The sequence below is a fragment of the Streptomyces sp. NPDC001508 genome (assembly GCF_040298665.1).
Taxonomy (GTDB): Bacteria; Actinomycetota; Actinomycetes; order Streptomycetales; family Streptomycetaceae; genus Streptomyces.
The window spans coordinates 1-56,172 of the sequence record NZ_JBEPAP010000018.1 but is presented as its reverse complement, the minus strand read 5'-3'; the positions used below and the strand labels follow the sequence as shown (position 1 = coordinate 56,172).

57 protein-coding genes, 1 rRNA gene and 1 pseudogene (1 of these 59 only partly in view) are annotated in these 56,172 nt (G+C 70.9%); 25 read left to right on the top strand and 34 right to left on the bottom strand.

Features of this window, described 5'->3' with window-relative positions:
- Positions 1–53: the start of an RsiG family protein gene (locus ABT245_RS18415; protein WP_351734752.1), read on the bottom strand. It extends 565 nt beyond the left edge of the window; 53 of the gene's 618 nt are visible here — the first part of the coding sequence; the start codon lies at positions 51–53; the stop codon falls past the left edge of the window.
- Between the two features lie 181 nt (positions 54–234).
- Between ABT245_RS18415 and dtd the strand changes: the two genes are divergently transcribed.
- Positions 235–660, top strand: coding sequence for a D-aminoacyl-tRNA deacylase (dtd, locus tag ABT245_RS18410; RefSeq protein WP_351734750.1), 426 nt, complete (start codon positions 235–237; stop codon positions 658–660).
- Between the two features lie 105 nt (positions 661–765).
- On the opposite strand, the gene ygfZ is transcribed toward dtd, so the two are convergent.
- The 10 genes from ygfZ to ABT245_RS18360 form a co-directional block, all read right to left on the bottom strand.
- Complete coding sequence (gene ygfZ / locus ABT245_RS18405) at positions 766–1,731, bottom strand: CAF17-like 4Fe-4S cluster assembly/insertion protein YgfZ (RefSeq protein ID WP_351734748.1); 966 nt, start codon at positions 1,729–1,731, stop codon at positions 766–768.
- 9 nt (positions 1,732–1,740) lie between these two features.
- Positions 1,741–2,178 (bottom strand): Fur family transcriptional regulator, encoded by a 438-nt coding sequence (locus tag ABT245_RS18400; RefSeq protein ID WP_351734746.1) that lies wholly within the window; start codon positions 2,176–2,178, stop codon positions 1,741–1,743.
- Between the two features lie 29 nt (positions 2,179–2,207).
- Positions 2,208–2,864 (bottom strand): restriction endonuclease subunit S, encoded by a 657-nt coding sequence (locus tag ABT245_RS18395; protein WP_351734744.1) that lies wholly within the window; start codon positions 2,862–2,864, stop codon positions 2,208–2,210.
- Positions 2,861–4,531, bottom strand: coding sequence for an N-6 DNA methylase (locus ABT245_RS18390; protein ID WP_351734742.1), 1,671 nt, complete (start codon positions 4,529–4,531; stop codon positions 2,861–2,863). The genes ABT245_RS18395 and ABT245_RS18390 overlap by 4 nt, the downstream gene beginning before the upstream one ends.
- Before the next feature lie 14 nt (positions 4,532–4,545).
- On the bottom strand, positions 4,546–5,211 hold the full coding sequence (locus tag ABT245_RS18385; RefSeq protein ID WP_351734740.1) for a hypothetical protein: 666 nt from the start codon (positions 5,209–5,211) through the stop codon (positions 4,546–4,548).
- 323 nt (positions 5,212–5,534) lie between these two features.
- Positions 5,535–6,110, bottom strand: a complete 576-nt coding sequence (locus tag ABT245_RS18380; protein ID WP_351734738.1) for a heme-binding beta-barrel domain-containing protein — start codon at positions 6,108–6,110, stop codon at positions 5,535–5,537.
- A 186-nt stretch (positions 6,111–6,296) separates the two neighbouring features.
- A complete protein-coding gene (locus tag ABT245_RS18375; RefSeq protein ID WP_351734736.1) occupies positions 6,297–6,491 on the bottom strand; it encodes a DUF397 domain-containing protein in 195 nt (64 codons plus the stop codon).
- A 34-nt stretch (positions 6,492–6,525) separates the two neighbouring features.
- Positions 6,526–6,732 (bottom strand): DUF397 domain-containing protein, encoded by a 207-nt coding sequence (locus ABT245_RS18370; RefSeq protein WP_351734734.1) that lies wholly within the window; start codon positions 6,730–6,732, stop codon positions 6,526–6,528.
- A gap of 34 nt (positions 6,733–6,766) precedes the next feature.
- On the bottom strand, positions 6,767–6,973 hold the full coding sequence (locus ABT245_RS18365; protein ID WP_351734732.1) for a DUF397 domain-containing protein: 207 nt from the start codon (positions 6,971–6,973) through the stop codon (positions 6,767–6,769).
- A complete protein-coding gene (locus tag ABT245_RS18360; RefSeq protein ID WP_351734730.1) occupies positions 6,961–7,797 on the bottom strand; it encodes a helix-turn-helix domain-containing protein in 837 nt (278 codons plus the stop codon). Before ABT245_RS18360 ends, ABT245_RS18365 begins: the two co-directional genes overlap by 13 nt.
- 116 nt (positions 7,798–7,913) lie before the next feature.
- Between ABT245_RS18360 and ABT245_RS18355 the strand changes: the two genes are divergently transcribed.
- Positions 7,914–8,276 (top strand): DsrE family protein, encoded by a 363-nt coding sequence (locus ABT245_RS18355; RefSeq protein ID WP_351734728.1) that lies wholly within the window; start codon positions 7,914–7,916, stop codon positions 8,274–8,276.
- Between the two features lie 96 nt (positions 8,277–8,372).
- On the opposite strand, the gene ABT245_RS18350 is transcribed toward ABT245_RS18355, so the two are convergent.
- The 8 genes from ABT245_RS18350 to ABT245_RS18315 form a co-directional block, all read right to left on the bottom strand.
- Positions 8,373–8,630 (bottom strand): DUF3099 domain-containing protein, encoded by a 258-nt coding sequence (locus tag ABT245_RS18350; protein WP_351734726.1) that lies wholly within the window; start codon positions 8,628–8,630, stop codon positions 8,373–8,375.
- 87 nt (positions 8,631–8,717) lie between these two features.
- Positions 8,718–9,005, bottom strand: a complete 288-nt coding sequence (locus ABT245_RS18345) for a DUF1416 domain-containing protein (protein ID WP_351734724.1) — start codon at positions 9,003–9,005, stop codon at positions 8,718–8,720.
- A 50-nt stretch (positions 9,006–9,055) separates the two neighbouring features.
- Positions 9,056–9,901, bottom strand: coding sequence for a sulfurtransferase (locus ABT245_RS18340; protein WP_351734722.1), 846 nt, complete (start codon positions 9,899–9,901; stop codon positions 9,056–9,058).
- A gap of 122 nt (positions 9,902–10,023) precedes the next feature.
- A complete protein-coding gene (locus tag ABT245_RS18335; protein WP_351734891.1) occupies positions 10,024–10,104 on the bottom strand; it encodes a putative leader peptide in 81 nt (26 codons plus the stop codon).
- Between the two features lie 305 nt (positions 10,105–10,409).
- Entirely contained in the window at positions 10,410–11,147 is a 738-nt protein-coding gene (locus ABT245_RS18330) for an LmeA family phospholipid-binding protein (RefSeq protein ID WP_351734720.1), read from the bottom strand.
- Between the two features lie 92 nt (positions 11,148–11,239).
- Positions 11,240–12,592, bottom strand: coding sequence for a hypothetical protein (locus tag ABT245_RS18325; RefSeq protein ID WP_351734718.1), 1,353 nt, complete (start codon positions 12,590–12,592; stop codon positions 11,240–11,242).
- 3 nt (positions 12,593–12,595) lie between these two features.
- Complete coding sequence (locus ABT245_RS18320; protein ID WP_351734890.1) at positions 12,596–12,850, bottom strand: MoaD/ThiS family protein; 255 nt, start codon at positions 12,848–12,850, stop codon at positions 12,596–12,598.
- A 51-nt stretch (positions 12,851–12,901) separates the two neighbouring features.
- Positions 12,902–13,738, bottom strand: coding sequence for an alpha/beta hydrolase (locus ABT245_RS18315; protein WP_351734716.1), 837 nt, complete (start codon positions 13,736–13,738; stop codon positions 12,902–12,904).
- 171 nt (positions 13,739–13,909) lie between these two features.
- On the opposite strand from ABT245_RS18315, the gene ABT245_RS18310 reads away from it, so the two are divergent.
- From ABT245_RS18310 to ABT245_RS18285, 6 genes are all read left to right on the top strand, one after another.
- Entirely contained in the window at positions 13,910–14,689 is a 780-nt protein-coding gene (locus ABT245_RS18310) for a response regulator transcription factor (RefSeq protein ID WP_351734714.1), read from the top strand.
- An 87-nt stretch (positions 14,690–14,776) separates the two neighbouring features.
- Positions 14,777–15,799 (top strand): LacI family DNA-binding transcriptional regulator, encoded by a 1,023-nt coding sequence (locus tag ABT245_RS18305; protein WP_351734712.1) that lies wholly within the window; start codon positions 14,777–14,779, stop codon positions 15,797–15,799.
- A gap of 222 nt (positions 15,800–16,021) precedes the next feature.
- Positions 16,022–17,236: a S1C family serine protease gene (locus ABT245_RS18300; RefSeq protein ID WP_351734710.1), complete on the top strand. Its 1,215-nt coding sequence runs from the start codon at positions 16,022–16,024 to the stop codon at positions 17,234–17,236.
- 93 nt (positions 17,237–17,329) lie between these two features.
- A complete protein-coding gene (locus ABT245_RS18295) occupies positions 17,330–17,548 on the top strand; it encodes a hypothetical protein (protein ID WP_351734708.1) in 219 nt (72 codons plus the stop codon).
- A 237-nt stretch (positions 17,549–17,785) separates the two neighbouring features.
- Positions 17,786–18,520 carry a response regulator transcription factor gene (locus ABT245_RS18290; RefSeq protein WP_351734706.1) on the top strand — a complete coding sequence of 245 codons (735 nt, stop codon included), beginning with the start codon at positions 17,786–17,788 and terminating at the stop codon, positions 18,518–18,520.
- On the top strand, positions 18,517–19,974 hold the full coding sequence (locus ABT245_RS18285; RefSeq protein WP_351734704.1) for a sensor histidine kinase: 1,458 nt from the start codon (positions 18,517–18,519) through the stop codon (positions 19,972–19,974). The genes ABT245_RS18290 and ABT245_RS18285 overlap by 4 nt, the downstream gene beginning before the upstream one ends.
- A gap of 562 nt (positions 19,975–20,536) precedes the next feature.
- Here ABT245_RS18285 and ABT245_RS18280 read toward each other — a convergent pair.
- Together ABT245_RS18280 and ABT245_RS18275 are read right to left on the bottom strand one after the other, a co-directional pair.
- A complete protein-coding gene (locus tag ABT245_RS18280) occupies positions 20,537–22,324 on the bottom strand; it encodes an ABC transporter ATP-binding protein (protein WP_351734702.1) in 1,788 nt (595 codons plus the stop codon).
- A 528-nt stretch (positions 22,325–22,852) separates the two neighbouring features.
- Complete coding sequence (locus ABT245_RS18275; protein ID WP_351734700.1) at positions 22,853–24,676, bottom strand: bifunctional metallophosphatase/5'-nucleotidase; 1,824 nt, start codon at positions 24,674–24,676, stop codon at positions 22,853–22,855.
- Positions 24,677–24,844: 168 nt separating this feature from the next.
- Between ABT245_RS18275 and mshD the strand changes: the two genes are divergently transcribed.
- The 7 genes from mshD to ABT245_RS18240 all read left to right on the top strand — a co-directional run bounded on the left by mshD (position 24,845) and on the right by ABT245_RS18240 (position 32,675).
- Positions 24,845–25,771, top strand: coding sequence for a mycothiol synthase (gene mshD, locus ABT245_RS18270; protein WP_351734698.1), 927 nt, complete (start codon positions 24,845–24,847; stop codon positions 25,769–25,771).
- Positions 25,772–25,973: 202 nt separating this feature from the next.
- Positions 25,974–26,456 (top strand): GntR family transcriptional regulator, encoded by a 483-nt coding sequence (locus ABT245_RS18265; protein ID WP_351734696.1) that lies wholly within the window; start codon positions 25,974–25,976, stop codon positions 26,454–26,456.
- Positions 26,453–27,370, top strand: coding sequence for an ABC transporter ATP-binding protein (locus ABT245_RS18260; protein ID WP_351734694.1), 918 nt, complete (start codon positions 26,453–26,455; stop codon positions 27,368–27,370). The genes ABT245_RS18265 and ABT245_RS18260 overlap by 4 nt, the downstream gene beginning before the upstream one ends.
- The gene (locus ABT245_RS18255; RefSeq protein ID WP_351734692.1) at positions 27,367–28,398 is read left to right on the top strand and encodes an ABC-2 membrane transporter-related protein; all 1,032 of its coding nucleotides are present in this window, start codon (positions 27,367–27,369) and stop codon (positions 28,396–28,398) included. The genes ABT245_RS18260 and ABT245_RS18255 overlap by 4 nt, the downstream gene beginning before the upstream one ends.
- 267 nt (positions 28,399–28,665) lie before the next feature.
- Positions 28,666–31,053, top strand: coding sequence for an RNA degradosome polyphosphate kinase (locus ABT245_RS18250; protein ID WP_502982144.1), 2,388 nt, complete (start codon positions 28,666–28,668; stop codon positions 31,051–31,053).
- Positions 31,034–32,098, top strand: coding sequence for a CHAD domain-containing protein (locus tag ABT245_RS18245; protein ID WP_351734688.1), 1,065 nt, complete (start codon positions 31,034–31,036; stop codon positions 32,096–32,098). Before ABT245_RS18250 ends, ABT245_RS18245 begins: the two co-directional genes overlap by 20 nt.
- A 142-nt stretch (positions 32,099–32,240) precedes the next feature.
- A complete protein-coding gene (locus ABT245_RS18240) occupies positions 32,241–32,675 on the top strand; it encodes an NUDIX hydrolase (RefSeq protein ID WP_351734686.1) in 435 nt (144 codons plus the stop codon).
- A 24-nt stretch (positions 32,676–32,699) separates the two neighbouring features.
- Here the strand turns inward: ABT245_RS18240 and ABT245_RS18235 are convergent, their stop codons facing one another.
- Positions 32,700–32,870, bottom strand: a complete 171-nt coding sequence (locus ABT245_RS18235; protein WP_351734684.1) for a hypothetical protein — start codon at positions 32,868–32,870, stop codon at positions 32,700–32,702.
- Positions 32,871–32,948: 78 nt separating this feature from the next.
- Positions 32,949–33,824 carry an SCO4651 family lipoprotein gene (locus ABT245_RS18230; protein WP_351734682.1) on the bottom strand — a complete coding sequence of 292 codons (876 nt, stop codon included), beginning with the start codon at positions 33,822–33,824 and terminating at the stop codon, positions 32,949–32,951.
- 138 nt (positions 33,825–33,962) lie between these two features.
- Between ABT245_RS18230 and ABT245_RS18225 the strand changes: the two genes are divergently transcribed.
- Positions 33,963–34,136 carry a hypothetical protein gene (locus ABT245_RS18225; RefSeq protein ID WP_351734904.1) on the top strand — a complete coding sequence of 58 codons (174 nt, stop codon included), beginning with the start codon at positions 33,963–33,965 and terminating at the stop codon, positions 34,134–34,136.
- A 649-nt stretch (positions 34,137–34,785) separates the two neighbouring features.
- Here the strand turns inward: ABT245_RS18225 and ABT245_RS18220 are convergent.
- Complete coding sequence (locus tag ABT245_RS18220; RefSeq protein WP_351734680.1) at positions 34,786–35,136, bottom strand: metal-sensitive transcriptional regulator; 351 nt, start codon at positions 35,134–35,136, stop codon at positions 34,786–34,788.
- 188 nt (positions 35,137–35,324) lie between these two features.
- Here ABT245_RS18220 and ABT245_RS18215 point away from each other — a divergent pair, with 188 nt between their 5' ends.
- Positions 35,325–35,945: a DUF47 domain-containing protein gene (locus ABT245_RS18215; protein ID WP_351734678.1), complete on the top strand. Its 621-nt coding sequence runs from the start codon at positions 35,325–35,327 to the stop codon at positions 35,943–35,945.
- A gap of 7 nt (positions 35,946–35,952) precedes the next feature.
- Positions 35,953–36,951 carry an inorganic phosphate transporter gene (locus ABT245_RS18210; protein ID WP_351734676.1) on the top strand — a complete coding sequence of 333 codons (999 nt, stop codon included), beginning with the start codon at positions 35,953–35,955 and terminating at the stop codon, positions 36,949–36,951.
- Positions 36,952–37,357: 406 nt separating this feature from the next.
- Here ABT245_RS18210 and pstB read toward each other — a convergent pair whose 3' ends face one another.
- From pstB to pstS, 4 genes are all read right to left on the bottom strand, one after another.
- Positions 37,358–38,134, bottom strand: a complete 777-nt coding sequence (gene pstB / locus ABT245_RS18205) for a phosphate ABC transporter ATP-binding protein PstB (RefSeq protein ID WP_351734674.1) — start codon at positions 38,132–38,134, stop codon at positions 37,358–37,360.
- Between the two features lie 74 nt (positions 38,135–38,208).
- Positions 38,209–39,270 (bottom strand): phosphate ABC transporter permease PstA, encoded by a 1,062-nt coding sequence (pstA, locus tag ABT245_RS18200; protein WP_351734672.1) that lies wholly within the window; start codon positions 39,268–39,270, stop codon positions 38,209–38,211.
- Positions 39,267–40,277 carry a phosphate ABC transporter permease subunit PstC gene (pstC, locus tag ABT245_RS18195; protein ID WP_351734670.1) on the bottom strand — a complete coding sequence of 337 codons (1,011 nt, stop codon included), beginning with the start codon at positions 40,275–40,277 and terminating at the stop codon, positions 39,267–39,269. Before pstC ends, pstA begins: the two co-directional genes overlap by 4 nt.
- Before the next feature lie 137 nt (positions 40,278–40,414).
- Positions 40,415–41,548, bottom strand: coding sequence for a phosphate ABC transporter substrate-binding protein PstS (gene pstS, locus ABT245_RS18190; RefSeq protein ID WP_351734668.1), 1,134 nt, complete (start codon positions 41,546–41,548; stop codon positions 40,415–40,417).
- A 356-nt stretch (positions 41,549–41,904) separates the two neighbouring features.
- Here pstS and ABT245_RS18185 point away from each other — a divergent pair, with 356 nt between their 5' ends.
- Complete coding sequence (locus ABT245_RS18185) at positions 41,905–43,482, top strand: FAD-binding oxidoreductase (RefSeq protein ID WP_351734666.1); 1,578 nt, start codon at positions 41,905–41,907, stop codon at positions 43,480–43,482.
- Positions 43,483–43,610: 128 nt separating this feature from the next.
- On the opposite strand, the gene ABT245_RS18180 is transcribed toward ABT245_RS18185, so the two are convergent.
- From ABT245_RS18180 to ABT245_RS18165, 4 genes and pseudogenes are all read right to left on the bottom strand, one after another.
- Complete coding sequence (locus ABT245_RS18180) at positions 43,611–44,321, bottom strand: phosphatase PAP2 family protein (RefSeq protein ID WP_351734664.1); 711 nt, start codon at positions 44,319–44,321, stop codon at positions 43,611–43,613.
- Positions 44,322–44,539: 218 nt separating this feature from the next.
- Complete coding sequence (locus ABT245_RS18175; RefSeq protein WP_351734662.1) at positions 44,540–45,541, bottom strand: C40 family peptidase; 1,002 nt, start codon at positions 45,539–45,541, stop codon at positions 44,540–44,542.
- 158 nt (positions 45,542–45,699) lie between these two features.
- Complete coding sequence (locus tag ABT245_RS18170; protein ID WP_351734660.1) at positions 45,700–46,488, bottom strand: trypsin-like peptidase domain-containing protein; 789 nt, start codon at positions 46,486–46,488, stop codon at positions 45,700–45,702.
- Positions 46,489–47,316: 828 nt separating this feature from the next.
- A pseudogene (locus ABT245_RS18165) lies at positions 47,317–47,640 on the bottom strand (oxidoreductase); the annotation flags it as partial.
- Between the two features lie 524 nt (positions 47,641–48,164).
- On the opposite strand from ABT245_RS18165, the gene ABT245_RS18160 reads away from it, so the two are divergent.
- From ABT245_RS18160 to ABT245_RS18135, 6 genes are all read left to right on the top strand, one after another.
- Positions 48,165–48,473 carry a DUF8827 family protein gene (locus ABT245_RS18160; protein ID WP_014673544.1) on the top strand — a complete coding sequence of 103 codons (309 nt, stop codon included), beginning with the start codon at positions 48,165–48,167 and terminating at the stop codon, positions 48,471–48,473.
- 210 nt (positions 48,474–48,683) lie between these two features.
- Positions 48,684–49,508 (top strand): DUF8175 domain-containg protein, encoded by an 825-nt coding sequence (locus ABT245_RS18155; protein ID WP_351734658.1) that lies wholly within the window; start codon positions 48,684–48,686, stop codon positions 49,506–49,508.
- Positions 49,498–50,817 (top strand): hypothetical protein, encoded by a 1,320-nt coding sequence (locus tag ABT245_RS18150; RefSeq protein WP_351734656.1) that lies wholly within the window; start codon positions 49,498–49,500, stop codon positions 50,815–50,817. The genes ABT245_RS18155 and ABT245_RS18150 overlap by 11 nt, the downstream gene beginning before the upstream one ends.
- Complete coding sequence (locus tag ABT245_RS18145; RefSeq protein WP_351734654.1) at positions 50,814–52,373, top strand: SCO6880 family protein; 1,560 nt, start codon at positions 50,814–50,816, stop codon at positions 52,371–52,373. Before ABT245_RS18150 ends, ABT245_RS18145 begins: the two co-directional genes overlap by 4 nt.
- A 14-nt stretch (positions 52,374–52,387) precedes the next feature.
- Complete coding sequence (locus ABT245_RS18140; RefSeq protein ID WP_351734652.1) at positions 52,388–53,812, top strand: ATP-binding protein; 1,425 nt, start codon at positions 52,388–52,390, stop codon at positions 53,810–53,812.
- Position 53,813: 1 nt separating this feature from the next.
- Positions 53,814–55,397 (top strand): type IV secretory system conjugative DNA transfer family protein, encoded by a 1,584-nt coding sequence (locus ABT245_RS18135; protein ID WP_351734650.1) that lies wholly within the window; start codon positions 53,814–53,816, stop codon positions 55,395–55,397.
- An 11-nt stretch (positions 55,398–55,408) separates the two neighbouring features.
- Here ABT245_RS18135 and ABT245_RS18130 read toward each other — a convergent pair whose 3' ends face one another.
- Together ABT245_RS18130 and rrf are read right to left on the bottom strand one after the other, a co-directional pair.
- On the bottom strand, positions 55,409–55,981 hold the full coding sequence (locus tag ABT245_RS18130) for a GNAT family N-acetyltransferase (RefSeq protein ID WP_351734648.1): 573 nt from the start codon (positions 55,979–55,981) through the stop codon (positions 55,409–55,411).
- Between the two features lie 96 nt (positions 55,982–56,077).
- Positions 56,078–56,172: ribosomal RNA gene (rrf, locus tag ABT245_RS18125) — 5S ribosomal RNA — on the bottom strand; the annotation flags it as partial.

The window sequence follows — 56,172 nt, the reverse complement described above, 5'->3', positions numbered from 1 at the left end:
GCCAGGGCGGCCGCGATCGCACCGGGCGGCTGCCCGATACTCGGTGTGCTCATGTGCCTCTACCGTCCCCTCGACCGGCGTACGGGAGCATCGTGCCACCCCAAGTGGCCGCTCTGCGGCCGAGTTGCCCCCGAACGGCCCCAGATGGGGGGTTAAGGCGCAAAAATCGGCTCGCCGACGGGTCCTTTCGGCCCACCCGCGGACCGGTCCCGGTCACCCGGCATCATGGTCGGCATGCGTGCAGTGGTGCAGAGGGTGGACGGCGCGAGTGTCGTCGTGGACGGCGAGACGGTCGGGGCGATCGAGGGCGAGGGTCTGTGTGTCCTCGTCGGGGTCACCCACGAGGACACCAAGGAGAAGGCGGCGCAGCTCGCCCGCAAGCTCTGGTCGCTGCGCATGCTGCACGACGAGCGGTCGTGCAGTGACATCGGCGCCCCGCTGCTGGTCATCAGCCAGTTCACGCTGTACGGGGACGCCCGCAAGGGACGCCGGCCCACCTGGAACGCGGCGGCCCCCGGCGATGTCGCCGAGCCGCTGGTGGACGAGGTGGTCGCCCGGTTGCGTGCCCTGGGCGCGACGGTGGCGACGGGCCGGTTCGGCGCGCAGATGCGGGTCTCGCTGACGAACGACGGCCCGTTCACCGTCCTGCTGGAGATGTGAGCCCCAGGAGTCCAGGGGGCTGAAGGGCCTGGCGGCTGGAGGGCCTGAGGCTCTGGGGGTTCTGGGGTTCTGGGGGTCTGGGGGTCTGGGGGTCTGGGGGTCTGGTCAGGGCTCTACGACGGTCTCCTGGGCCGCCGCCGTGTCACCGGCCATCAGCCGCGCGTCCACCGGCACATTCCGCTTGACCAGGGCGAGGGCGACGGGCCCCAGCTCGTAGTGGCGCACGGACGTCGTGATGAACCCGACCTTGCGGCCGTCGGGGTCCTCGTCCGCGAGCCGGATCCCGGTGCCGTGCGGAGGCAGGTGCACCTCGCTGCCGTCGAGATGCAGGAAGACCAGGCGGCGCGGCGGTTTGCCCAGGTTCTGCACCCGGGCGACGGTCTCCTGGCCGCGGTAGCAGCCCTTTTGCAGATGGACCGCGGAGCCGATCCAGCCCAGCTCGTGCGGGATGGTGCGGTGGTCGGTCTCGAAGCCGAGGCGCGGGTGGTGCCGTTCGACGCGCAGTGCCTCGTGGGCGAGTATCCCGGCGGGCGGGCCGGCCTTCTCGGCGTACGACTGGAGGTCCGCGCGCGGCAGGAAGAGGTCACGGCCGTACGCCGTCTCGCGGACGACGACGCCGTCCGGGGCCTCGGTGATCGAGCCGGCGGGCAGGTGGACGACGGCGACGTCGGCCGTGCGGTCGGCGACCTCGACCCGGTAGAAGAACTTCATCGACTCCAGGTACGCGATCAGTGCGTCCTGGGTGCCGGGCTCCACATGGGCCCAGACCGTGTCGCCGTCGTCCACCAGGTACAGGACGTGTTCGATGTGGCCGTGCGCCGACAGGATCAGCGCTTCGGTGGCCTCGCCCGCGGGCAGCTCGCTGACGTGCTGGGTGAGCAGGAGGTGCAGCCAGCTCAGCCGGTCCGCACCGGAGACGGTCACCACTCCGCGGTGCGAGAGGTCGACGAAACCGGTGCCGTCGGCGAGGGCGCGCTGTTCGCGGAACAGGTCGCCGTAGTGGGCGGCGACGCCTTCGTCCGCACCCTCGGCGGGAACGGCGCCGGGCAGGGTCAGCAGGGGGCTCTTCATGCGACAAGCCTACGACTCGGTAGGTGAGCGCTTGAGGGAGCAGTCACGGCACCGGCCGAAGATCGCGAAGTGCTTCATGTCCGTCTCGAAGCCGAAGTTCGCGCGCAGCTTGGCGGTGAACTCGGCGGCGACCGACACGTCCGCCTCGATGACGTTCTGGCAGTCCCGGCACACCAGGTGTATGTGGTGGTGGCGGTCGGCGAGGTGGTAGGTCGGGGCGCCGTGCCCGAGATGGGCGTGCGAGACGAGGCCCAGCTCTTCGAGCAGCTCCAGCGTGCGGTAGACGGTGGAGATGTTGACCCCCGACGCGGTCTTCCGCACTTCTACGAGGATGTCGTCGGGGGTCGCGTGTTCCAGGGTGTCCACGGCTTCGAGCACGAGTTGCCGCTGCGGCGTCAGCCGGTAGCCGCGCTGCCTGAGGTCACTCTTCCAGTCGGTGCTCACCACACACCCAGTCTAGGGCGGCCCGGGCCCGATCATGCCTCGTCCGACAGCACACCCCTCATCAGAGCGTCGGCGAGCGCGCTGCGGTAGGCGCCGGTGGCACGGGCGATCTCCAGGTGTGCCTGGATCTTGTCGTCAAGGGCGGCGAGCGTGGCGCCGATCGCCGCCTGCTCGGGGGCCGGGGGCACAAGCACGGGCAGCTCGCCCAGGGTTCGGATGCTCAACGACGGGATGACCGCGCCGGCCGCCCGGGCCCTGATCCACTCCTGCGCGGCCGTCGCGCTCAGATAGGCGACGAGATACGCGGCCGAGACCGGCCTCCCCTCGGGCAGTCTGAGCCGTACCAGGTTGGGGTGGAACAACCAGCCCGCGTGCTCCCCGGTGACCAGGGCGCAGCGGCCCATGGTGCCGGTGCGGGTCAGAAGGACGTCCCCCTCGGCCAGTTCGTACTTCGCCAGCGTCCGCGCCCGTTCCCAGGGGATCGCGGGGACGTCCGCGGCCCCCTCGGTGACGATCCGCTGACCGCGCAGGTCACGCGGCTGGACCAGGGGGGTCCCGCCGCCCTCCGCCCGGGTACGTCCCCTGTCCTCGGCGCGCAGGCCCCGCCCGGTCTGGATGGACGCGCACAGTTCCCGCAGGGGGCGACTCGACCAGCCGGCCGGCGGCACGAGTGCGTCGGTCGTCGTCACAGCCCGTACCTCCTGAGCCACCGGTCCGCTTCGGCGTCGGCCGCCTCCGCCCTCGCGTGCAGGGTCGCGATCTCGCCGCCCAGCCTCGTCAGCCGCTGCCGGGTCCCGTCGGGGCCGAGCGCATCGACGGCCGAGGCCAGGCCGGGCGGACGAACATGGAGCGAGGGGTCCAGGTTGTGGCCGTGCGCCGCGATGTCCGGCACCGGCACGGCCCGGCTCAGGCCGGGAGTTCCCTCGAAGCAGTGCCCGGCCGCCCGGGCGGCGTGCCAGGACGTGTACTCGCCCACCAGGCGCGCGATGTCGTCGTCGGTCAGGACCCGCTGGGTCCGGGTCGCGTGGTGTCCAAGGTGCTCCCCAGCCACGAACAGCACCTCGGAGTCCGCCGTCGCCTCTGCGCCCGGGGCGCGCAGGAACCAGATCTGCGTCTTGACGGCGGAGAGAGTGAAGAGTCCGGCGGGCAGCGCGATCACACACTCCACGGCCCCGGCCTCGACCAGCCCCGCCCGAACCGTCGCGGCGGCACCGATGTTGAACGCGGCCCCGGCCGGCAGCAGTACGGCTGCCCGGCCCTCGGGAGCGAGCCGCGAGACGACGTACTGCAACCAGTCGAACTCGCTGCGGCGGGCGGCGCCGTAGGTCCAGTACGGAGGCGGGACCACATTCTCCAGGCGGCGGCCGAAAGGCGGGTTCGTCAGCAGTACGTCGAAGGAGCCAGGGGGATCGACGGAAGGGTCGAGCGCCGGGGTGACCGGCCCCTTGCCGAGCCGTACGGTACGCCCGTGGTGCACCCGAAGGTTCATCTCCGCCACCTGCCGTTCCCTGGCTCCGGGCACGCGGCCGTCGACCCGGGGCGGCGCGCTGCCGCCTCGTGCGGCGACCGCGTCCAGGTAGGCCACGAGCAGTTCCCCGGTACGGCCGTACGGATCGTGCACGCTCACCGCCCGGGGCCGTACGGCGGCGAGCGCCCCGGCCATGACCCGGCTCACGGAAGGCGGCGTGAAGAACGCACCGCCCTCGCGCGCGTGCGCGGCGCGCCAGAGCACCAGGACATGGTCGAACGCCGCTCGGCTCTCCTGTGCGGAGCCCGCGGTCTGGCGACCGAGTGTGTCGGTGAGTTCGGCCAGCAAGCGGCGCGGAACCGTTTTCTCCGGCGGGTGGTAGTCCCGCACCGTTCCGTCGAGGCTGTCGACGGCCTTGGCCATGCCTTCGGGTTCCACGATCTGGACCAGGACCAGATACAGCAGCCATTCGAGATAGCTGTCCAGGGGCATGGCCCCCCGCAACCGGTTCGCCTCCGGTCCCGCGATCCGCTCCACAGTCCGCAGCAGCCCGCCCGTCGCCCCTCCCGGCAGCCCGTCACGGAACCGGTCGCCGTAGGTGGTGCCGACCGGTTCGCCCGGGCGCAGGGCGTTCGCGGGGACGCCGCGACCGGACAACCAGGCCAGCACCTCGTCGGCGCGAAACCGCTCGACCTCGGCACCCCCCGCCTCGTCGCCTGCGGCAGCCCGGGCCACCGGCGAGGGGAAGTCCGTGTGCCGCCGTTCCCAGTTGCTCACGGCGGGGCGCTTGACCCCGGCGAGCCGCGCGATGTCCGGCCGGGAGACGAGCACGCCGGCGAACTCGGCGTCGCCGCCCGTGCCGGGCGGCCGTGCGTCGGTGTCGGTCACAGCGCTTGCCTCCATCAGAACCGCGGCGGTCTGGCGCCGCCCAGGGCACCCGTCCGGCCGGCGAGCACGGTCGGGAACCGGTCCATGGCCAGCGCCTCCTTGGCCAGCTCGGGGCTGAGGTAGCCGAGCACGCGGTAGATCGTGTCATGGTCGGCGCCGAGGTGCCGGTGGTGGACCGGCTCGTGGTGCATGACACGGTTGCGCAGCAGGACCAGCGAGGTCAGGTCGCGGTAGAGACGATCACGGCGTCCGCGGTAGTGCGGGAACGCCGAGTGCAGGACGGGCACCCAGAAGTGGCGGTCGTAGCCCGAGCCATGGCTGAGCAGCGAGACCCAGAACCCGAAGGACAGCTCCGCCACGATGTCGTCCGCCGTCGTGTGCCGCAGGCGACGCCCGCAGGAACGGTGGGCGTCGTTCACGAGCTTGAGACCGCGCTCGTTCAATGGCGCCACCGTCCACCAGTCCGGTCTGCCGTGATGCCGGGCGAGCGCGCCGTGCAGGGCGTTGCGCAGGGCCAGTTCCAGGCAGTGCAGGGAGCCGAGCAGGGCGGCTGACACCTCGATGTTCCACCAGTACAGCCGCTCCGCGGCCCGGGCGTCGCCGTGGGCGGCACGGATGTAGCGCCGCAATCGCGGCAGGGAGAGGTCGCGCAGCATCCATTCAGGCAGGCGATTGGTCATGGTTCCCCCCGACGCATCCCTGGATGCGCTGTGCTACCGTTTCAGTGAATGTTCTGGGCTCGCCTCTGCATCGCAAGCCACCCAGAGCACAGCCTCCGGAGCCCCGGTCGCAGGCCTAGCGCGACCGGGGCTCCGCGCGTTCACAAAGCCTTGGCGCTCACTCCACGAAGGCATCGTCACTGTAGCCACACACAGCCCTTGGACACAAGTGCATTGCCGTGCAGCACATTTTGTTAAGCCTGGTCCGCCAGAGCGTCGGTAAGCACCACGTCCCCTGGCCACCGCGGCTCAGGGGACGTGAAGGCTCGGCGGATGCACGGGGCCTACTTGAAGAAGGCGATTCCGTTGTCCGGGAGGTCGTCGGGGAGTGCCTTCGCCCAGCGCTCGACCTCCTCGGGGGTGACGACCTTCTTCAGGTGGGCGGACATGTAGGGGCGCAGCTCGACCTCGGGGGTCTGCTTCTCGCCGACCCACATCAGGTCGCTCTTCACATAGCCGTACAGACGCTTGCCGCCGGTGTAGGGGCGGGCGCCGGCCGTCCGCGCCACCGCGTCCGTGACCAGGTCGATCTGCGGCTTCTTGGCGGCCAGCTCGCCGTACCAGATCTCGATGACGCCGTCGTCGCGGGTCAGGGTGACCTCGACCTTGCGGTCGGCGTCGATCCGCCAGAAGCCGGACTCCGACTCCAGCGGGCGGACCTTGTTCCCGTCCTTGTCCAGCACCCAGGTGTGGGAGTGGTACTCCAGGAAGTCCCGGCCGTCGTGGCTGAAGGTGACCTCCTGGCCGAAGTTGCACTTCTCGGAGCCGGGGAAGTCGTGCACGCCCGCGCCGGCCCAGTCGCCGAGCAGGAAGGCCAGGGGGACCAGGTCCTTGTGAAGGTCCGACGGGATCTCGATCATGAGCGGTGGTTCCTGGATCGGTTCGGGTACGGGCTCAGCGCTGGCCCTGGTACAGCTTCTTCACGGCCAGCCCGGCGAAGGCGAGGACGCCGACGCAGACCAGGACCAGCAGGGCTTCGAAGAACATCTCCACGGGTGCTCCTTGAGCGAGGGTGGCGTACAGGGCCGGGGCGGCCCCAGCTTACGTCAGCCCTCCTTGACACCCTCCACGAAGGCGCCCCACACGGCCGCCTCGAAGAGGAGGGCCCCACGGGACGGGTCCTTGCTGTCCCGCACGGGCACCCGCGGGAGGTTGTCGGCGACCTCTATGCAGTTGCCGCCGTCTGTGTTGCTGTAGCTGCTCTTGCGCCACTGAGCTGCGCTCGTGTCTATGGCTCGCACAACAGGGCCTCCACCCTCCACGGGGAAACCGGGCTCAACGCTCGACGAACCCGCCCTTGACCCCGGCCACGAAGCGATCCCACACGGCCGCCTCGAAGACGAGGGCCCCACGGGAGGGGTCCTTGCTGTCCCGCACAGGGACCAGCGGGAGGTTGTCGGCGACCTCTATGCATTGGCCGCCGTCCGAGTTGCTGTGGCTGCTCTTGCGCCAGGTCGCGGCGCTCAGGTCGATGACTCGCACAGCACGTCCTCCACCATCCGTAGGGGCAACGGGGTCAGTCCCCGGGCAAACCATCCTTGACACCGTCCACGAAGGCGCCCCACACGGCCGCCTCGAAGACGAGGACCCCACGGGAAGGGTCCTTGCTGTCCCGCACAGGGACCAGCGGGAGGTTGTCGGCGACCTCCACACAGTTGCCGCCGTCAGGGTTGCTGTAGCTGCTCTTGTGCCACTGAGCTGCGCTCGTGTCTATGGCTCGCACGGCACTTCCTCCAACGTCTGCAGGATGAACTTGCGCGACTCTCCCGGGGTCAGAGCCACGTCGCGCATCCGATCGTACTTGCGCTGGAGCAGCTCAACTGCCCTGTTCTCCTCGACCAGTTCGCCTCGGTGCGCGTTTTCCGTGTACGCCACCGTCGTCCCGTCCAACAACCGCAAGAACATCACGTCGGTACTGACGAGCCCGTACAGGCCACAGCCATGCGGCAGCACCTGGAGTGCGATGTCCGGGCGCTCGGACACCTTTAGCAGGTACTCCAGTTGATCCCGCCACTCCCCCGCCTCGTGCAGTGGTGTACGCAATACCGCCTCCGCCAGTAGGGCGCGGAACGGCGGTGCGTTGTCTCCCTCCAACAGCTTCCACCGGCCGGTGCGCGCCTCGACCTGCTGCTCCAGTTCCTTGCCTCGGTAGCCGCCGAGCGTCAGGACTTCACGGGCGTAGGCAGTTGTCTGAAGCAGCCCGGGAACAATGCTCACCGAGTACTGCCACAAACAAGCCGCCTCCGCTTCCAGCATCATGTACCGCCGGTACTGCTCCTTGAACTGCGCCGGATCCCCCACCGCCAGTTCCCACAGCGCCAGCAGCAGCCCGGGGGTTGCGTAGTAGGTGTCCAACGCCTGGACCACCTCCGGGCCGCCCAGCGTCAGTCCGCTCTCCATCTTCCCGAACTGCGACGCGTCCCAGCCGACCATTTTGGCCAGCTCCCGCAGGCTCACGCCCCGCTCATGTCGTAGCAGCCGTAACTCCTCCGCGAACCGCTTCCTCGGTTCCTGGCTGCGGCCCGTGATCACTCGCCTCGGTGGCATCGCGCTCCCCCGGCATCATCCGGACACGCAGAGTAGTGCACCGCTCGCACCCCGCGCAGGCCGTTCAGCGCACTCGCCGACCCTGCGAGGCCACCGCCAAGGCATACGATTCGAGCATGGCGAAGAAGCTCGTGATCAAGGTGACAGCGGGGGCCGATGCCCCCGAACGCTGCTCGCAGGCGTTCACGGTCGCGGCGGTTGCCGTGGCCAGCGGGGTCGAGGTGTCCCTGTGGCTGACCGGCGAATCGTCGTGGTTCGCGCTGCCGGGCCGGGCCGCCGAGTTCGAGCTGCCGCACGCCGCCCCGTTGCCCGATCTGCTGGAGTCGATCCTGGCCGGCGGCAGCGTCACGCTGTGCACGCAGTGCGCGGCCCGCCGTGAGATCACGGAGAAGGACGTCGTCGAGGGCGTACGGATCGCGGGCGCGCAGGTCTTCGTTCAGGAGGCACTGGGAGACGGCACCCAGGCTCTCGTCTACTGACAGACCCGCGTCCGTCGAGGACCCGCGTCCACTGAGAGACCCCGCTGACAGACCCCCGCTGGCAAACTCCGCGTCACGGCTCGTCCCGCGGAGCGCTCAGTGGCGCTTCTTGCCGTCCAGCTCGTCCCACCACGCGTCGGACTCCGGGTCGCCCGAGGGGTCGTCCCACCAGCGGTCCTCGGGGCCGCGCCGGTTGGCGACCATCGCGGCGGCGGGCGGGATGACCATGGCGACCACGCACATGGCCACGGCCGCCGGCACGGACCAGATGCGCACAACTCCCCAGGCCAGGACGAAGAGCGCGATGCACACGCCCATCATGGCGAAGTACATATGACGCCGCCGTGCGTACATAACTCCAGGGTAGGTCCGGGCGGCCCGAAGGGCCGCGCCCGGGCGTCCAACCCGTGGGGGCGCGGCCCTTCGGCCGTACCTGCTTGCTCAGACCGCGATAGCGACCTCCGCGAGGCCGCCCTGCTGGGCGACGACGGTGCGGTCGGCGGTGCCGCCGGGCACGAGGGCGCGGACGGTCCAGGTGCCCTCGGCCGCGTAGAAGCGGAACTGTCCGGTGGCGGAGGTCGGGACCTCCGCGGTGAACTCGCCGGTCGAGTCCAGGAGCCGGACGTAGCCCGTCACCGGCTCGCCGTCGCGGGTCACCTGGCCCTGGATCGTGGTCTCACCGGGCTTGATCGTCGAGGGGTCCGGGCCGCCGGCCTTCGCTCCACACATACTGCTTCTCCAGAGGTCAGAGGTCTTGAGGTCTTGACGGGTCGGGTTGCCTACTTGCCGGCGCCCAGCTCGATCGGCACGCCCACCAGGGAGCCGTACTCGGTCCAGGAGCCGTCGTAGTTCTTGACGTTCTGGACGCCCAGCAGCTCGTGCAGCACGAACCAGGTCAGCGCGGAGCGCTCGCCGATGCGGCAGTAGGCGATGGTGTCCTTGGCGAGGTCCACGTTCTCGTCGGCGTACAGCTCCTTCAGCTCGTCGTCCGACTTGAAGGTGCCGTCGTCGTTGGCGTTCTTCGACCACGGGATGTTCTTGGCGGACGGGACGTGACCGGGCCGCTGCGACTGCTCCTGCGGCAGGTGCGCCGGGGCGAGCAGCTTGCCCGAGAACTCGTCGGGGGACCGCACGTCGACGAGGTTGTACGAGCCGATGGCGGCCACGACGTCGTCGCGGAACGCGCGGATGGACTTGTCCTGCGGCTTGGCCTGGTAGTCGGTCGCGGCGCGCTCGGGCACCTCGGTGCCGTCGACCAGCTCGCGGGCGTCCAGCTCCCACTTCTTGCGGCCGCCGTCGAGGAGCTTGACGTTCTCGTGGCCGTACAGCTTGAAGTACCAGTACGCGTAGGACGCGAACCAGTTGTTGTTGCCGCCGTAGAGGATCACCAGCGTGTCGTTGGCGATGCCCTTCGCCGACAGGAGCTTCTCGAAGCCCTCCTGGTCGATGAAGTCACGGCGGACCGGGTCCTGGAGATCCTTGGTCCAGTCGATGCGGATCGCGTTGCGGATGTGGTTCTTCTCGTACGCGGTCGTGTCCTCGTCGACCTCGACGACGGCGATGTTCGGGTCGTCGAGGTGCTCCTGCAACCAGTCGGCGTCGACCAGGACTTCGCTGCGGCTCATGCTCTTTCTCCTCCGGGGCAGTTACGGCGGGGCGTGCGAGTGCGTGGGGCGCGGACTCCCGGGGGAGCGCGCACGGGTGCCCTCACTGGGCGGTCGAAGAACGCGGAAGTCGGTGCTCCCGCTCAGAAGGCGCGACAGAGCATGGCGGAGACGCGGCACAGGTCTACTGCCCGCCGCTTTGTGAGGTCCGCCTGTCGCTTCATGGCGTCGATCGTAGGGACGGACGGGCGGGCATGTCACCGGTATGTCGCATGGTGAGATGCGATCGTCCGCGATGTGGGATCACGGAAGGGCCGGGCCGCCTCGCACGGGCCCGCGGGCCGCCGCGGGGGCCCGCGGCATCTGCGCTACGGACATGGCCGTCTCGCCTGTCGGACGATCCTTGTCTGCCCGTCGGCCGCCATCACGCCATCGGTCGCTGTCGGCCGCCGTGGGCCGCGCGTGGGCCGCGTGTCAGTGCCCGGGGCCGCCCGTGGGTGTCTCGCGGCGGCGGTCGGCGCTGTCGGTCCTACCCGGCCAGCCGGACGTTCGAACCCTTCGCCGTGATCTCGACGCCGTCCGACGCCGCCCGCACCGTGTCCAGCTTGATGCCACCGGGCAGCTGGTCGATGGCCTGCTGGAAGTCGGTGATCTCCCGCACCCGGTCCTCGGCGAGGTCCGCACCGCCGAACTTGGGCAGGCTGTCGGCGTGCACCCGCACCGAGTCGCCCTTGACGGTGACCGTGCTGAGCACGGAGACGGGGTTGGGCAGCTTGGTGCCGAGAACCGTGGCCTCCACCGAGACCTTGATCTTGCCGTTGCCGCCGTCGGAGAGGCCGATCACACGGGCGGTGACACCGGGGGCGACCTCGGTGGTGTCGGACTTGGCGGTCTTCAGCAGTTCGTCGTAGGCGATGGTCGCGGTGCCGTCGGCGGTGGCCGCGGTGGCGGAGCTGAAGTCGCCGGAGAACTCCACGCCCTTCATGTGCGCCTTCAGGTCGTCGACGCGGACCGTCTGTCCGTCGGTGCCGGTGGGGGCCTGGTAGTCCTTGATGCCGACCTCGACGTCGTCCAGCGAGCCGCCGGCCAGCTGGGTGAGGAAGGGGAAGCCGTTGATCGACACGTCCGGGGTGGCGGACAGGTTCTCCGTGGTCCTGAGCTTGTCGGCCGTCTCGCCCTGTGCGAAGTGGACCGCGACACGGTCGACGATCACGAACAGACCGCCCAGGATCACGACGACGATCAGGAGTATTCGCAACGCGCGCATGGGGTCCCCACCTAGGCAGTCGACAACGCAGCTACGGTAACGCCGGGCGGGGCCGGCCCCCGGGTTTTGTCGATCACCTGTGACGTGCGCGGTCAGCCAAGGGCCCGGCCGAGGACCCACACCACCGGCGCCGCGGCGGACAGCGGCAGTGCCACACCCGCCGTGAAGTGCACGAAGCGGGACGGGTAGTCGTAGCCGGCCACGCGGTGGCCGATGAGCGCGCACGCGCCCGCCGCCGCGCCTACCAGGGCGCCCTTCGCACCGAGGCCGGTCATCCCGCCGACCGCGATGCCGGCGCCCGCCGCCGCGAGGAGCGAGACGACCACGGAGGCCGAAGTGGGCAGCGGGATCGCGCGGGCCAGGACCGCCACGGCCACCGCGACGGCACCGACCGACACGGCGTGCGGGTCGGCGCCCAGGTAGCCCGTCGCGATGACCGCGAGCGCGGTGGAGGCGACCGTCGCCATCAGCCCGTACATCCGCTCGTCGGGGTCGGCGTGCGAGCGCAGTTGCAGGACCAGGGCGAGCAGGACCCACACGCCCAGCGGGCCGAGGATGGCCGCGGGCGCGTGCTCACGGCCCGCGACCAGCAGTGCCACGTCCGCGGTGAGCGCTCCGGCGAAGGCGAGTGCGATGCCCTGCCGGGCGGGCCACATGCCGTTCAGCCGGAACCAGCCCGCCGCGGTCACGGCCTGGAGCACGACCAGCGGCACGACCAGGGCGTACGAGCCGACCGCCGCCGTGCCCGCGAGCAGCAGGCCGAGCAGCGCGGTGAGCGCCGCGGGCTGCATCCCCGGCTCGATGATCGGGGAGCGGCCCTCCAGACGGGCCCGCTGGGCGTCGGTGATGCGGGTGTTCCCAGCGAGGGTGGCGGGGCCGTACGCGGGCCCCGCCGTCTGCGGGGCGGCGGGGCGGGCCTGAGCGGGCGCCTCCTGCGCCGTGGGCGCCCGGTGGGACCCGTGGGGCACTGCGGGGGCGGGGGCCTGGGCGGCGTGACCGTGCGACGGGCCCTGGGCGGCGTGACCGTGCGACGGGACTTGGGCGGCGTGACCGTGCGACGGCAGGTACGCGGTCGACGCGCTCTCCTCGGCCGACGGCAGCGGCGCGTGGACCTGTGTCTCCCAGGTCTGCCCCTGCCACTGCTGGGTGAGCTGCGGGTCGTACCCGGACTGGTCATAACCGGACTGGTCATGGCCCGGCTGCCCGTACCCGGACTGCCCGTGCCCAGGCTGCCCGTACCCGGACTGCCCGTACCCGGGCTGCCCGTACCCGGAATGATCTTGGCCCGGCTGCCCGTACCCGGACTGGTCGTAGCCCTGTTGTGCGGGCCACGCCTGCGGGACCTGGTGCCCGGTCTGGTGTCCGGCCTGGTGAGGCTGCTGCCGCCGGTAGGGGTCGGGCTCGTACCCCTCGTAGGGACGGCCGTCATACGGCTGATGGGTCATCGCTCACCCTCCTGCGAATGGCGGGAGCACCTCGACCGTGCCGCCCTCGGCCAGCCGTACCGTCTCATGCGCGCGGGTCCCCACGGGGTCGCCGTCGATGAGGAACGAGCATCGCCGCAGCACGCGCGGCAGCTCGCCGGGATGCCGCTCGCGCACCGCGGCCAGCGCCTCGGCGAGGTTCGCCGCGTCATGGGCCTCCTCGGCGACCCCGGCCGCGGCCTTCGCGGCGGCCCAGTAGCGCACCGTGACCTTTGCCATCTCGTCCTCAAGTCCGTGTGTACACCAGTACGTAAGTCTCAACACGTCAGGCTAGCCCGCCCGGGCGGCCGCCCAGTCCCCGATCCGGGCCAGCAGGGCCTCGCCGGCCGCGTGCTCGGCGTGGCCCATGCCGGGTTCCAGCCACAGTTCCCCGTGGTCACCGGAGGCGGCGGCCAGCATCCGGGGGTGGTCGAGCGGGAAATAGCCGTCCCGGTCGCCGTGCACGATCAGCAGCGGGGTCGGCGCGATCCGCGGGACCGCCTCCACCGGGGACAGCGGGACCGGGTCCCAGTCGCGGTGGTGGATGCGGGTGCGGAACCCGTAGCGGCCGACCAGGCGGCCCGTGGGGCGCGTCACCAGCCAGTGCACCCGGCGCATGGGCGCGGTGCCCCGGTAGTACCAGCGGGCCGGGGCGCTCACCGCGACCACGGCGTCGACGCCCGGGTGCAGCGCCGCGTGCCGCAGCACCACCGAGCCGCCCAGGGAGAAGCCGACGGTGACCACGCGCGCGTGCCCGAACCCGCGGGCCCACTGCACCGCGGCGGCCAGATCCAGCACCTCCCGGTCGCCGACCGTGGAACGCCCGCCGGACGCCCCGTGGCCGCGGAACGAGAAGGTGACCACCGCGCCCCTGCGGGCGAGGGCCGCCGCGATCCGGCGCACCTGCGGCCGGTCCACGTCCCCGGTGAAGCCGTGGGCGACGACGAACACCAGGTCACGGGAGGGTGGCGCGGAGGCGTCGTATACGACCGCGCCCGGGTCGTACACGGAATCGAGGAAAATTCCGTCGGCCGTGCGCAGGAACGTCCGCAAAGGTGCCCGTCTGCTTGTCCCGGACGCCGGACGAATGCGGGAACGTGCCACATGACCTGCCGGACCGTTGCTCATATCGGCTATTCTGCTGGGCAGAGGACTCGGGCAGCGTAGCCCCCGAGTCCTTTTGTGCTTTCGGAAGCGTTGTATACGAAGCGGGAAACCGCAGGTGTACGGGGCCTTCGGGATCGCAGAGCAGTTCCCGCCGCACACGTCCTCGCAGGGACCGAGGAAGGAACCGGACACATGAGTTCTCTGCTGCTCCTGACCAACGCCCTCCAGCCGTCGGCGGAGGTGCTTCCCGCCCTCGGACTGCTGTTGCACAACGTACGGGTGGCCCCGGCGGAGGGACCCGCCCTCGTCGACACCCCGGGCGCCGACGTCATCCTGATCGACGGACGACGGGACCTCCCCCAGATCCGCAGCCTGTGCCAGCTGCTGCGCTCCACCGGGCCGGGCTGTCCGCTCATCCTCGTCGTCACCGAGGGCGGCCTCGCCGCCGTCACCGCCGACTGGGGCATCGACGACGTACTCCTGGACACGGCCGGCCCCGCCGAGGTGGAGGCCCGCCTCCGGCTGGCCATGGGCCGCCAGCAGATCGTCAACGACGACTCCCCGATGGAGATCCGCAACGGCGACCTGTCGGTCGACGAGGCGACCTACTCCGCCAAGCTCAAGGGCCGGGTCCTCGACCTGACCTTCAAGGAGTTCGAGCTTCTGAAATACCTCGCGCAGCACCCGGGCCGTGTCTTCACCCGGGCCCAGCTGCTCCAGGAGGTCTGGGGCTACGACTACTTCGGGGGCACGCGGACCGTCGACGTGCATGTGCGGCGGCTGCGCGCCAAGCTCGGCCCGGAGCACGAGTCGCTGATCGGAACCGTACGGAACGTCGGTTATCGATTCGTTACTCCTGAGAAGGGCGACCGCGCCGCGGACGAGGCGAAGGCCAAGGCGGCCCGGCCAAAACCGGAGGATGCGGACGCATCGACCCTCCTCGACGGCATCGACGTCAAGGCCGAGGCATAGCCGCGGCCCGGGCCGGGCGTTGCTCGCGCACAGACGAGCTGCGACAGGCCCCTGCCCAGCGCGGATCTCTCCGCGTAGACTCCGCGCGTGGCCAAGGTAACTCGGGATGACGTGGCGCGGCTGGCGGGCACTTCCACCGCCGTGGTCAGCTATGTCATCAACAACGGACCCCGGCCGGTGGCCCCGGCCACGCGCGAGCGTGTCCTCGCGGCGATCAAGGAACTGGGGTACCGACCCGACCGGGTGGCCCAGGCCATGGCCTCGCGGCGCACCGACCTCATAGGACTGATCGTGCCGGACGCGCGCCAGCCCTTCTTCGGAGAGATGGCCCACGCGGTCGAGCAGGCCGCCTCCGAGCGCGGAAAGATGGTGCTCGTCGGCAACTCCGACTACGTCGGCGAGCGCGAGGTCCACTATCTGCGGGCCTTCCTCGGGATGCGGGTCTCCGGTCTGATCCTCGTCTCCCACGCGCTCAACGACCTCGCCGCCGCCGAGATCGAGGCGTGGGACGCCCGGGTGGTGCTGCTGCACGAGCGGCCCGAGGCCATCGACGACGTCGCCGTCGTCACCGACGACCTGGGCGGCGCCCAGCTCGCGGTGCGCCACCTGCTGGAGCACGGGTACGCGTACGTCGCCTGCATGGGCGGCACGGCCGACACTCCCCCCGTCGGTGACCCGGTCTCCGACCATGTCGAGGGGTGGCGGCGCGCCCTGGACGAGGCCGGCATCCCCACCGAGGGCCGCCTCTTCGAAGCCCCGTACAACCGCTACGACGCCTACCAGGTCGCCCTGGAGATCCTTTCCGGTCCCGAACGGCCCCCCGCGATCTTCTGCTCCACCGACGACCAGGCGATCGGCGTGCTGCGGGCCGCGCGGGAGCTGCGGCTCGACGTGCCGGGCGAGCTGGCCGTGGCCGGCTTCGACGACATCAAGGAAGCGGCCCTGGCCGATCCACCGCTGACGACGGTCGCCTCGGACCGGTCCGCGATGGCACGGGCCGCCGTTGACCTCGTCCTCGACGACGGCCTGCGCGTGACCGGCTCACGCCGCGAGCGGCTGAAGACCTTCCCGTCCCGGCTGGTGCTACGCCGTTCCTGCGGGTGTGTGTGAGGTAGTCCCGTGGGTGTGAGTGAGTCCTGCGGGTGTGAGTGAGTCCTGCGGGTGTGAGTGAGTCCTGCGGCTGTGAGTGAGGTTTCTCAGGCGTCCATGAGGGCTTTCTGAGGGTCGCCGCCCAGCCGCGAGAACCGTCTTTATATCGGGCAAACGAGGTTCTGCCGGGCTTCTCAGGGAGCGCTCAGGAAGCTCTCATGGTGGCGGGCAAAGCTCTATGGCATGACCGAGAGCCTCCGCCGCAGCGGCGCGTACGAGAACCCCCAGGGTGACGCCCGCCAGGGCGCGTACCCCCAGCAGCACGCCTCCTCCCCCGTGAACCCGGAATGGCCGCCCCCGCCCGCCCACCGGCCCGCGGAACCGGTCTCCGTCGAGCCGGGCACCACCGTGTGGCCGGGCGGCGGGGCCGCCGCGACGACCACGCCGCTCGCCGCCGACGCCGGTCGGGGCGGTGCCGGCGGGCACGACGGCGGAACCGCTCTCCTTGCGACCGCGCCGGGCGGCGACGGCGCCGCGCCGCACACCCCGCAACCCCAGCACACCCCGCACACGCCGCACACCCCGCACAAGAAGCGCGCCCGGGGCCCGATAGGGCTGCTGGCCGCCGTGGCGATCGTCGCCGCGGCCGTGGGCGGCGGCACGGCGTACGCCTTCCAGGAGCTGACCGGCAAGGACTCCTCCTCGGTCAGCAGCGCCGCCACCCATGTGGTGCCGTCCAGCAAGAAGGGCGATGTCGCCGCCATCGCCGCCGCGGTCAGCCCGAGCGTGGTCGAGGTCAACGCGACGCTCGCGGGCGGCTCGTCCACCGGCTCCGGCGTGGTCATCACCTCCGACGGCGAGATCATCACCAACAACCACGTCGTCTCCGGCGCCTCGTCGATCAAGGTGCGGACCAGCGAGGGCAAGGAGTACACGGCGGACGTCGTGGGCACCGACAGCTCCAAGGACCTCGCCCTGATCAAGCTGCGCGACGCCTCCGGTCTCAAGGCCGCCTCCCTCGGCGACTCCTCCGGGGTGCAGGTCGGCGACACGGTCGTGGCGATCGGCTCCCCCGAGGGGCTGACCGGCACCGTCACCAGCGGCATCGTCTCCGCCCTGAACCGCGACGTGACCGTCTCCACGGACGAGGGTCAGGGGCAGGGCCAGGGCGACGGCCGGTGGCCGTTCCAGTTCGGCGGCCAGGAGTTCAACGGCGACACGGGCTCCTCCACCACCACGTACAAGGCCATCCAGACCGACGCGTCCCTCAACCCCGGCAACTCCGGCGGTGCCCTGATCGACGCGGGCGGCAACATCATCGGCATCAACTCCGCCATGTACTCGGCCACCGGCGCCTCGTCGTCCTCGGACGCGGGCAGCGTCGGCCTCGGCTTCGCGATCCCCGTCAACACCGTCAAGTCCGACCTGGCCAAGCTGCGGGCCGGCAGCACCAACTGAGCGGGCGGGAGCGGACAGCGCAGCGCACACCCGAGAACACGACGGGCCCGGAGCACGAAGGGCTCGGCAGCACGAAGAGCTAGGGAGCACGTCATGATCAACACGATCGAGCAGGTTTCGCACCGGACGGCCGGGCTCGGCCCGGCCTGCACCACCCTGGCCCTTGAGGTGGCGTACGCACTCCACGCGCCCCGGCCGCCCGCCCGGGCCACGGAGGTCGCCACCCCCGAACTGATGGGGCTGCGCCTGCCCGCCGCCCACCCGCACCGCCACAAGGTCCCCCTGAAGCGCCTGACCGCCGTCCACGCCTGAGACCGGCCGAGCCCGTCCACACACCGGCCGAGCCCGTCCGGCTGAAACCGGACCGGCCGAGTCCGTCCCGAACCGGTACAGACCTCCAGCCGCGGACCGACCCCGGCGCCGGCGTCGGTCCGGTGTCGGCACCCGTGTCGCCACCGGCGGCTCGTGCTTACCCGTCCGGCCGGAAACATGCGAGGCTGAAGGGCGTCCCAGCCCCGCCCCCATCCCACTCCCGAGGAAAACCCGACGATGAGCTTTGCCGAAGGCGACCGTGACCCGCAGCGCATCCTGATCGTCGACGACGAGCCCGCCGTACGCGAAGCGCTCCAGCGCAGCCTGGCCTTCGAGGGGTACGACACCGAGGTCGCCGTCGACGGCGCCGAAGCGCTGGAGAAGGCGGCCGCGTACCGGCCCGACCTGGTCGTCCTGGACATCCAGATGCCCCGCATGGACGGCCTGACGGCCGCCCGCCGCATCCGCGGTGCGGGCGAGACCACACCGATCCTGATGCTCACGGCCCGCGACACCGTCGGCGACCGGGTCACCGGCCTGGACGCCGGGGCCGACGACTACCTGGTCAAGCCGTTCGAACTGGACGAGCTGTTCGCCCGGATCCGCGCACTGCTGCGGCGCAGCTCCTACGCCGCCTCGCTGGCCGGCGCCGACCCGGACGAGGAGGCCCTCACCTTCGGCGACCTGCGTATGAACCTCGCGACCCGCGAGGTCACGCGCGGCGCCCGGCAGGTGGAGCTGACCCGCACCGAGTTCACGCTGCTGGAGATGTTCATGGCCCATCCGCGCCAGGTGCTCACCCGTGAGCAGATCCTGAAGGCGGTCTGGGGCTTCGACTTCGAGCCGTCGTCGAACTCGCTGGACGTGTACGTCATGTATCTGCGCCGCAAGACCGAGGCGGGCGGCGAGCCGCGGCTCGTCCACACGGTCCGCGGCGTGGGGTACGTGCTGCGCCAGGGCGGCGCCGAGTGAAACGGCTGGTCCGCCGGTTCCGGGCCCTGCCGATCCGCTCGCGTCTGTCGCTGCTGGTGGCGTCCGCGGTGGCGTTCGCGGTGGCGGCGGTCTCGGTGACCTGCTGGTTCATCGTGCAGGGGAAACTGTACGAGCAGATCGACAAGGATCTGATGAAGTCCGTGTCGTCCATGCTCAGGGGCCATCCCCAGGATCTCGACAACATCCGGACCGCGCTCACCAACTGCACGCAGACCCCGCAGACCGCCGTCAACGGCTTCGGGAACACCTACTCTCAGGTGGTCACCTCGGACGGAACCCTCTGTCTCTTCCCTAGTTCGGTCGGTCGGGTCAAGGTCGCCCAGACCGACAAGGACGTCATCAAGTCGGACAGCGACAAAGGTGTCTTCCACAACAGCAACGACACGGACGGCAACCGGGTGCGCGTGCTGACCATGCCCGTCACCATCAGCAGCCCGGTCTCCCAGAGCAATGCGGCCCTCATGGCCGCTGTCCCCCTCAAGGGCACCGAGACCACGCTCAAGGACCTGGCCCTGGTGCTGCTGCTGGTCTCCGGGATAGGGGTCGTCGGGGCCGGCGCCGCCGGTCTCGCCGTGGCCCGGGCCGGGCTGCGCCCGGTCGACAAGCTCACCGAGGCGGTGGAACACGTCGCCCGCACCGAGGACCTGACCATCCGCATCCCGGTGGTGGAGGACAGGGAGGACGAGATCGCCCGTCTGTCCCGGTCGTTCAACTCGATGACGTCCGCGCTGGCCAGCTCCCGCGAGCTGCAGCAGCAGCTGATCGCGGACGCCGGTCATGAACTGCGGACGCCGCTCACCTCGCTGCGGACGAACGTGGAACTGCTCACCCGCAGCGAGGAGACCGGCCGCCCGCTGCCGCCGGCCGACCGCAAGGCGCTGCTGGCGTCGGTGAAGGCGCAGATGACGGAGCTGGCGTCGCTGATCGGTGACCTCCAGGAGCTGTCCCGTTCGGAGGGCCAGCGCGGCGAACGGGTCCAGGTGATCGCGTTCCACGACACCGTGGAGACGGCGCTGCGCCGTGCCCGGCTGCGCGGCCCCGAGCTGACGATCACGGCCGACCTGACGCCGTGGTACGTACGCGCCGAACCGTCCGCGCTGGAGCGGGCGGTCGTCAACGTCCTCGACAACGCGGTGAAGTTCAGTCCCGACGGCGGCACGGTGGACGTGGCCCTGGACAAGGGCGTCCTCACCGTCCGGGACCACGGCCCCGGCATCGCCGGCGATGAACTCCCGCATGTCTTCAACCGGTTCTGGCGTTCCCCGAGCGCGCGGGCGCTGCCGGGTTCGGGCCTTGGCCTGTCGATCGTGGCCCGCACGGTCCAGGAGTCGGGCGGCGAGGTGTCCCTGGCCCCCGCGGCAGGCGGCGGCACGGTGGCCACGGTCCGCCTGCCCGGCGCCCCGACCGCCCCACCGGACCTGCCGACCCCCTGACGAACCGCCAGTGGTACGGGGCTTCCAGCAGCAGACCGGGACACACCGGACGAGAACGCCATAGACACACAACGCACACGCGAGAGCCACAGCCCGCCCACACCCCGCCCCACGCCCCACCACCGAAGCACCAGCATTCCGCCCGGCCGAGTCGCCACCACGGCAGCCACGATCCGCCCACCCCACACCCCAACCGCCCCACCGGACCTGCCGCCCCCCTGACGAACCGCCAGTGGTACGGGGCTTCCAGCAGCAGACCGGGACACACCGGACGAGAACGCCATAGGCACGCGACGCACACGCGAGAGCCACGGCCCGTCCACACCCCGCCCCACGCCCCACCACCGAAGCACCAGCATTCCGCCCGGCCGAGTCGCCACCACGGCAGCCACGATCCGCCCGCCCCACCGGACCCGACGCCAACCCCCTGACGAACCGCCGGTGGTGCAGGCTTCCAGCAGGAGACCGCGGCGGGCAGGTCGGGCATGCGCGTCATCGGCCCCGCGGCGGGCCGCGGCTCAGCCATGACATGCGCGGCCCGGGTCACAGCCCGCGCCGCGGCCTACCACCGGAGGGTCAGTGTGTCGTCCCGCTGGGGTGGCGGGGGCAGGGGGATCGTCCCCGGCAGGGGTGCGGCCAGTCGGGCGTAGGCGCCGCCGTGGGCGAGCAGTTCGGTGTGGGTGCCCGCCTCCACCAGCCGGCCGCGGTCCACGACCAGGATGCGGTCGGCGTCCGGGGCCAGCGTCAGGTCATGGGTGATCACGATCGTGGTCCGGCCGGCCATCAACCGCCGCAGGGGCCGCACCACCTGACGGGCGGCCACCGCGTCCAGGCCGGCCGTCGGCTCGTCCAGCACGAGGACCGGGGCGGCCCGGAGCATCGAGCGGGCGATGGCCAGGCGCTGTAGCTGGCCGCCGGACAGGGCGGCCGTGCCGGGGGCGATACGGGTGTCGTAGCCGTCGGGCAGTGCCGCGACGAAGTCGTGCGCCGCCGCGCCGCGGGCCGCCCGCTCGATCTCCGCGTCGCTCGCGCCGGGCCGGCCGCACGCGATGTTCTCGCGGACGGTGCCGTTGAGGATCAGCGTCTGCTGCGGCAGCAGGGCGATGTTCTCGCGCAGGAAGTCGAGGGGTACGTCGGTCAGCGGCACGCCGTCCAGGCGGATCGTGCCGGTCGAGGGGTCGTAGAAGCGGGTCAGCAGCGCGGTCAGGGTCGACTTGCCCGCACCGCTCTCACCGGTGACGACGACCAGCTCTCCGGGGCCCGCGCCGAACGTCACGTCCCGCAGGGCGGTGCGGGGCGCGTCCGGGTAGCGGAAGGAGACGCCCTCGAAGTCGACCCGGCCGCGCACCGGCCAGGCGGGGACCGGCCGGACCGGGTCGGTGACGGCGGGTTCGGCGTCCAGGATCTCGCCGATGCGTTCGGCGCCGGCCATGGCCTCGGTGACGGTGAGGCCGAGCCGGCCGAGGGCGCGCACGGGCGGGTAGAGGTAGCCGAGGAAGGCGGCGAAGGCCAGCAGCTGGCCAAGCGTCATACGCCCGGCGGAGATCTCCCACACCCCGAGCCCGATCACCGTGAGCACGCACAGCGTCTCGACCACCTCGACGAACTGCTCGTACAGCTCGCTCAGCCGCGCGCCGCGCACGCCGGCCCGCTGCCAGGCGCGGGCCTCGGTATCGAGCCGTGCCTCCTCGTCGCGGCGGCGGTTGTAGGCCTGGGTGAGCACGATGTTGCCCAGCGCCTCGGTCACCACCGAGGTGATCGCGCCGTCGGCGACCCGCTCGTCCCGGGACGCCTTCTTGACGCGGCCGGCGAAGCGGCGGGCGGCGAGCAGGAACAGGGGGGCGAGCAGGAACGTGGCCAGCGCCAGGTCCCAGCGCAGCCAGAACGCGGCGGCGGCGTAGAAGACGGCGGAGAAGGCGGCGCCGATCGAGCCGACCACACCGGAGACGACGAGTTGCTCGATGGCCTCGACATCACCGGTGAGCCGCTCGGCCAGGTCGCCCTGGCGGTGCCGCTGGAAGAAGTGCGGGGGCAGGCGCTGCACATGCCCGAAGGCGTGCGCGCGCAGCCGCCGTACGAACCGCTCGGCGGTCCAGACGGCGAGCGAGTTGCCGAGGTAGCCGACCAGCGCGCCGAGGGCGGCGACGGCCAGCCAGGCGGCGGCCGGGCCCCAGAAGGCGGACAGCGAACCGGCCTGCAGGGCATGGTCGGTGAGGTCGGCGAAGAGCAGGATGGCGGCGGTCTCGGTGAGCGCGGAGACCACCACGCAGGCCACGATCAGCGCCAGTCGGCTGCGGTCGCCGCGGGTCAGCGGCCAGAAGCGGCAGAACGCCCGGCGGGCTTCCCTCATGGTCAACTCCCTTATGGATCTGGGGATACGGCGCCCGGGAGGCGGGTGCGGACACGGCCGAGGCGGGGTCATCGGTGCGAGCGTGCTCGACCCGATGACCCCGCCTCGTGGCGGGCTGCGCCTTTCCCTACTTCCCAGGAATTCCCTGTGTTTTACTCAGGTGAATTCTTGGTCAGCGCTCGCCGCCGACCGGACGCCGCCGCGGAGCGTGCTTCTTCGGCGCCGGCTTCTTCGCGACCGGGGCGGGCTTACGGGTCTTCTTGATCGGGGCGACCTTGTGGAAGCTCATGTCTTCTCCTTGTTTCGTATGTCGTCCGCGCCTTTCGCTTTCGACATGGAAAACATTACGGGAGTCGAGCGCCTAAGAATGCCAATTCCGGTGAGACCTGGGTTAATTGAGCCTGAGATGAATTTTCAGCCGCAATGGGGAACTATTCGACGGCTCACACAGGTTTTATGGAACGGAAAGGGCCCGGTACGTACGGGAGTACGTACCGGGCCCGGGCCGGGAAGCGGCCGCTGTGCGGATCACCGCACGAGGGTGATCCGGTCCGCCGCGGGGGGAGTGATCGGGCTGCCGGCCGACGAGTTGGCCGTCAGATAGTTCGCCAGGGCGGTCAGGTCGTCCGCGCCCACCAGCGGGTTGGTGCCCTGGCCGAGCGTGGGGAAGCCGTCGCCGCCGCCCGCGAGGAAGGCGTTGACGGCGACCCGGTAGGTGGCGGCCGGGTCGATCGCGGCGCCGTTCAGCCGGATCGAGTCGGTCACCACGCGGTCCGCGCCGGACTTCGTCAGGTCCAGCGTGTAGGTCAGCCCGGCCGACGGCTGGAGGATCTTCGGCGCGGCCGCGTTGGCGCCGCTCACCTGCTCCTTCAGCACCTGGATCAGCTGCGCGCCGGTGAGGTCCTGGAGGTTCACCAGGTTGGCGAACGGCTGGACGGTGAAGCCCTCGGCGTAGGTGACGACGCCGTCGCCCTCGGCGCCCGAGGCCGTGTATGTCAGGCCGGCCCGCACGCCGCCCGGGTTCATCAGCGCCAGGGAGGTCTTCGGGTCCAGCTCCCGGCCGTGGGCGAGCTGCGCGTCCGCGATCAGGTCGCCCATCGGGGACTCGGTACCGGTGTTGGCCACGTCGCCGGAGATATAGCCGATCGGGCGGTTGCCGATGGGCGCGGTCAGCGCGTTCCACTTGGAGATCAGCTGCGTCATGTCCGCCGCCTTGGGCACGGTGCGGGTGACCACGCGGTTCGCCGACTTCACCGCCGTACGGGCGATGTCACCGGTCACCCGGTCGTAGGTCAGCGTGGTGTCCGTGTAGAGGCGGCCGAAGGAGGCGGCCGAGGTGACCATGCGCGGCTTGCCCGACGGGTCGTCGACGGTGCAGACGTACGCGTTGTGGGTGTGGCCCGTCACCAGCGCGTCGACCGCCGGGGTGACGTTCTTCGCGATGTCCACGATCGGGCCGGAGATGCCGGCGCCGGCGCCCGAGGAGTCACAGTCGTAGTTGTAGCTCGACGAGGCCGGGAAGCCGCCCTCGTGGACCAGGGCCACGATCGACTGGACGCCCTGGCGTTGCAGCGCCTTGGCGTACTTGTTGATCGTCTCGACCTCGTCCTTGAACTTGAGGCCCTTGACGCCCTCGGCGGAGACGATGCCCGGGGTGTTCTCCAGGGTGACGCCGATGAAGCCGACCTTGACGTCCTTCTTCTTCCAGACCCAGTACGGCTTCAGGATCGGCTTGTCCGTCTTCTCGTTCAGCACGTTGGCCGCGAGGTACGGGAAGTCGGCGCCGGTGAACTTCTTCTGCTTGTCGTAGCAGCCGTCCGTCGGGTGGCAGCCGCCGTTCTGCAGCCGCGCCAGTTCCTTGGCGCCCTCGTCGAACTCGTGGTTGCCCACGGTGGTGACGTCCAGGTCCAGGCCGTTGAGCGCCTCGATGGTCGGCTCGTCGTGGAACAGGCCGGAGATCAGCGGAGAGGCGCCGACCATGTCACCGCCGGCCGCCGTGATGGAGTACGGGTGGCCGGCGCGGGCCTTACGGAGGTGGGTCGCCAGATACTCGACGCCGCCCGCGTCGACCGTCTTCGTGCTGCCGTCCGGCTGTAGCTCGCTGACCCGGCCGGAGGAGCCGGACGGCGGCTCCAGGTTGCCGTGCAGGTCGTTGAAGGAGAGGAGCTGGACGTCCTGGTAGCGGCCCGGACGACCGTGACCGCCGGGGCCGCCGTGGTCGCCCCGGTCGTTGTGCGCCTGCGCGGGCAGCGCGGCGGCCAGGGCCGCGACGGTGGCGAGACCGGCGGCGGTCGCGAGAAGCGTGTGCGTACGGCGTCTGCCGCGGTGACGCGGACGGGCTGGCGTCGGCATGTGCCCCCCTGTGGGCTGATGATGACGAGTGAGTCCGATGGCGCAGCCTAGATTCAACGCGCGTAGCGCGACAGGGGGTTCATGGTTACGTCCTGGTTTCCCTTTGCCGACTTCTTTACGTTTGCCCTTGTCCCCACTTTGCCGCGGGCTCCCCGTACCCTCGTACGCATGACCAGCGACGACGCCGCACCGCCCTTCCCCTCCCGCTCCATCGTGACCCGCTCGGCGCTCGCCCCGGACCAGGCCGAGCGCGTCCTGGAACTGCTCGCAGCGGCCGCCGCCACCGACGGGCAGCAGGCGGTGTCCGAGCAGGGCCGGCTGCAACTGCGCGGGGGCGCACGCGAGGGCGTCTCCCATCTGCTGCTCAGCGTCGGCGACGAACTCGTCGGCTATGCCCAACTGGAGGACACCGACCCGGTGGAGGCGCCGGCCGCCGAACTGGTCGTGCACCCCTCGCACCGGGGGCACGGGCACGGCCGGGCGCTCGGCTCGGCGCTGCTCGCCGCGTCCGGGAAGCGGCTGCGGGTGTGGGCGCACGGCGGGCATGCCGCCGCCCGCCACCTCGCCCAGGTCCTTGGGATGTCCCTGTTCCGTGAACTGCGCCAGATGCGGCGGCCGTTGACCGGACTCCGGCTGACCGAGCCGCGGCTGCCGGAAGGCGTCACGGTCCGCACGTTCGTGCCGGGGCGGGACGACGCGGCCTGGCTCGCCGTCAACGCGGCGGCCTTCGCGCACCATCCCGAGCAGGGCTCACTGACCCAGCGCGACCTGGACGACCGCAAGGCCGAGCCCTGGTTCGACCCGGCCGGCTTCTTCCTCGCCGAGCGGGCGGGGCAGTTGGTCGGCTTCCACTGGACCAAGGTGCACGCGGAGGAGCAGTTGGGCGAGGTGTATGTGCTCGGCGTGGCACCCGGCGCCCAGGGCGGCGGCCTCGGCAAGGCCCTGACGACCATCGGCCTGCGCCACCTGGCCGGGCAGGGCCTGCCGACGGCGATGCTGTACGTCGACGCCGACAACACGGCGGCCGTGTCGGTGTACGAACGGCTGGGCTTCGTGACACACGAGACCGACCTCATGTACCGCACGGAGACATGAGGACACGGACGTACGACGACAGCGGAACTGATGGGTGAGGCGAGCGTGAGCCAAGGCCCGGCCCCACGGCCGGGCCTTGGCGCGTCATGCCCCGGCGGTGAGCAGCGCCGCGCGCCGCGACCTGGGTGAGCTGGGGGTTTGACTTTGCGGGGGCCTTGCACCACCCTTTCACTACTCAATTAGTGAAAGGGTGGTTGTCCCCGTGGTCGAGTACCACATCGAACGGCACAGCGGCGTGGCCACCTATGTGCAGATCGTCCAGCAGACCAAACAGGCGATCCGGCTGGGCCTGCTGCGGCCCGGTGACCAGCTGCCGACGGCCCGCGAGGTCGTGGAGGCCACCGCCATCAACCCCAACACGGTCCTCAAGGCCTACCGGGAGCTGGAACGCGAGGGACTGGTCGAGGCACGGCGCGGGCTCGGCACCTTCGTGCGCCGCACGCTGGGCTCCGGCCCGGCCGAGTCACCCCTGCGCGCCGAGCTGGAGGCGTGGGCGGCCCGGGCCCGGGAGGCCGGGCTCGACCGGGACGACATCGCCGCTCTCTTCACCGCCGTACTCGAAAAGCAGGCCGAGCGGGACGCCGGGCAGCACGCCGACAGGTACGCCGAGCCGCACGCCGACAAGCACGCCGAGCGGAACGCCGACAAGCACGCCGAGCCGCACTTCCAGGGAGAACAGTCATGACGACCCATACCGGAGCGGCCATGGAGGCGGTCGCGCTCGGCAAGCGCTTCGGCCGGCGAGGAGGGTGGGCGCTGCGCGACTGCGCGTTCCGGCTGCCCGCGGGACGCGTCTGCGCCGTCGTCGGACCCAATGGCGCGGGCAAGTCCACGCTCCTGGCCCTGGCCGCCGGGCTGCTCGTCCCCACCGAGGGCGGCCTCCACGTCCTCGGCACGGACCCGGCACGGGCCCGCGCCCGGGTCGGCTTCGTCGCCCAGGGCAAGCCGCTGCACCCGCAGCTCACCATCGCCGAGACGCTGCGCATGGGCGCCGACCTCAACCCCGGTCGCTGGGACGGGGCCACCGCCGAGCGGGTGGTGACCGCGGGCGGCCTCGACCCGGACGCCCGGGTGCGGTCGCTGTCCGGCGGGCAGCACACCCGGGTCGCCCTCGCCCTGGCCCTCGGCAAGCGGGCCGAACTGCTGCTCCTGGACGAGCCGATGGCCGACCTCGACCCGCTGGCCCGGCACGATCTGACGGGCGTGCTGATGGGGCAGTCCGCGCAGCACGGCACCACCATCGTGATGTCCTCGCACGTGGTCGCCGAACTGGAGGACTCCTGCGACCATCTGCTGCTGCTCGGCGGCGGCCGGGTCCGGCTGGCCGGGGACATCGACGAACTGCTGGCCGCCCACACCCGGGTGAGCGCGCCCGCCGGTTCCGCCGATCTGAGCGGGCACACCGTCGTGGAGTCCCGTACCACCGGCCGCCAGCTGAACGCCCTGATCCGCGGGGCCGCCCCGCTGCCCGCCGACTGGCGCACCGGACCGCCGACGCTGGAGGAACTGCTCCTCGCGCATCTGCGCAACCCCGAGGCCCCCGCCCTGACCACCACCGCCCCGGCACAGACCGAGCAGACCGAGGAGACCGCCGCGTGAGCGCACTCACCGCACCGGCCGCCACCAGCGCCGACCCCGTCCACGGCGGCCCCCGGCTGACCCGCTGGCTGCTGCGCCTGCACCGGCCCGCGCTCATCGTCTGGACCGTGCTGGTGCTGCTCGGCTCCGCCCTGCTGCTGTGGCTCGCCGGACCGCTCACCGACGCGGCGGCGGAGGGCTGGCGGCAGTACAACGCCTGCGGCATGACCCCGCGGTGCACCTACGACCAGGACGCGATCCTCCTCCACAAGTCCCTGTACAACTACCTCACGGCCGCCGTGGTCGGGCTGCCGTTCCTGGTGGCCGCCTGGGCGGGCGCCGCGCTCACCGGCCGGGAACTGGAGTCCGGCACCGCGCAGCTCGCCTGGACCCAGGGCGTCACCCCCACCCGCTGGCTGGCCCTCCGCCTGGCCGTGCCGGCGGTCGCGATCACCGTGGGCACAAGCCTGCTGGTCGTCCTGCACCGCAGGGCATGGTCGGCCGCCCAGGGCCGCATCGACACCGGCAAGCCGTGGCACGACGTGTGGACCTTCCACGCCAACGGCCCGACCACCGTCGCCCTCGCCCTGGCCGGACTCGCCGCCGGCGTCCTCGCGGGCCTGCTGCGGCGCCGCACCCTGCCCGCACTGCTGCTCGGCCTCGCGCTGGCCGCCGGCGTATGGGGCGCGGCCCAGCAGCTGATGCCGCACCTGTGGCCGGCCGTCACCGAGGTGACCAGCCTCGACAAGGGCTATGGACACCTCTACTCCGGGATCCAGGTCGACTACGGCCTGGTCACCGCGGGCGGCGGGCACATCCCCGAGCCCCAGTGCCACACGGCCGTGTCCGGTGGCTGCGACAAGGCGTTCGAGAAGCTCGGCGCGGTCGGCTACTACAGCACGTACCACCCCGCCTCCCACTACTGGCCGCTCCAGCTGACCACCGGCGCGCTCGTACTGGCCGTGGCCGGACTGTGCACGGCCGCGGCGTTCTGGCTGCTGCGCCGCCGCACCGCGACGCCCCGGACCGCCCAGCGGGCCACCGCGTGAGCGGCCCCGACGCCACGGCCTGAACCGCGCCCCCTGACGGCCCGGCGCGCCGCCCGTCCTGTGCATCCCCCGCCACGAGGGGAGACCCACGGCACCGGCGGCGCGCGTGCGTCGCCGGTGCCGCCCGTACGACACCTCCGTACGCCCCGCCGACTTCGCCGTCGTACGGGCCTGCGGTCTGCGCGGACGCCGGGGAGCCGCCCTGCGCTATCCCGCACGTCATGTCTCCGTAACCGTCGATTCAGACGGGCTTGCGACGCTCAGCCAATGAAGACCGCCGCGCCAGAGCCTTCGCCGCCCCCCGAGGGGTCCGGTGGGAACGGGACCGTGAGACTGCCTCCCGCACGTTCCGACGCGCCCTTCTCCCTGGTCGCGCGGAACAATGGGTACATGAGCCAGAACACCCAGGCAGAGGCCCAGCCGTCTCCCACCACCGCCCTCGGTGGTGGCCATGCGAACGCGCAGCCCTCCGTGGGCTCCATAGCCGCGCACCGCCCGCACACCGTGGCGGCGGCGGTCTCCGACCTGGAACCCGACCTCGACGCCGACCTCGACGGGTACGAGGAGTCGCAGACCGACGGCGTCCCGCTGCCGCAGGGCCGGTTCCTCGACCGGGAGCGCAGCTGGCTCGCGTTCAACGAGCGGGTCCTCGAACTCGCCGAGGACCCGAACACACCCCTGCTGGAGCGGGCGAACTTCCTGGCGATCTTCGCCAGCAATCTGGACGAGTTCTTCATGGTCCGGGTGGCCGGTCTGAAGCGCCGTATCGCGGCGGGCGTCGCCACCCGGTCCGCCTCCGGCCTCCAGCCCCGTGAGGTGCTGGAGATGATCTGGGCCCGCTCCCGCGAGCTGATGGCCCGGCACGCCGCCTGCTATCACGAGGACGTCGCCCCCGCCCTCGCGGAGGAGGGCATCCACCTGGTCCGCTGGAGCGAACTGGCCGAGAAGGAGCAGGCCCGCCTGTTCACCCTGTTCCGGCACCAGATCTTCCCGGTCCTGACCCCCCTGGCGGTCGACCCGGCGCACCCCTTCCCCTATATCTCCGGCCTGTCCCTGAACCTGGCCGTGGTGGTGCGCAACCCGGTCAGCGGCCACAAGCACTTCGCCCGGGTGAAGGTGCCGCCGCTGCTCTCCCGCTTCCTGGAGGCCGCCCCCGGCCGCTACGTCCCCCTCGAGGACGTCATCGCCGCCCACCTCGAAGAGCTGTTCCCGGGCATGGAGGTGCTGGAGCACCACGCCTTCCGGGTGACCCGCAACGAGGACCTGGAGGTCGAGGAGGACGACGCCGAGAACCTGCTCCAGGCCCTGGAGAAGGAACTCATGCGGCGCCGCTTCGGGCCGCCGGTGCGCCTGGAGGTCGAGGAGTCCATCGACCGTGAGGTGCTCGACCTGCTGGTGCGCGAGCTGAAGATCAGCGAGGCCGAGGTGTATCCGCTGCCCGGCCCCCTGGACCTCACCGGCCTGTTCCGCATCCACCGCCTCGACCGGCCCGAGCTGAAGTACCCGAAGTTCGTCGCCGGCACCCACCGTGACCTCGCCGAGGTCGAATCGGCCTCCGAGCCGGACATCTTCGCCGCCCTGCGCAGCCGGGACGTGCTGCTGCACCATCCGTACGACTCGTTCTCGACGTCGGTGCAGGCCTTCCTCCAGCAGGCGGCCGACGACCCCGACGTCCTCGCCATCAAGCAGACCCTGTACCGGACCTCGGGCGACTCCCCGATAGTCGACGCGCTCATCGACGCCGCCGAGTCCGGCAAGCAGGTACTCGTCCTGGTCGAGATCAAGGCACGCTTCGACGAGCACGCCAACATCAAGTGGGCGCGCAAGCTGGAGGAGGCCGGCTGCCATGTCGTGTACGGCCTGGTCGGCCTGAAGACGCACTGCAAGCTGTCCCTGGTGGTGCGCCAGGAAGGCGAGACGCTGCGCCGCTACAGCCATGTCGGCACCGGCAACTACCACCCGAAGACGGCCCGGCTCTACGAGGACCTGGGCCTGCTGACGGCGGACCCGCAGGTCGGCGCCGACCTGTCCGACCTGTTCAACCGGCTCTCCGGATACTCCCGCCGCGAGACCTACCGCCGGCTGCTGGTCGCGCCCAAGTCCCTGCGGGACGGGCTGATCTCACGCATCGACAAGGAGGCCCGGCACCACCGTGCGGGCCGCCCCGCCCTCATCCGCATCAAGGTCAACTCCATGGTGGACGAGGCGATCATCGACTCCCTCTACCGCGCGTCCCAGGCGGGCGTGCCGGTGGACGTCTGGGTACGCGGGATCTCCGCGCTCCGGCCGGGTGTCCCGGGCCTTTCGGACAACATCCGGGTCCGCTCCGTCCTCGGTCGCTTCCTGGAGCACTCCCGGGTGTTCGTCTTCGGCAACGGCGGCGAGCCCGAAGTGTGGATCGGCAGCGCCGACATGATGCACCGCAACCTCGACCGCCGGATCGAGGCACTGGTCAGGGTCATAGACCCGGCCCACCGGGCGGCCATCAACAGGCTGCTCGACACCGGCATGTCCGACACCACCTCCTCCTGGCACCTGGGCCCCGACGGCGAGTGGACCCGGCACGCCACCGACGCGGACGGACAGCCCCTGCGCAACATCCAGGAGATGCTCATAGACGCCCGGAGGCGCCGGCGTGGCACAGCAACACCTTGAACCGACGGACCCCACCGCCGGGTTGGCGACAGGAGACGCCCTCGCGGTGTATCTGCGCGCCCAGGCCACGGAGTTCCTGCGCGCGCTGCGGCTGCACCGCGAGACCGGTACGTCCGCCGGCCCGGAGGAGTCCGTCGACGCGGCGCGCGCCCTGCGCCGCTCGGCCCGCCGCATCAGCGGCAGCCTGCACACCTTCCGCCCGCTCCTTGACGCCGACTGGTCGGAGGAGATGCGCCCCGAACTGGCCTGGCTGTCGGGCACGCTGGGGATGGAGCACGCCTACGAGGCGCGCCTGGAGCGGCTGTTGATCGCGCTGCACCGGCTGTCCGGCTCGACGTCGTTCCCGGCGCAGTCGGTGACCGCCGGTGCCGGTCCGGCGGCCCCCGCTTCCGGTCCGGCCGCCCAGGAGCGGGGCAATCTCACCGTGGGCGCGGCCAAGGCGGGCGCCCTGCTCGAACGCCAGCTCACCCTGGCCCGGACCCGGGCCCACTCCACGGCCCTCCAGGCCCTCGGCTCCTCCCGCTTCCACGCGGTCGCCGACAAGGTGGCCGTTCTGGCCAGCGAGGTTCCGCTCACCCCGGCCGCGGTCAGCACCGACCTGCGTCCGGCCGCCGCGGCGGCGGAGGAGCGGCTGATGGACGCCATCGCCGCGCTGCCCCTGGTCACCGCCGGGCACCCGTACAACGCGGAGGCGTTGGTCCACGGACTGTCCCCGGAGCCCGCCCCGCACCCGCAGGACGGCCCCTGGCACCAGGTGCGCCTGCTGCTGCGGCTGCACCGCTACGCCCGTGAGGTGCTGTGCGGCGGCGGGCTCGGCACGCCCCCGGCCGAGCTGCGGCTGCTCACGGCAGGCCGGGCCCTTGACCGGCACCGGGACGCCGCGGAGGCGGCAGGAGCGGCGGCGCAGGCGGCCCGCACCCCGCGCATCGCGCCCGCGACGGCGTACGCGCTCGGCGTGCTCCACGCCGACCAGCGGCACGAGGTGGAGGCCGCCCGGTTCGAGTTCCAGCAGTCCTGGCAGAAACAGACGGTCAGCGCGCCCTGAACCGCCGCCGGCGGGCCCGGAACGCCCTGGACCGGCCCCGAAGCCGAATCCGGCTCCGGCCCCCGATCGGACCTATGACCCCGAATCCGACCTATGACCCCGAATCCGAAGGAGCCTCACGGACCAGGAGGGTGACCCACCGGTGACCAGCACGAATGACACCACCGTCCAGGCGGCCGGCTGCGTCCTGTGGCGCCGCTCCCCCGTCGACGGCCAGGTGGAGATCTGCCTCGTCCACCGGCCGAAGTACGACGACTGGTCCCACCCGAAGGGCAAGCTGAAACCCGGCGAGGAGGCACTGGCCGGCGCCCTGCGGGAGGTGTTGGAGGAGACCGGCTACGCCGCCGCCCCCGGTGCGGAACTGCCCACCCTGCGCTATCCGGCCAACGGCCGCCCGAAACAGGTGCGTTACTGGGCGGCCGAGGCCGCCGCGGGCCGCTTCGCGCCCAACCACGAGGTGGACCGCATCCTGTGGCTCTCCCCCGCCGCGGCCCGCACCCGTCTCACCCAGCCACGCGACCGGGATCTCGTCGACGCCCTGGTCCGCCGGTTCGAACACCCGCGCCCGACAAGCTGACACCCTCGGGCGAGCCCTTCCGGGTCAGCCCGTGGGGGTCCTGCCTTCCTCGGCCACTCTCAGGATCTCGTCGATGCTCTCCAGGCTGAGCCGGTCCTCGTCGGCCGCCGACGCCGCGATGATCAGCTCGCAGCACAGTTCGATCTCGGCGAGGGCCACGTGGTCCTGAACCGCCGTACCGCCGCCCGGAGCCACGCTGCATCACCTCGTCCCTGCCGTCACCGACTTCCTAGGGTAGGCAGTGGTCTACACATCGCGCATGGCACGGACGGGCTATTCCCCGGGGTGGTCCGCCGGCTGCTCCGCCGACTGGTCCTCCGCGATCCGGCCCGCGTAGATGTCCTTCGGGCGCGGCAGCTTCACATGCACGTCGGTGCCGAAGTCGTACAACAGCGTCGTCGAGGCGACCGCGACGGGCGTCTTCTGCTGGCCGTTGACGAAGCTGAACCGCTGCCTGAGCTTGCGGATGCGGCCCTGGTCGTCGAGGTAGACGTCGAAGGGGACCTCGGCCGTCGCGAACCCCTTGGCCGCCGCCGCGAGGGCCGCCCGGTTGCCCGCCGAGGCCGCGCGGGCCGCCACGGCGAGGTCGGCGGTGCCCCGGTAGTGCCGCACCGCGGTGCCGCCCACCTCGGTCCGGCCCATATACGTCGCCGTCCGCGTGCCGCGCAGCAGCTCCGCGGCGGCGTACGGGTCGGTCGCGCCGCCCGTCACCAGGTTGCCGTCGGAGAGGGTCGCCGTGTCGACCCGGACCCACTTGTCGGCGGGCACCCCGGCACCCCGGTTCTTCATGTAGAGGGCGCCCGGCGCGAGGAGTTCGGTGATCGGCCGGTGCTCGGTGGCCCCTGTCGGGTCCTGCGGCAGCACGACCGTGAGCTGCCCGAGCTGCCTGCGGTAGTCGTAGACGCCCTTGCCGCGGATGGTGACCCGGGTGCCGCCGGTCGCCATCTCCATCGACGTGCCCGCCCGGGAGCTGCCCGCGGCACGCAGGTCGTCGGCGGCGCGGTGCAGGGTGGTGACCGGATCGGCCGGGCCGCGCGCGTCGGCGGCGGCGCCGCTGCCGGCGCAGCCCGTGGCACACGCGCCCGGGCCCACCAGCATGACCACGGCGACGACCGTGCCGCCCGCCTTCCTGTGCTGCCGCCGATCCATCGCCTGCCTACCCCCGGTACGTCCGTCACGGGCCCCCTGTCGTTCCGGTTAACGACGGGTAGGGGGTGCCGTCACGCGCGCCGGCGGCCGGCGGGCCCCCAGGGTCCCGTCGCCCGCGGGCTCGGTAACGTTGTCGAAGTGGCGCAGCAGGACGGGCCGGAGCGGGCCCGCGAGGAACAGCAACACCGCACGATGACCGATGAGCAGGGGAACTTCTGCGTGGCCCGCTGCACCTGCGGCTGGCGCGGCCCGGCCCGCCGGGCCAGAAGCCAGGCCCGCGCAGACGCAACGGCCCACTGGACGCCCCCCTGACCTCCCCACCCCCGTCCACCCCGGCCCACCGGGCAGGGGCACGGCCGCGGCAGCGGCGTGACCGAGCGACCGGCAGCAACCGGGCAGGTGCGCGGGCGATCGACGTCAGCCGACCCCGGCTGGCCAAGCGATCGGCGGCAGCCGGGCGGGGGCGTCCGACCGGCAGCAGCCGGGCCGGGCCGGCCGAGCGGCCGACGCCAACGGGGCAGAGGCACGCGACCAGCCCCAGCCGGGCAAGGGTGGCCGAGCGATCGGCAGCAGCCGGGCGGGGGCGTCCGACCGGCAGCAGCCGGGCCGGGCCGGCCGAGCGGCCGACGCCAACTGGGCAGAGGCACGCGACCAGCCCCAGCCGGGCAAGGGTGGCCGGGCGATCGGCGGCAGCCGGGCGGAGGGCGTCCGACCGGCCAACGCCAGCCCACAGAAGCGCCGCCGACCGGTACCCAGCCCGGCAGAAGCGCCGCCGACCGAACGGCAGCCTGGCAAAGGACGCGACCAGCCCCAGCCCCAGCCCGGCAGAGGCGCTGCCGATCGGTGCCGGCCGGGCCGGGGTGGTCGAGCGAGCGGCGGCCGGCCGGGGGCTCGTCGGCCGGCCGGGGCGGGATGGGTGGTCGGGGTCTCGGGACCGGCCGTGGTGCAGAGGGGCGGTGGGTCAGGTTCGAAGTAGGCGGCCGATTGCCTTTGTTGCTTCCTCCACCTTCGCGTCGATCTCGCTGCCGCCCTTGACGGCCGCGTCGGCGACACAGTGCCGCAGGTGCTCCTCCAGCAGTTGCAGCGCGAAGGACTGCAGGGCCTTCGTGGAGGCCGACACCTGCGTGAGTATGTCGATGCAGTAGACGTCCTCGTCGACCATCCGCTGCAGCCCGCGGATCTGCCCCTCGATGCGGCGCAGCCGCTTGAGGTGCTCGTCCTTCTGCTTGTGGTACCCGTGCGTCACATTTTCGCCGGTGCCCCCGCGCGGGCTCTCGGAGGGCGCCGTCGCGCCGGCCTCTGTGGTCGTCATCGCGTCCTCCAGACACATACCCCTGCCGGGTATATCGTAACGAACTTTGCTGGGTATAGGGCCCTTGGTACGCCCCCGTGCTGATCATTTCGTCTGATGGGCGACACTGGGGGACGGCCCCTTAGCCGTGGCCGGATGATGCGCTTAGCATCAGCCTGACCGAAACCAATGCAGACCGAGGACCCCAAGTGCGCTTTCGTCTGACCCCCAGGGAGACGAGCTTCTACGACATGTTCGCCGCATCCGCGGACAACATCGTCACCGGCTCGAAACTCCTGATGGAACTGCTCGGGGCGGACGCACCCGCCCGGGCCGAGATCGCAGAGCGTATGAGGGCCGCCGAACACGCAGGTGACGACGCCACGCATGCGATCTTCCACCAGTTGAACTCCTCGTTCATCACGCCCTTCGACCGCGAGGACATCTACTCCCTCGCATCGTCCCTCGACGACATCATGGACTTCATGGAGGAGGCCGTCGACCTGGTCGTCCTCTACAACGTCGAAGAGCTGCCGAAGGGCGTCGAGCAGCAGATCGAGGTACTGGCCCGGGCGGCGGAGCTGACGGCGGAGGCGATGCCGAGCCTGCGCACCATGGACAACCTCACCGAATACTGGATCGAGGTGAACCGCCTGGAGAACCAGGCGGACCAGATCCACAGAAAGCTCCTCGCGCACCTCTTCAACGGCAAGTACGACGCGATCGAGGTCCTGAAACTCAAGCAGATCGTGGACGTGCTGGAAGAGGCGGCGGACGCGTTCGAGCATGTGGCGAACACGGTGGAGACCATCGCCGTCAAGGAGTCCTGAGGCGTCGATGGACACCTTCGCCCTGGTCGTGACCATCGCGGTCGCGCTTTTTTTCACGTATACGAACGGATTCCACGACTCAGCGAACGCGATCGCCACCTCGGTGTCGACGCGGGCGCTGACCCCGCGGGCCGCGCTGGCGATGGCGGCCGTGATGAACCTCGCCGGTGCCTTCCTGGGCAGCGGGGTCGCCAAGACCGTCAGCGAGGGCCTGATCGAGACGCCCGAGGGTTCGCAGGGGATGGGCATCCTGTGCGCGGGGCTGCTCGGGGCCATCGTCTGGAACCTGGTCACCTGGTACTTCGGCCTGCCCTCCTCGTCCTCGCACGCCCTGTTCGGCGGACTGGTGGGGGCGGCGCTGGCGGGCGGCACCACGGTGTTCTGGAGCGGCGTGGTCGACAAGATCATCATTCCGATGTTCGTGTCGCCGGTGGTCGGACTGATCGTCGGCTATCTGGTGATGACGGCCATCATGTGGATCTTCCGGCGGACCAACCCGCACAAGGCCAAGCGGGGCTTTCGCATAGCCCAGACCGTCTCGGCGGCCGGCATGGCGCTCGGACACGGCCTCCAGGACGCCCAGAAGACCATGGGCGTCGTGGTGATGGCACTGGTGATTTCCGGCCATGAGACCTACGGCGACCCGATCCCGGTATGGGTCAAGATCGTGTGTGCCGTGATGCTGTCGCTCGGCACCTACGCGGGCGGCTGGCGCATCATGCGCACCCTCGGCCGCAAGATCATCGAGTTGGATCCGCCGCAGGGCTTCGCGGCCGAGACCACCGGCGCGGCCATCATGTTCACCACGGCGTTCCTGTTCAAGGCGCCGATCTCCACGACCCACGTGATCACCTCGGCCATCATGGGCGTCGGCGCGACCAAGCGGGTCAACGCGGTCCGCTGGGGCGTGGCGAAGAACATCGTCCTCGGCTGGTTCATCACGATGCCGGCGGCCGCCCTGGTCGCGGCGGCGGTGTTCGGCGTACTGGACCTGGCGTTCCTGTAGCCACCGGGGAGGAACAGCACCACACATGGGATCACTCAGCACCGGCCGCTTAGCCGAGGACACCGGCCGACACGGGCCACCCGGGGCCGGCGCCCCGGAAACGACGAGCGGGCCCGCCCCCGGGAGCCAGGGGCGGGCCCTTCTCGTCCCCGCGGTGGCACCGCCATGCAGCACCGCGAGGGGTTCTTGCAGCGTCGGCCCTAGGGCGTGTTTCGAAAGTCCCGTCTGGCCCGCGACGCCTGGCACGGCACTCCCCCAGCCTTCGGCCGGGAGGTGCCCCCACGCCGCGTTGTCGGGATCGCCCGCGTACGCCCAGTACGCGGACGACCCTCCGCCTTGCGATGCACCGCACCAGACACCGCGGGCCCCGCCCTCCGGGCGGACAACGCTACTTTCGAAACACGCCCTAGCCGAAGCGCCCGGAGATGTAGTCCTCCGTGGCCTGCACCGACGGGTTGGAGAAGATGCGCTCGGTGTCGTCGATCTCGATCAGCTTGCCGGGCTGCCCGACCGCCGCGAGGTTGAAGAACGCCGTACGGTCGGAGACGCGGGCCGCCTGCTGCATGTTGTGCGTCACGATGACGATCGTGAAGCGGTCCTTCAGCTCGCCGATCAGGTCCTCGATCGCGAGGGTCGAGATCGGGTCGAGGGCCGAGCAGGGCTCGTCCATGAGCAGCACCTTGGGCTCCACCGCGATGGCGCGGGCGATGCACAGCCGCTGCTGCTGACCGCCGGAGAGACCGGAACCGGGCTTGTTCAGGCGGTCCTTCACCTCGTTCCAGAGGTTCGCGCCGCGGAGCGACTTCTCGACGACGTCCTCCAGCTCGCTCTTCTTGTACGAGCCGTTCAGCCGCAGGCCCGCCGCGACGTTCTCGAACACGGACATCGTGGGGAACGGGTTCGGACGCTGGAAGACCATGCCGATCTCGCGCCGCACGGCCACCGGGTCGACCCCGGCGCCGTACAGGTTCTCTTCGTCGAGCATGACCTTGCCCTCGACCCGGCCGCCGGCCGTCACCTCGTGCATCCGGTTGAGGGTGCGCAGGAAGGTGGACTTGCCGCAGCCGGACGGGCCGATGAAGGCCGTGACGGTACGGGGCTCGATGGTCATCGAGATGTCCTCGATGGCCCGGAAAGAGCCGTAATAGGCGCTCAGGCCGCTGACGTCAATTCGCTTGGCCATGGAAATCACTGCTTCTTTCGAGGGGGAATCTGGTCGCTGTACGGCCCCAGCCGGCGGAGCCGGAAATAGTCGCCTCAGCGACCGGACTTCGGGGCCTTCCAGCGGGCGATGCCGCGGGCCACGAGGTTGAGGATCATCACGAAGGCGATCAGCGTGAGCGAGGCCGCCCAGGCCCGGTCGTACGCCGCGTTCGCACCGGCGCTCTGCGCGTACTGCTGGTAGATGTACAGCGGCAGCGACTGCTGCGCACCCTCGAACGGGTTGTTGTTGATGTACCGGTTGCCGAACACCAGCAGCAGCACGGGCGCGGTCTCACCGGCGATACGGGCGATCGCCAGCATGACGCCGGTCGTGATGCCGCCGATCGAGGTCGGCAGGACCACCTTCAGGATGGTGCGCCACTTCGGGACGCCGAGCGCGAGGGACGCCTCGCGCAGCTCGTTCGGGACGAGCTTGAGCATCTCCTCCGTGGAGCGCACGACCACCGGCACCATCAGGATGGCCAGGGCCAGCGAGCCGGCGAAGCCGAACGGCTCCATCTCGAAGATCAGCATGAGGCTGAGGATGAACAGACCCGCGACGATCGACGGGACACCGGTCATCACGTCCACGAAGAAGGTGACGGCCCGGGCGAGCTTGCCGCGGCCGTACTCGACGAGGTAGACCGCGGTGAGGATGCCGATCGGCGCGGCGATGATCGTGGCGAGGCCGACCTGCTCCAGGCTGCCGATGATGGCGTGGTAGACGCCGCCGCCCGGCTGGGCGTCGGCGACGATGCCCATCGAGTGGGTCAGGAAGTAGATGTCGAGGACCTTCACGCCGCGCGAGACGGTCGTCCACACCAGGGAGACCAGCGGTATGAGGGCGAGCAGGAAGGCGACCCAGACCAGGCCGGTCGCGATGCGGTCCTTGGCCTGGCGGCGGCCCTCGACGCGGGCGGCGATGCCGTAGGTGGCGACGAGGAAGACCAGCCCGGACAGCAGGCCCCACTGGATCTTGCTGTCGAAGCCGGCGGCCAGGCAGATGCCGATGGCCACGGCCACCGAGCCGGCGGCGATCGCCCACGGCGACCACTTCGGCAGGCTGGCGCCGCGCAGGGCGCTGGGGCGCTTGTCGGCGATGGCGGCGTTGCTCATGCGTTGGCCCCCGAGTACTCCGCACGGCGCGCGATGATCATGCGGGCCGCGCCGTTGACCAGCAGGGTGATGACGAACAGGACCAGACCGGAGGCGATCAGCGCGTCACGGCCGAATTCGTCCGCCTCGCCGAACTTGCTGGCGATGTTCTGGGCGAAGGTGCCGCCGCCCGTGTTGAGCAGGCTGGCGTGGATGAGGAAGTCCGGGGAGAGCACGGTCGCGACGGCCATCGTCTCGCCGAGCGCGCGGCCGAGGCCGAGCATCGAGGCGGAGATCACACCGGAGCGGCCGAAGGGCAGGACGGCCATCCGGACGACCTCCCAGCGCGTGGCGCCGAGGGCCAGGGCGGCCTCCTCGTGCATCTGCGGGACCTGACGGAAGACCTCGCGGCTCACATTGGTGATGACCGGCAGGATCATGATCGCGAGCAGGATGCCGACGGTGAGCATCGAGCGCGGGGCGCCCTCGTCCCAGGAGAAGATCCCGGTCCAGCCGAGGTAGTCGTTCAGCCAGCCGAACAGGCCGTTCAGGTGCGGTACGAGGATCAGCGCGCCCCACAGGCCGTAGACGATGGAGGGCACAGCGGCGAGCAGGTCGATCACATAGGCGATCGGGCCGCTGAGCCGGCGCGGGGCGTAGTGGGTGAGGAACAGTGCGATGGCGACCGCGATCGGCACCGCGATGACCATGGCGATGATCGAGGAGATCACCGTGCCGTAGGCGAGGACGGCGATGCCGAAGGAGGGCGGCTGGATCCCGGTGTTCCACTCGAAGGTGGTCAGGAAGTTGCCGTGGTCCTTGCTGATGGCGAGGGCCGCCCGATAGGTGAGGAAGACCGCGATCGCGGCCATGATCACCAGCAGCAGGATGCCCGACCCACGGGAGAGGCCGAGGAAGATCCGGTCTCCGGGCCGGGTGGCGCCACGGGCGGCGCGCTTCCGCTCGACTTCGGTCGGCTGTGGGGTGGGGGGAGGGGCGTCTGTTGTGTTGTGTGTGGTTATGTCCATCTGGTTCTCCGGTCTGCGGAGCCGCATGGGAGGTACGGCTCTGCGAAGCCGTACGCCTCGCACGGCTCATGGCGGCGGTGCACCGGACGGTGCGGTCCGGCCCCGGATCAGACCCGGGACCGGACCGCACTCTCAGTTCAGCTCAGGCCCGAGATGGTGGTGCGGACCTTGGAGATGATGTCGGCGGGGATGGGGGCGTAGCCGAGGTCGGCGAGCTTGCCCTGGCCGTCCTCGGAGGCGATGTAGTTCAGGAACGCCTTGGTGGCGGGCAGGGTGTCCGCCTTGTTGCCCTTGTCACAGACGATCTCGTAGGTGACGAGGGTGATCGGGTAGGCGCCCTCGGCCTTGGTCGCGTAGTTCAGTTCGAGCGCCAGGTCCTTGCCCGTGCCCACGACCTTGGCGTCGGCGATCGCCTTGGAGGCGGCGTCGCTGCTCGGGGCGACCGGCGCGCTGGCACCCGTGTCGATGCTGACGGCCTTCATGCCGTCGGCGACGTAGGACAGCTCGAAGTAGCCGATGGCGCCGTTGGTCTGCTTGACACCGGCGGCCACACCCGAGGACTGGGCGGCGGCCTGGCCACCCTTGGCCTGCCAGGCCTTACCGCCCTCGTACTTCCAGTTCTCCGGGGCGGCGGCCTTCAGGTACTTGGTGAAGTTGTCCGTGGTGCCGGACTCGTCCGAGCGGTGGTACGCCTGGATCTTGAGGTCGGGAAGCTTCGCGTCGGGGTTCAGCTTCTTGATGGCCTCGTCGTTCCACTTGGCGATCTTGCCGTCGAAGATCTTGGCGAGGGTCGGGGCGTCCAGGACGAGGTTGTCCACGCCCTCCAGGTTGTAGCCGACCGCGATCGGACCGCCGACCATCGGAAGGTCGACGCCCTGGCCGCCGGAGCAGACCTTCTTGGAGGCCGTGATCTCCTCGGGCTTCAGCGCCGAGTCGGAACCGGCGAAGGCCAGCTGACCCTGGTTGAAGGAGGTGACACCGGCACCGGAGCCGCCGGCCTTGTAGTTGATCTGCACGCCGCAGGCCTTGGAGAACTCGGCCACCCAGGCGTCGATCGCGTTCTTCTGCGCGGAGGAGCCGTCCGACAGCAGCTGGCCCTTGGCGTCGTCGCACTTGATGGAGCTGGCGCCGGCCGACGAGGAGGACGAGGAGGAGTCACTGGCCTTGTCGCCGGTGTCGTCCGAGCCGCACGCCGTGAGGGCCAGGGCGCCGGAGACAGCGACAGCACCGAGGGAAAGGGCGCGCAGCCGGTTCTTGCGCTGAAGCTTCACTTTTCGGGAGTTCCTTCCAAGGAGCCGCCACCGTCGGCGGCGCGCGTAGTCGTCGTGGTGCGCCTGCGCTCTCTTGCCGCACACCGCACCGGGTACGGCCGAAATTAGGCAGAACAGGTGAAGCCGCCGATGGCCATCGGTGAACGGAGGGTGAACCCCTGCCGTCAGCGCGGTTAGGTCACGGAATGCTTACGGGGAGAGCACGTCGAGGTCCCGACGGCCGCGCGGGCGAAGACCGGCCCCCGCAGCCGCTTGACGGCGCGAGTAACGTGCACACAGCACACATATTCGACGGCCGTGGAACCCACCGAGCCGGCACCCCGTCTCGATCCACGAAAGCCGACGAAGGGCACGGCATGGAACGGCGTTCGTTCATCTCACACGGCGCGGCGGCACTGGCAACGGCCGCCGTGGCTGCGGGCTGCTCCGGCGGCGGTACCTCCGCCGGTTCATCGACGAGCGCGCCCGGCGCGCCCCTCGGCTCCACATCCTCCCGCACGCCCCTGAAGACCACCAGCGCGACGGCCGCCGCCGACTGGCGCGCCCTCGCCCGCGACCTCGACGGGCAACTGGTCCGCCCAGGCGACGCGGCCTGGAACACCGCCCGCCTCCTCTACAACACCCGCTTCGACGGCCTGAAGCCCGCGGCGGTGGCCTACGTCGCCCACCCGGACGACATCCGCACCACTCTGGCGTACGCCGGAGCGCACGGGCTGCGCGTGGCGATACGCAACGGCGGCCACTCCTACGCGGGCTGGTCCTCCGGGAACGGCCGCCTCGTCATCGACGTCTCACGGCTGAACCGGATCCGGGTCAGCGGCGGACAGGCCGTCGTCGGCGCCGGCGCCAAACTGATCGACGTCTACCGCGCGCTGACCGCCGAGGGCGCGACGATACCCGCGGGTTCCTGCCCCACGGTCGGCGTCTCCGGCCTCGTCCTCGGCGGCGGCCACGGAGTCGTCTCCCGCGCCTACGGACTGACCTGCGACAGCCTGACCGGGGCCACCCTGATCACCGCCGACGGCAAGCAACTCACCGCCGACGCACGGACCAACCAGGACCTGTTCTGGGCCCTGCGCGGCGCTGGCAACGGCAACTTCGGCGTCGTCACCGAACTGCGCTTCGCCACCCACCCCGCGCCGCAGGCCGTGGCCGGATATCTGACCTGGCCGTGGGCCAGGGCGGCCGCCCTGATCAGGGCCTGGCAGGAATGGGGCCCCGACCAGCCCGACGAGATCTGGTCGGCCCTGCACCTGGAGCGCACGGCCGGCGCCGCCGCCACCGTGTCCCTGTCCGTCTTCTCCCTCGGCACATACGGCGAACTCCAGAACGCGGTGGACCGCCTGGCCGCCGCGGTGGGCGCGAACGCGTCGAGCGTGTCCCTGCGCCGCCGTGGCTACGCGGAGGCCATGGAGGTCTACGCGGGCTGCTCGTCCTTCGCCGCGGCGGCCCAGTGCCATCTGCCCGGCTCCACCCCGGGCCGCTCCCCGCAGGGCGCGCTGGGCCGTGAAACGTACGCCGCCCGCTCGGACTTCTTCGACCGGTCGCTGTCTCCGGCCGGCGTCCAGACGCTTCTGAACCAGATCCAGGCCGCCCGCGGCGGCTCGGGCAGCATCGCCCTGACCGCACTCGGCGGCGCGGTCAACCGCGTCTCCCCGACCGCGACGGCCTTCGTGCACCGCCGCTCCCGGATGCTGGCCCAGTACATCGCGTCCTGGCGGGCGGGCACATCGGGAGCCACCGCACAGTCCTGGCTGACCGAGGCGCACGGCGCGATGAAGCCGTACGCCTCCGGCGCGGCCTACCAGAACTACACGGACCCGACCCTGGCGAACTGGCGGACGGCGTACTACGGCGACGCCGCGACCCGCCTGGCCAAACTGAAGAACCGGTACGACCCGAACCGCTTCTTCACCTACCCACAGTCCCTGTGACATGCCTTCCGGCTTTCGGCGGCCCACTGCCGGACGCACCGGACACCCCGGATCGGCTCTGACCGTGGTGGTGGCGTTGCGGGGCGCGGCGGATCGCCGCCGGGTTCCGGTGGGGCGTTGGCGAATCGTCAGGCCGCCAGGTCGCGTTCCTCGGACGGGGTCGGCTTACGGGCGCCCGGGACCATCGCCTCGCCCCCCTCGCCCACCGGCGTGCGCCGCCGGATCAGCCATCCGGCCCGCGGTGACCGCCCCACCGCCCGCATCACCGGCGTGAGCAGGGCCGTGGCCGGCGGCGACAGCAACAGCACGACAGCCGTGCCGAGCGCGAACCCGCCGACGACGTCCGTCGGATAGTGCACGCCCATATAGACCCGGCAGAATCCTTCCAGCAGGGCCAGCCCGAGCCCGGCGATCCCGAACCTCCGGTTGGCCACGAACAGCCCGACCGCGAGCGCCATGGTGATCGTCGCGTGGTCGCTCACGAACGAGTAGTCCGTCTTGCCGGAGACGAGCACCTCCAGCCCCTGATGGTCGAGGAAGGGGCGGGGCCGCTCCACGAACCCCCGTATCGGCACGTTCACCAGCACGGCGACGGCGGCCGCGAGCGGCGCCCACACCAGCGCGGCGACCGACGAGGCGGCCTCCTCCTCGCTGCCGGACCGGCGCCGCACGGACCACCAGCACCACACCACCAGCAGCACCATGGCGAGCAGCAGCCCGTACTCACCCACGAACTCCATGACCCGGTCGAACCACCGGGGCGCGTCCTTGGCGAGTCCGTTGATGTCGTAGAGCAGGTCGACGTCGGGGTTCGAGCCGGATTCGGCGAGTACAGCCATGGTGCTACGGCCCCTTCGTCGTTCTCCCGGACGCACCTCGCGTGCGCCACCGCTGCCCACCCCCGTGGTGTGTAGATGTGCGCACTCACCGTCCGCCCGACTACGTCAACAGGAACGCACGGCCCCGGTTGATACGTTCCACGCTCCACCGAATGATCACGCAGACGTTACCGAAGAGAGACTCAAAGTCGCAGCTCAGGGTGTGGGTTCACGGTGTGTCACACCGCCGTGGGGAGCGCTTTCGCGCCATCTTCGGTGACCCGGGTCGCCCCGAAGTAGTCCGGGGTGTCGATCGGGTCGAACCGGATCACAGCCCCGGTTCTCGGCGCGTCGATCATGTAACCGCCGCCCACATAGATCCCCACATGCCGGATCGCGCGGGAATCGGTGAGGTCGTCCGAGAAGAACACCAGATCGCCGGGGAGCAGTTCGTCCCGCGGCGGGTGCGGTCCGGCGTTGTACTGGTCGTTGGCGACCCGCGGCAGCGTGATCCCGACGCTCTCGTACGCGGCCTTGGTCAGCCCCGAGCAGTCGAACCGTCCACCCTGGTCCGCGGTGCCGTTGCCGCCCCACAGGTATTCCGTGCCGAGCTTCTTCTGGGCGAACGCGATGGCTCCGGCCGCCTGCCGGCTGGGGTCGACCCGGGACACGGGCGCGGCGAAGCTCTGCTCCAGGGTGCGGATCGTCTTGACGTAGTTCTGGGTCTCACGAATGGCCGGAACCCCACCCGACCTTATGACCCGGTACGCACCGGCATTGTAGGCGGCGAGCATATTGTCGCTGGTGTCCCCGGGCACGTCCTTCACGTACTTCGCGAGTTCGCAGTCGTACGACGCTGCCGACGGAATCGCGTCATGCGGATCCCAGATGTCGCGCTTGCCGTCGCCGTTGCCGTCGATGCCGTGCGTGGCCCAGGTGCTCGGGATGAACTGCGCGATACCGCGCGCGTCCGCCGGGCTGACCACGTTCGGGTCCCAGCCGCTCTCCTGGTAGAGCTGGGCGGCGAGCAGCGCGGGGTTGATGGCGGAACACAGATTGCCCCACTGCTGCACGAGCGACTTGTAGGCGGCGGGCACGGCACCCTTGGCCAGCCCGACACTGCCGGCGCCGACGCCGTTGGTCAGGTTCCCGGCGACCATGTACACCCCGACGACCAGCAGCATGACGAAGCTCAGCCCGAGCCCGGCCGCGGCCCCGCCGATCACCCATACTTTCCGCACGGGTCAACACTCCCCCCTACAACGGCGGTTCATGACCATCTCCGCCAACCGTGACGCCGGGTCACAGCAAACCAGACACCAGGACCGGACTCCCCTCCCCCACGGCATCCCCCCGAACCACCGCCCTCAATACGCCCAGTTGGCCGCCCCGCCGCACCTCACCCGCCGCTCACCGCGTCCCGGTACAGCTCCGCCGCCTCCGTCCCGAGGACCACGCTGTACGAGACGTCCGCCGTCGAACCGCCCTGCTCGTGCCCGCCCAGTACGCCCACGACCTCGTGGTCCCCGTTGACCCAGGGGCTGCCACTGGTTCCGCCCGTGAAGCCGGGGCACCCGATCCGCTGCTGGGTACGGCTGTGCGCGGACGGCTTGGCGGAGCAACGGATCGGCGTCTCACCGGAGTCGGGGTACCCGGTGACGGTCACTGCGGTCGCCCCGGTCGTCGTACCCGGCGCGAACCGGTTCGCCCCTACGACGTCCTCGATCCGCTTCCCGCCCTCGTCCGCCACCACCGCGAAGGCCACGTCGCTGTCCTCGTCCTGCCCCTTGGACCAGCCGTCCGGCAGGAACCGCCTGCCCACCTTCCACAGCCCGTACGGCGCCTTCCCGTCCCGGTAGCCGGGAGCGAACACCAGGTCGGACGCGTCCTCGTCCACACAGTGCGCCGCCGTCACGATGAGATTCCGCCGCGGGCTGTGCACGACGGAGGCGGTGCAGAAGTGACCCCCGCCCAGCGCCGATCCACGGTCGGCGGCGAACAGCGCCCCGACCTGCTCGCTCTGCCGGGTCTCGGCCGCCACCGCCGTCACTCCGAGCGGCCCCGGCCCGTTGTCGGCGGCGGACACGGATGCCGAGGTGACCGCCAGCAGCACCATGGCGCCGAACAACGCCAGCTGCGAGCTGCCGGAGGTACCCGAGATGCGTGAGATGCGTGAGATGCGCTTCATCGGCCCCCACTGTGTCCCACGAAGGTGAAAAACCACCCCCGACTTAGCTGAGTTTTTCCTGTGAACCCCGCCTTGCCGTACACATCGTCGTCATGCCCAGTCCGCCAGATCACCGGCGAACCCACGGACCCGCGGACACCCCCACCGGCCCGGGCACTCCCGACGCGCGTCCCCCGCGCCCGCCGCCTCCCTGTCCGTCCGCCCCGTTACCTTTTCCGTGGCCCCGCAATGGGGCGCCTGGCCCCCGGGGTCGGTATGGCTGTGTGCCCCCTGTCGAGGTGGTGACCTGGGGGGTGTTGCCGCCGGGCTTCGAGGCACCGCTTGACCGCTGATGAGGGGCCTGACGACCGCCTGGCCTGGTGCAATACCGGGCCGCTGCACGGGCGGCATGTCTGCGTAACGTGGTTGCCGGCGTGTGGTGCCGCAGGGACGGCCGGGAGTTTCAGGTGACGAGAGGTGAGGGGCCCCCTGTACGTCCGCCCGCGGGCCTTCTCCCCACCCCCAGGCAACGCCTGACAGCCCGCCTCACACACGCGACCCCTCATGCCCGCGCGGCACGGGCGCCGGACCTGGTCCGCGGGCCGCTGCCGGACCTGCCGACCCACGAGGAACCGGACCGCGCGGCAGCGGCGCTCCGCCCCCGGCTCCCGGCGTCGGCGCCCGCGGCCACGCCCGTCCCGGCCCCGGGACCGACCTCACCCGCCGCCCGACGCCCGACCACCCGCCCGCCCGACGTCCGACGCCCCGTCGCCCGACCACCCGACCGCCCGATGTCCGACGCCCCGACGCCCGCCGCCGACCGACCGACCGCCGACCGTTCTCCGGCGGTCACTTCCTCAACGCACCGGCGGTCGTGGGGAAGCGCACCCCGGTGAGGTCTTCCGACACCGTCCACAGCCGGCGCGCCACGGCCGGATCGCTCGCCGCGCTCGACCGGCCCACCAGCGTCGGCGCTCCCCGCATCTCGCCGTACCCGTTCGGGCCGACGTAACTCGCGCCGGGCAGGTCCTGGGTGGCGGCGTAGAGGGTGGGCAGGGCGCCCGCCCGGTCGTCCTGAGCGAAGAACCTGTTGCCGACCATCAGGAACAGGTGGACGAGCCGGTTCCCGGTGTGGCTCTGCAGATTCGTGGCCGCGTAGCCGGGGTGGGCTGCCGGCCTGCACGGCATCGCCGCACTCGTCGCCAACGGCACCCTGGAGGCGGAGGCCGCCCTCGCCGGCATCGACGAGTCCATCCACCACATCCTGTACGGCCTGCGCCCACGCTGACCCTCCCCACGGGCCCGCCAACCCCCGCGCCTTCCCGGCGAGTTACCGAGCCGCGCCGGCAGCCCCGCACCGGCGGCCCCAGCGCACCGCCCAGGACGCCTCCGGCACGTCCGCCCGTCTCCCCGCCCGTGAGAACATCGTCACGACGTTTCACCCGACCAGCCGTCAGAAACAGCGCCAGGTCGTGAAGAAGGTCAACGAGGGAACCACACGACAGGTTCCGCTCAGGCCTCATTGCCCGGCGTGACCTGCCGTGATACACAGAGTGACCGTACGTGCCATTCGTACGAAACCCGCCAACCAATGACGTCAAGTCGACATGCGACGGCCTCATTGTCGGCGAGAATGAGGTCTGACCTCTGCACACCGCAGGGGATAGCGGAACTACCCACCAGGGGCGGTGACTTACATGCTCTTTGCGGCCGACAAGGGAGACATCAACACCATCATCGGCGGAATCGCTCCGGACTGGGGGCCCTTCGGCAGCCTGGGCAACGAAGCGAAGGTGATGATCGAGGTGGTGATGGCCGTGGCCATCCTGCTCTGCCTCGGCATCGCCGTCTGGGGCGCCGCCAAGCAGCGCATCGGCGCGACGGCCCTCCGTGACACCTTCAGCGCCGAACAGGGCAAAGGCCTCATCATCGCCGGTCTGACCGGAGTCTTCATCATCGGCTCACTCGGCACGCTGTTCACCATCGTGTACGGCATGGCCGTCTGACCCGGCCGCCCCGTCCCCCCTCTCTGTCCGCTCCGGGCGCGCCCGGTACCCCTACCCCCACCCGCCCGTCGTGCCCACCGGCAGAGGTTGCGTTTCCCTGATGTCGACTCACCACACCGCGCCCGCGCGGGGACCAGCAGGGCTACCGTCGTATACCTACACGGTCCGGCACAGAGTGTTCCTGTACCACGTCGAGGGAGCGTACGCGGTATGAGTCTCGGAGACGAGAACGGAGCCTCCGGCGGTTACGCCGACACGGGTCAGACCCGTACCCGGCTGCCCGGAGGCGACCCCTACGGCGGGGCCCGCCGGGGCGGCCGCTCGTCCTCACGCAGCCTGGTCACGATCGTCGGCGTCGTCGTCCTCCTGATCGCCGCGATCGCCTTCGCGAACCGTGGCGGCAACGACGACTCCCCGGCGCACGGCTCCAGCGACAAGCCGGCCACCTCCGCCACCGCGGCAAGCGGCGACACCCCGGTCCGGTCCACCACAGCCGGAATCCCCACAGGCTTCCCCCACACCCAACAGGGCGCCCAAAGCGCAGCAGCCAACTACGCGGTAGCCCTGGGCTCAGCAGAAATGTTCAACAAGGCAAAGCGCGACGCGATCCTGCGGGTCGTCATCACGCCTGCGCGCGTGTCGAGCTTCGAGACATCGCTCGACCGCGCGTACACGCCCGGCTTCAACAAGAACGTCGGCCTGAACGAAGACGGTTCGACACCGCAGGGCTACACGTTCGTCTCGCGTACCAGCCCGATCGGTACCAGACTCACCGATTCCTCCGGCGACGCCGCCACCGTCGAGGTCTGGTGCAGCGGCTTGCTCGGACTGGCCGGTGACAAGTCCACGAACCCGGTCACCAACAGCTGGTTCACCATCACCATGCAGCTGGAGTGGACCGCCGGAGACTGGAAGATCGTCGCACATTCGCAGAAGGAAGGCCCCGCGCCCGTTCCCGGCGACGACAAGGCCTCCAGCGCCGACGAGATCTCGAAGGCCGTCCAGGAGTACGGAGGTTTGACCTATGCCCGTTAGTCGGCACGTACTCAAACTGACAGCCGTGGTCACAGCCGTGCAGGCCGCGGCGGTTCTCATGGCCACTCGTGCCTTCGCCGCGCCCACACCGTCGCCGTCCGATGACGCCTGTGACCTGATCCACGGCCCCGCCAAGGACTACTGCGAGCAAGGCAGTAACTCCGGTGGGGCGGAGTCCCGGAAGGGGCTCACCTCCACCCTCGACCCCCTCAACTCGCTCGCCAAGGGCTGTGCCGACGCCGCGTCATGGACCATCCGCAAGCTCAGCGACGCGGTACAGGAAACGGCGAACGTCGACTTCACGAACACCAAGTTCCTCCAGCAGTACGCGGTCGTCTTCGCCGCGTCCACCATCCTCACCCTCCTCCTGTGGCTCCTCGCCGTCGCCAAGCGCGCGGTCCGCGGCGTCCCCCTCACCACCGCCCTGTCCGAAGCCATCGGCTTCCTCTGGCTCACCGTGCTGGCCTCCGCCTTCACCCCCCTGATCCTGTACACCGTGGTGTCGGCCTCCGACGGCGTCACGGACGTCCTCGCGAAGACCACAGGCAACCAGACCGACACCTTCTTCGGCACCTTCGCCGGCGCCCTGGACAAGGGCACCGACATCGGCGGCGGCCCGATCATGCTGATCGTCGTCTCGCTCGTCTCCATCCTCGCCGCCGGCATCCTCTGGCTGGAGCTGGTCATCCGCGCCGCCCTGCTCTACGTCGGCGCCCTCCTCGGCACCGTCGTCTACGCCGGCCTGGTCGACAAGAACCTGTGGGGCCACGTACGCCGCTGGGCCGGCATCATGATCGCGGTCATCCTCGTCAAACCGGTCATCGTCATCGTGCTCGGCCTGGCCGGCGCCCTGTCCTCGGACAACGGCCCCGACGCGTTCTCCGCCGTCGTCTCCGGACTCGCCATCATCCTGCTCGCCATCTTCGCCAGCGCGATGATCTACCGCTTCGTCCCCGGCTTCGGCGACGAGATCGCCTCCGGCCGCAACAACCGCATCATGCAGGGCGCCGAGGGCAAGGCAGCCGCGGTCATCAGCTCCCCGGCGACCCTGGTCGCCCAGGGCATCAAGACGCACAGCGCCCGCGCCGACAACAACGGAGGCGGCGGCCAGCCGTCCTCCGCGGGCGCCCGCCCGGCCAACCCGGCCTCCGGCGGAGTCGCCGCGCACAGCACCCGCACCCCGGGGGGTGGCGGCGGATCTGTCCCCTCCGCCGCACCCGCACCGCGCCAGCCCAGCCCGGCGAAGACCCCGCACGCCGGCAACACCCGCAACAGCAGCAGCAACCGCTCGGGAGGTGAAGGGCGTTGACGACCGAGTCCCACCTGTCCCATCCGGTCACGCCCCGCCGTACGTATCTCATCGGCCGCGCCCGGCCGAACGCGGTCATCGGCCGCAACCGTGAGACCGGCGAGATCGCGCTCATCATCGGCGGCGCGTTCCTGGGCATGATGTGCGGACTCCTGGTCCCCGTCCTGTCCCTGCGGATCGCGCTGCTGATGGGCTTCCCCCTGCTCGCGCTCGCCGCGGTGTACGTGCCGTACAGACGCCGCACGTTCTACAAGTGGTTCGAGATCAACCGCAGTTTCAAGCGCACCCTGCACCAGGGCACCGTCTACCGGTCCACGGCCATGGAAGCCGGCACCCGCCTCGACGGCCGCGAGGTGGAGGTCGGCCCGCCTCCCGGCATCGGACGGATCAGCTGGCTCGCCGCACCCTTCGGGCCCGACGAGATCGCCGTACTGCTGCACGCCGACCGCAAGACCGTCACCGCCGCCATCGAGATCGAGGGCCCCGGCGTCGGACTGCGCGACTCCGAGGACCAGGAGGCCCTCGTCGACCGGTTCGGCACGCTGCTCAAGCACGTGGCCAACGGCGACGGCTTCGTCACCCGGCTGCAGATGCTCGCCCGCACCCTGCCCGCCGACCCCGACGCGCACGCCAAGGACGTCGCTCAACGCGGCGACGAGAAGGCCCCGCAGTGGCTGAGCCGGTCGTACGACCAGCTCCAGTCCATGGTGTCCACCAGCAGCGAACAGCACCGCGCCTACCTCGTCGCCTGCATGCACTACTCCCGCGAACTGGCCGCCGAGGCGCACGCCATGGCCCGCGCGGCCCGCCCCCAGGCCGGCCGCAGACTGGACCGGGACTCCGGACTCGCCGTCGTCATGGCCCGCGAGCTGACCGACATCTGCTCCCGGCTCCAGGAGGCCGACATCCGGGTCCGCCAGCCGCTCGGCCAGGGCCGGCTCGCCTCCCTCATCCACTCCATGTACGACCCGGACCACCCGATCGACCACATCCAGGCGATGACGAAGCGGAACGCCTGGCCGGCCGAGCTGGACGCTATGGAGCCCACCTATCTCAAGGCCAAGACCCGCGAGTCCACGACCCGGGAGCCCTGGTGCCACGCCACCGCCTGGGTCAAGGAGTGGCCGATGACCCCGGTCGGCGTGAACTTCCTGGCGCCGCTGCTCGTCCACACCCCGGACGTCATCCGCACCGTCGCGGTCACGATGGACCTCGAACCCACCGAGGTCGCCATCGAGCGCATGCTGACCGAGAAGACCAACGACGAGGCCGAGGCCAGCCGCGCCGCCAAGATGAACCGCACCGTCGACCCGCGCGACATCGCCGCCCACAACCGCCTCGACCAGCGCGGCGAGGACCTGGCCAGCGGCGCCGCCGGGGTCAACCTGGTCGGCTACATCACCGTCTCCGCCCGTACCCCCGAAGCCCTCGCCCGCGACAAGCGGACCATAAGGGCCTCGGCCGGCAAGTCGTATCTGAAGCTGGAGTGGTGCGACCGCGAGCACCACCGGGCCTTCGTGAACACCCTCCCGTTCGCCACCGGAATCCGAAGGTAGGGGTTGATGCGCTGATGCGGGACCCGCTGTCCGCCGTCACGGACGCGTTCACGTCCTTCCTGTTCGGCAAGGTCGAGACGACCCGACTCCCGGTGCGCACGTCCACGGGCCAGGCCCAGGCGGTCTATCTGCCGACCGCCGCCCCTGGCCTCGGCGACTCCGGCGTCATCATCGGCCGCGAGGTGTACTCCGGGAAGGGCTACATCTACGACCCGTTCCAGCTGTACGGGCAGCAGCTCCCCGCACCGCACTGGCTGGTCCTCGGCGAGTCGGGCAACGGCAAGTCGGCGCTGGAGAAGACCTACGTCCTGCGCCAGCTGCGCTTCCGCGACCGCCAGGTCGTCGTCCTGGACGCGCAGGGCGAGGACGGGGTCGGCGAATGGAACCTCATCGCGCAGGAGCTGGGCATAACGCCGATCCGGCTGGACCCGATGGCGGCCCTGGACCACGGCATCCGGCTCAACCCGCTCGACCCGTCGATCACCACGACCGGCCAGCTCGCCCTGCTCCGCACGATCATCGAGGTCGCGATGGGGCACGGCCTGGACGAACGGTCCGGCTTCGCGCTCAAGGTCGCCCACGCGTACGTCAACGAGACGATCGTCGAGCGCCAGCCGGTGCTGTCCGACATCGTGGAGCAACTGCGCCACCCGGAACCGGAGTCGGCGGAGGCGATGAACGTCGCCATAGACGACGTACGGGCCTGGGGCCTGGACGTGGCCCTGGTCATCGACCGACTGGTCGACGGCGACCTGCGCGGCATGTTCGACGGCCCCACGACGGTCGGCATCGACCTGGACGCCCCGCTGATCGTTTTCGACCTGTCCCACATCGACCGCAACTCCATCGCCATGCCCATCCTGATGGCGATCGTCGGCGTGTGGCTGGAGCACACCTGGATCCGCCCCGACCGCAAGAAACGCATCTTCCTGGTCGAGGAGGCGTGGCACATCATCAACAGCCCCTTCGTGGCGCAGCTGTTCCAGCGGCTGCTCAAGTTCGGGCGCCGGCTCGGCCTGTCCTTCGTCGCGGTCGTCCACCATCTGTCCGACGTCGTGGACGGCGCCGCCGCGAAGGAGGCCGCGGCCATCCTGAAGATGGCCTCGACCCGCACCATCTACGCCCAGAAGGCCGACGAGGCACGCGCGACGGGCCGGGTCCTCGGCCTGCCCCGCTGGGCCGTGGAGATCATCCCGACGCTCACTCCCGGCATCGCGGTCTGGGACGTCAACGGCAATGTCCAGGTGGTCAAACACCTGGTGACGGAGACGGAACGCCCCCTGGTCTTCACCGACCGGGCGATGACCGAGTCGTCCAGCGACATCTCCACCGACGACGCGCTGCACGCCGCGGAACTGGAGGCGGAGCGGCGGGCGGCGGCCTTCGTGGAACAGCACATCGGCGACCTGGACGGGTCGTCCGAGTCGACGGTGGCCTGAGATGAGAGCCGAACAGCGGGACCGTCGCGGCGGCGGCCAGGGGGGCATCCCCGACGGCCTGCTGGTGGGCCTGCTCGCGTTCCTGCTCGGCACGAGCCTGCTGGTGTGGACGGCCACGGGCCTCGCGGGTCTGTTCACCCACGGCTCCTGGCCGTCCGGCGTCACCTTCGCCCACACCCCGCTGGCGATGCGGCAGCTCATCGCCGAACCGCACGACATCCCCGGCGCCTGGCCGCAGACACCGCCCGCCCAGCTGTCGGGGTACGGACTGGTCTGGGGCCTGTTCATCGGCCAGCTGATGGTGCTGTTCGTGCTGACCGTGTTCGCGATCGGCACGGTGGCCCGCTGGCGGGCCGGCCGGGCCCGGCGCCGCCACGCCCAGCACACGACGGCCACGGCACCCGCCCCCGCCGCTCAGGAACCGGCAGCCGAGCGGATCCGGGAAGCACGGCCCGAGCCGACGCCGGCACGGGCACAGGAACAAGCGCAGGAACAGCCGCAGCAACGGGCTCCGGCAGGCGCACCGGAGCCGGCGCCCACCCGGCCGCTCGAACCCCGGCACGAGGTCCCCGTGCCCCGTAGCGAATCCCAGCCCCAAGAACCGCCCACCGCCCTCGCGGCCGACGGCGGACGGCCCGGCGGCTGGGAGGCACCTCGCGCCGAGGCCGTCGTCCTGTACGCCGACCCCACGTCCCGGCAGGCCACCGCGGCCCAAGCGGTACGCGACGCGGAAGGCCCGGCGCTGGTCGTCACCTCCAACCCCGCCCTCTGGGCGGAGACCAAGGACGCCCGGGCCAAACTCGGCCCCACTCATCTCTACGACCCCACCCACCGCTGCGACACCCCGGCCCGGCTGCACTGGCCGCCGACGACGGGCTGCGAGGACAAGCAGACGGCACGGCACAGAGCTGCCGCCCTGCTCGCCCCGGTCAGACCCACCGCCAAGCTGGACCAAGCTCTCGCGGACACGGCCGAGACGCTGCTGCGCAGCTATCTGCACGCGGCCGCCATCGACGGCCGCACCATCCGTCACGTCCACCGCTGGACCCAGGGCACTCAGATCCAGGACGCGGTACGCACCCTGCGCACCAACCCCAAGGCGGCCCCCGGCGCGGCCGGCGAACTCGAAGCCGCCCTCACCGCGCACCCCGAACGCCGCGACATGGCACAGGAGTTGACGAGCCGCGCCCTCGCCGCGCTCTTCACGGTCAATATCCGTGAGGCATGCACGCCGAACCGAAGCGATGCACTCGCCTTGGATTCCTTTGTCTCCGAAGGGGGCACCCTTTATGTGGTCGGTGAATCCATCGAGGACCCCAGGACCAACCCCGGCGCGATGCCCCTCCTGACGGCCCTCGTCTCCAGCGTGGTCGAGCGCGGCCGGCGCATGGCCGAACGGTCATCCTCCGGTCGGCTCGACCCACCACTGACCCTCGTCCTCGACGACGTCGCGGCCGTGGCGCCGCTCCCCCAGCTACCGGAACTGCTGGCCACCGGGCCGACGCTGGGCCTGCCGACGCTGGCCCTCCTCCGCTCCCGCGAGCAGGGCCGCACCCGCTGGCCCCACCAGGAACTACCCGTCTAGAGGCCGCGCCGTCACCCGCGTTCCACGGCCAGTTCCAGCTCCCTGCCCCCGCCCTCGGCGAGTTCCACGGTGACCCCGCTGGGTGCGAAGCCCGCCTTGCGGTAAGCGCCCTGCGCCCGCCCGTTGTCCTCGTGCACGAGCAGCCGGACCCGTGTGGCTCCGTGTTTCCACGCCCACTCCAGGCCGACGGCGAACAACGCCTCGATCAGCCCGTGTCCGCGGTGCTCCGGCCTGATGAAGACCCCCACCGCATGGCCCTGTCGGCGCTCCACCGGATACCCGGCCCAGTCCTTGGTTCCGGCCTCGGTTCCGGCCTCCTCCATCAGCACTGTCAGGGTTCCGGCCCACACCCCGTCCGGAGCCACGGCGACGAACTGCCGCACCGTGCCCGCCCCGTCAGCCGACCGGGCCGCCCGCTCCTGCCAGAAGGCGTCCGGCCGGGCGATGGCGTCCTCGTACGTCTCCAGAAAGGCGAGCCGTGCGACGGGGTCCCGCAGCGCGTCGAGCCGCAGCGCCTTCACGGTGGGCCACTCATCGGCCCGTATGTCCCGGACGACGTACCGCTCTGCGATGTCTGTACTCATGCGGCCACGGTAGTACCGGGGTACGACGCCCCTCACTCGGCCCCTTAAACGCAGAAAACCCCGCATTCAAAAGAATGCGGGGTTTTCCCACGATTAGTTCGGCGGTGTCCTACTCTCCCACAGGGTCCCCCCTGCAGTACCATCGGCGCTGTAAGGCTTAGCTTCCGGGTTCGGAATGTAACCGGGCGTTT

Coding starts and splice junctions, on each gene's coding strand:
- dtd (WP_351734750.1), top strand. CDS start 235: ATGCGTGCAGTGGTGCAGAGGGTGGACGGCGCGAGTGTCGTCGTGGAC.
- ygfZ (WP_351734748.1), bottom strand. CDS start 1,731: ATGAAGAGCCCCCTGCTGACCCTGCCCGGCGCCGTTCCCGCCGAGGGT.
- ABT245_RS18385 (WP_351734740.1), bottom strand. CDS start 5,211: ATGACCAATCGCCTGCCTGAATGGATGCTGCGCGACCTCTCCCTGCCG.
- ABT245_RS18380 (WP_351734738.1), bottom strand. CDS start 6,110: ATGATCGAGATCCCGTCGGACCTTCACAAGGACCTGGTCCCCCTGGCC.
- ABT245_RS18360 (WP_351734730.1), bottom strand. CDS start 7,797: ATGCCACCGAGGCGAGTGATCACGGGCCGCAGCCAGGAACCGAGGAAG.
- ABT245_RS18355 (WP_351734728.1), top strand. CDS start 7,914: ATGGCGAAGAAGCTCGTGATCAAGGTGACAGCGGGGGCCGATGCCCCC.
- ABT245_RS18350 (WP_351734726.1), bottom strand. CDS start 8,630: ATGTACGCACGGCGGCGTCATATGTACTTCGCCATGATGGGCGTGTGC.
- ABT245_RS18345 (WP_351734724.1), bottom strand. CDS start 9,005: ATGTGTGGAGCGAAGGCCGGCGGCCCGGACCCCTCGACGATCAAGCCC.
- ABT245_RS18340 (WP_351734722.1), bottom strand. CDS start 9,901: ATGAGCCGCAGCGAAGTCCTGGTCGACGCCGACTGGTTGCAGGAGCAC.
- ABT245_RS18335 (WP_351734891.1), bottom strand. CDS start 10,104: ATGAAGCGACAGGCGGACCTCACAAAGCGGCGGGCAGTAGACCTGTGC.
- ABT245_RS18330 (WP_351734720.1), bottom strand. CDS start 11,147: ATGCGCGCGTTGCGAATACTCCTGATCGTCGTCGTGATCCTGGGCGGT.
- ABT245_RS18325 (WP_351734718.1), bottom strand. CDS start 12,592: ATGACCCATCAGCCGTATGACGGCCGTCCCTACGAGGGGTACGAGCCC.
- ABT245_RS18320 (WP_351734890.1), bottom strand. CDS start 12,850: ATGGCAAAGGTCACGGTGCGCTACTGGGCCGCCGCGAAGGCCGCGGCC.
- ABT245_RS18315 (WP_351734716.1), bottom strand. CDS start 13,738: ATGAGCAACGGTCCGGCAGGTCATGTGGCACGTTCCCGCATTCGTCCG.
- ABT245_RS18310 (WP_351734714.1), top strand. CDS start 13,910: ATGAGTTCTCTGCTGCTCCTGACCAACGCCCTCCAGCCGTCGGCGGAG.
- ABT245_RS18300 (WP_351734710.1), top strand. CDS start 16,022: ATGACCGAGAGCCTCCGCCGCAGCGGCGCGTACGAGAACCCCCAGGGT.
- ABT245_RS18295 (WP_351734708.1), top strand. CDS start 17,330: ATGATCAACACGATCGAGCAGGTTTCGCACCGGACGGCCGGGCTCGGC.
- ABT245_RS18290 (WP_351734706.1), top strand. CDS start 17,786: ATGAGCTTTGCCGAAGGCGACCGTGACCCGCAGCGCATCCTGATCGTC.
- ABT245_RS18280 (WP_351734702.1), bottom strand. CDS start 22,324: ATGAGGGAAGCCCGCCGGGCGTTCTGCCGCTTCTGGCCGCTGACCCGC.
- ABT245_RS18275 (WP_351734700.1), bottom strand. CDS start 24,676: ATGCCGACGCCAGCCCGTCCGCGTCACCGCGGCAGACGCCGTACGCAC.
- mshD (WP_351734698.1), top strand. CDS start 24,845: ATGACCAGCGACGACGCCGCACCGCCCTTCCCCTCCCGCTCCATCGTG.
- ABT245_RS18260 (WP_351734694.1), top strand. CDS start 26,453: ATGACGACCCATACCGGAGCGGCCATGGAGGCGGTCGCGCTCGGCAAG.
- ABT245_RS18250 (WP_502982144.1), top strand. CDS start 28,666: ATGAAGACCGCCGCGCCAGAGCCTTCGCCGCCCCCCGAGGGGTCCGGT.
- ABT245_RS18230 (WP_351734682.1), bottom strand. CDS start 33,824: ATGGATCGGCGGCAGCACAGGAAGGCGGGCGGCACGGTCGTCGCCGTG.
- ABT245_RS18220 (WP_351734680.1), bottom strand. CDS start 35,136: ATGACGACCACAGAGGCCGGCGCGACGGCGCCCTCCGAGAGCCCGCGC.
- ABT245_RS18210 (WP_351734676.1), top strand. CDS start 35,953: ATGGACACCTTCGCCCTGGTCGTGACCATCGCGGTCGCGCTTTTTTTC.
- pstB (WP_351734674.1), bottom strand. CDS start 38,134: ATGGCCAAGCGAATTGACGTCAGCGGCCTGAGCGCCTATTACGGCTCT.
- pstA (WP_351734672.1), bottom strand. CDS start 39,270: ATGAGCAACGCCGCCATCGCCGACAAGCGCCCCAGCGCCCTGCGCGGC.
- pstC (WP_351734670.1), bottom strand. CDS start 40,277: ATGGACATAACCACACACAACACAACAGACGCCCCTCCCCCCACCCCA.
- ABT245_RS18185 (WP_351734666.1), top strand. CDS start 41,905: ATGGAACGGCGTTCGTTCATCTCACACGGCGCGGCGGCACTGGCAACG.
- ABT245_RS18180 (WP_351734664.1), bottom strand. CDS start 44,321: ATGGCTGTACTCGCCGAATCCGGCTCGAACCCCGACGTCGACCTGCTC.
- ABT245_RS18170 (WP_351734660.1), bottom strand. CDS start 46,488: ATGAAGCGCATCTCACGCATCTCACGCATCTCGGGTACCTCCGGCAGC.
- ABT245_RS18160 (WP_014673544.1), top strand. CDS start 48,165: ATGCTCTTTGCGGCCGACAAGGGAGACATCAACACCATCATCGGCGGA.
- ABT245_RS18155 (WP_351734658.1), top strand. CDS start 48,684: ATGAGTCTCGGAGACGAGAACGGAGCCTCCGGCGGTTACGCCGACACG.
- ABT245_RS18150 (WP_351734656.1), top strand. CDS start 49,498: ATGCCCGTTAGTCGGCACGTACTCAAACTGACAGCCGTGGTCACAGCC.
- ABT245_RS18140 (WP_351734652.1), top strand. CDS start 52,388: ATGCGGGACCCGCTGTCCGCCGTCACGGACGCGTTCACGTCCTTCCTG.
- ABT245_RS18135 (WP_351734650.1), top strand. CDS start 53,814: ATGAGAGCCGAACAGCGGGACCGTCGCGGCGGCGGCCAGGGGGGCATC.
- ABT245_RS18130 (WP_351734648.1), bottom strand. CDS start 55,981: ATGAGTACAGACATCGCAGAGCGGTACGTCGTCCGGGACATACGGGCC.